General features: G+C 66.1%; 48 protein-coding genes and 1 pseudogene. 21 read left to right on the top strand and 28 right to left on the bottom strand.

Annotated elements, in window-relative coordinates:
• From AWR35_RS10535 to AWR35_RS10520, 4 genes are all read right to left on the bottom strand, one after another.
• Positions 1 to 743 (bottom strand): hypothetical protein (locus AWR35_RS10535; RefSeq protein WP_197408210.1); only part of this gene is annotated, 743 nt, incomplete at its 3' end.
• Positions 744 to 782: 39 nt separating this feature from the next.
• Complete coding sequence (locus tag AWR35_RS10530; RefSeq protein ID WP_058575925.1) at positions 783 to 1,457, bottom strand: hypothetical protein; 675 nt, start codon at positions 1,455 to 1,457, stop codon at positions 783 to 785.
• 8 nt (positions 1,458 to 1,465) lie between these two features.
• A complete protein-coding gene (locus AWR35_RS10525; protein ID WP_156413998.1) occupies positions 1,466 to 1,927 on the bottom strand; it encodes a hypothetical protein in 462 nt (153 codons plus the stop codon).
• Positions 1,928 to 2,371: 444 nt separating this feature from the next.
• The gene (locus AWR35_RS10520) at positions 2,372 to 3,742 is read right to left on the bottom strand and encodes a sigma-54 dependent transcriptional regulator (protein WP_058575923.1); all 1,371 of its coding nucleotides are present in this window, start codon (positions 3,740 to 3,742) and stop codon (positions 2,372 to 2,374) included.
• A 239-nt stretch (positions 3,743 to 3,981) separates the two neighbouring features.
• Between AWR35_RS10520 and recC the strand changes: the two genes are divergently transcribed.
• From recC to AWR35_RS10455, 13 genes are all read left to right on the top strand, one after another.
• On the top strand, positions 3,982 to 7,578 hold the full coding sequence (recC, locus tag AWR35_RS10515) for an exodeoxyribonuclease V subunit gamma (protein ID WP_058575922.1): 3,597 nt from the start codon (positions 3,982 to 3,984) through the stop codon (positions 7,576 to 7,578).
• Positions 7,575 to 11,375 (top strand): exodeoxyribonuclease V subunit beta, encoded by a 3,801-nt coding sequence (recB, locus tag AWR35_RS10510; RefSeq protein ID WP_058575921.1) that lies wholly within the window; start codon positions 7,575 to 7,577, stop codon positions 11,373 to 11,375. The genes recC and recB overlap by 4 nt, the downstream gene beginning before the upstream one ends.
• Positions 11,372 to 13,543 carry an exodeoxyribonuclease V subunit alpha gene (gene recD, locus AWR35_RS10505; protein WP_058575920.1) on the top strand — a complete coding sequence of 724 codons (2,172 nt, stop codon included), beginning with the start codon at positions 11,372 to 11,374 and terminating at the stop codon, positions 13,541 to 13,543. Before recB ends, recD begins: the two co-directional genes overlap by 4 nt.
• Positions 13,544 to 13,582: 39 nt before the next feature.
• A complete protein-coding gene (locus tag AWR35_RS10500) occupies positions 13,583 to 13,951 on the top strand; it encodes an MTH938/NDUFAF3 family protein (protein ID WP_058575919.1) in 369 nt (122 codons plus the stop codon).
• Between the two features lie 63 nt (positions 13,952 to 14,014).
• Positions 14,015 to 15,799 (top strand): YcaO-like family protein, encoded by a 1,785-nt coding sequence (locus AWR35_RS10495; RefSeq protein ID WP_058575918.1) that lies wholly within the window; start codon positions 14,015 to 14,017, stop codon positions 15,797 to 15,799.
• 10 nt (positions 15,800 to 15,809) lie between these two features.
• Entirely contained in the window at positions 15,810 to 16,739 is a 930-nt protein-coding gene (locus AWR35_RS10490) for a MoxR family ATPase (RefSeq protein ID WP_058575917.1), read from the top strand.
• 4 nt (positions 16,740 to 16,743) lie between these two features.
• Positions 16,744 to 17,691 (top strand): DUF58 domain-containing protein, encoded by a 948-nt coding sequence (locus tag AWR35_RS10485; RefSeq protein ID WP_197408209.1) that lies wholly within the window; start codon positions 16,744 to 16,746, stop codon positions 17,689 to 17,691.
• Positions 17,688 to 19,670, top strand: coding sequence for a DUF3488 and transglutaminase-like domain-containing protein (locus AWR35_RS10480; protein ID WP_058575915.1), 1,983 nt, complete (start codon positions 17,688 to 17,690; stop codon positions 19,668 to 19,670). Before AWR35_RS10485 ends, AWR35_RS10480 begins: the two co-directional genes overlap by 4 nt.
• Before the next feature lie 75 nt (positions 19,671 to 19,745).
• Positions 19,746 to 20,681, top strand: a complete 936-nt coding sequence (locus AWR35_RS10475) for a zinc ABC transporter substrate-binding protein (RefSeq protein ID WP_058575914.1) — start codon at positions 19,746 to 19,748, stop codon at positions 20,679 to 20,681.
• Positions 20,682 to 20,692: 11 nt separating this feature from the next.
• A complete protein-coding gene (locus AWR35_RS10470) occupies positions 20,693 to 21,481 on the top strand; it encodes a metal ABC transporter ATP-binding protein (protein WP_058575913.1) in 789 nt (262 codons plus the stop codon).
• Positions 21,478 to 22,305 carry a metal ABC transporter permease gene (locus AWR35_RS10465; protein ID WP_058575912.1) on the top strand — a complete coding sequence of 276 codons (828 nt, stop codon included), beginning with the start codon at positions 21,478 to 21,480 and terminating at the stop codon, positions 22,303 to 22,305. The genes AWR35_RS10470 and AWR35_RS10465 overlap by 4 nt, the downstream gene beginning before the upstream one ends.
• A gap of 124 nt (positions 22,306 to 22,429) precedes the next feature.
• Positions 22,430 to 22,990, top strand: coding sequence for a DUF2799 domain-containing protein (locus AWR35_RS10460; protein WP_058575911.1), 561 nt, complete (start codon positions 22,430 to 22,432; stop codon positions 22,988 to 22,990).
• A 100-nt stretch (positions 22,991 to 23,090) separates the two neighbouring features.
• Positions 23,091 to 23,789, top strand: a complete 699-nt coding sequence (locus tag AWR35_RS10455) for a hypothetical protein (protein WP_058575910.1) — start codon at positions 23,091 to 23,093, stop codon at positions 23,787 to 23,789.
• On the opposite strand, the gene AWR35_RS10450 is transcribed toward AWR35_RS10455, so the two are convergent.
• From AWR35_RS10450 to AWR35_RS10435, 4 genes are all read right to left on the bottom strand, one after another.
• Positions 23,786 to 24,538, bottom strand: a complete 753-nt coding sequence (locus tag AWR35_RS10450; protein ID WP_058575909.1) for a lysophospholipid acyltransferase family protein — start codon at positions 24,536 to 24,538, stop codon at positions 23,786 to 23,788. The genes AWR35_RS10455 and AWR35_RS10450 overlap by 4 nt on opposite strands.
• 7 nt (positions 24,539 to 24,545) lie before the next feature.
• Positions 24,546 to 25,115 (bottom strand): CDP-diacylglycerol--glycerol-3-phosphate 3-phosphatidyltransferase, encoded by a 570-nt coding sequence (pgsA, locus tag AWR35_RS10445; RefSeq protein ID WP_058575908.1) that lies wholly within the window; start codon positions 25,113 to 25,115, stop codon positions 24,546 to 24,548.
• Complete coding sequence (locus tag AWR35_RS10440; protein WP_066185148.1) at positions 25,112 to 25,870, bottom strand: UDP-2,3-diacylglucosamine diphosphatase; 759 nt, start codon at positions 25,868 to 25,870, stop codon at positions 25,112 to 25,114. The genes pgsA and AWR35_RS10440 overlap by 4 nt, the downstream gene beginning before the upstream one ends.
• A 294-nt stretch (positions 25,871 to 26,164) precedes the next feature.
• Positions 26,165 to 26,677 carry a peptidylprolyl isomerase gene (locus AWR35_RS10435; protein WP_058575907.1) on the bottom strand — a complete coding sequence of 171 codons (513 nt, stop codon included), beginning with the start codon at positions 26,675 to 26,677 and terminating at the stop codon, positions 26,165 to 26,167.
• A 125-nt stretch (positions 26,678 to 26,802) separates the two neighbouring features.
• On the opposite strand from AWR35_RS10435, the gene cysS reads away from it, so the two are divergent.
• From cysS to AWR35_RS10410, 5 genes are all read left to right on the top strand, one after another.
• Positions 26,803 to 28,191: a cysteine--tRNA ligase gene (gene cysS, locus AWR35_RS10430; RefSeq protein ID WP_058575906.1), complete on the top strand. Its 1,389-nt coding sequence runs from the start codon at positions 26,803 to 26,805 to the stop codon at positions 28,189 to 28,191.
• A 127-nt stretch (positions 28,192 to 28,318) separates the two neighbouring features.
• Complete coding sequence (locus AWR35_RS10425) at positions 28,319 to 29,392, top strand: DHHA1 domain-containing protein (RefSeq protein WP_058575905.1); 1,074 nt, start codon at positions 28,319 to 28,321, stop codon at positions 29,390 to 29,392.
• Positions 29,389 to 29,868 carry a transcription elongation factor GreB gene (gene greB, locus AWR35_RS10420; RefSeq protein WP_058575904.1) on the top strand — a complete coding sequence of 160 codons (480 nt, stop codon included), beginning with the start codon at positions 29,389 to 29,391 and terminating at the stop codon, positions 29,866 to 29,868. Before AWR35_RS10425 ends, greB begins: the two co-directional genes overlap by 4 nt.
• 172 nt (positions 29,869 to 30,040) lie before the next feature.
• Positions 30,041 to 30,928 carry a D-hexose-6-phosphate mutarotase gene (locus AWR35_RS10415; RefSeq protein WP_058575903.1) on the top strand — a complete coding sequence of 296 codons (888 nt, stop codon included), beginning with the start codon at positions 30,041 to 30,043 and terminating at the stop codon, positions 30,926 to 30,928.
• Positions 30,929 to 31,352: 424 nt separating this feature from the next.
• Complete coding sequence (locus AWR35_RS10410; protein WP_058575902.1) at positions 31,353 to 31,553, top strand: cold-shock protein; 201 nt, start codon at positions 31,353 to 31,355, stop codon at positions 31,551 to 31,553.
• Between the two features lie 82 nt (positions 31,554 to 31,635).
• Here the strand turns inward: AWR35_RS10410 and AWR35_RS10405 are convergent, their stop codons facing one another.
• Positions 31,636 to 32,253: an exopolysaccharide biosynthesis protein gene (locus AWR35_RS10405; RefSeq protein WP_058575929.1), complete on the bottom strand. Its 618-nt coding sequence runs from the start codon at positions 32,251 to 32,253 to the stop codon at positions 31,636 to 31,638.
• 245 nt (positions 32,254 to 32,498) lie between these two features.
• Between AWR35_RS10405 and AWR35_RS10400 the strand changes: the two genes are divergently transcribed.
• Positions 32,499 to 34,760, top strand: a complete 2,262-nt coding sequence (locus AWR35_RS10400; RefSeq protein WP_058575901.1) for an arginine/lysine/ornithine decarboxylase — start codon at positions 32,499 to 32,501, stop codon at positions 34,758 to 34,760.
• Between the two features lie 22 nt (positions 34,761 to 34,782).
• Here AWR35_RS10400 and AWR35_RS10395 read toward each other — a convergent pair whose 3' ends face one another.
• From AWR35_RS10395 to AWR35_RS10380, 4 genes are all read right to left on the bottom strand, one after another.
• Entirely contained in the window at positions 34,783 to 35,415 is a 633-nt protein-coding gene (locus AWR35_RS10395; protein ID WP_058575900.1) for an exopolysaccharide biosynthesis protein, read from the bottom strand.
• Positions 35,416 to 35,435: 20 nt separating this feature from the next.
• On the bottom strand, positions 35,436 to 35,741 hold the full coding sequence (locus AWR35_RS10855; protein ID WP_197408207.1) for a hypothetical protein: 306 nt from the start codon (positions 35,739 to 35,741) through the stop codon (positions 35,436 to 35,438).
• 38 nt (positions 35,742 to 35,779) lie between these two features.
• The gene (locus tag AWR35_RS10385) at positions 35,780 to 35,959 is read right to left on the bottom strand and encodes a hypothetical protein (RefSeq protein ID WP_058575898.1); all 180 of its coding nucleotides are present in this window, start codon (positions 35,957 to 35,959) and stop codon (positions 35,780 to 35,782) included.
• A gap of 92 nt (positions 35,960 to 36,051) precedes the next feature.
• Positions 36,052 to 36,393 carry a DUF883 family protein gene (locus AWR35_RS10380; RefSeq protein WP_197408206.1) on the bottom strand — a complete coding sequence of 114 codons (342 nt, stop codon included), beginning with the start codon at positions 36,391 to 36,393 and terminating at the stop codon, positions 36,052 to 36,054.
• 220 nt (positions 36,394 to 36,613) lie between these two features.
• Here AWR35_RS10380 and AWR35_RS10375 point away from each other — a divergent pair, with 220 nt between their 5' ends.
• Positions 36,614 to 37,249 (top strand): putative metalloprotease CJM1_0395 family protein, encoded by a 636-nt coding sequence (locus AWR35_RS10375; RefSeq protein ID WP_058575896.1) that lies wholly within the window; start codon positions 36,614 to 36,616, stop codon positions 37,247 to 37,249.
• A gap of 2 nt (positions 37,250 to 37,251) precedes the next feature.
• On the opposite strand, the gene AWR35_RS10370 is transcribed toward AWR35_RS10375, so the two are convergent.
• Both AWR35_RS10370 and AWR35_RS10365 read right to left on the bottom strand, forming a co-directional pair.
• Positions 37,252 to 38,715 (bottom strand): NAD-dependent succinate-semialdehyde dehydrogenase, encoded by a 1,464-nt coding sequence (locus AWR35_RS10370; protein ID WP_197408205.1) that lies wholly within the window; start codon positions 38,713 to 38,715, stop codon positions 37,252 to 37,254.
• A gap of 12 nt (positions 38,716 to 38,727) precedes the next feature.
• The gene (locus tag AWR35_RS10365) at positions 38,728 to 39,768 is read right to left on the bottom strand and encodes an aldo/keto reductase (RefSeq protein WP_058575895.1); all 1,041 of its coding nucleotides are present in this window, start codon (positions 39,766 to 39,768) and stop codon (positions 38,728 to 38,730) included.
• Between the two features lie 98 nt (positions 39,769 to 39,866).
• Here AWR35_RS10365 and AWR35_RS10360 point away from each other — a divergent pair, with 98 nt between their 5' ends.
• Positions 39,867 to 40,424, top strand: coding sequence for a hypothetical protein (locus AWR35_RS10360; protein ID WP_058575894.1), 558 nt, complete (start codon positions 39,867 to 39,869; stop codon positions 40,422 to 40,424).
• Positions 40,425 to 40,438: 14 nt separating this feature from the next.
• Here AWR35_RS10360 and alr read toward each other — a convergent pair whose 3' ends face one another.
• From alr to AWR35_RS10295, 13 genes and pseudogenes are all read right to left on the bottom strand, one after another.
• Positions 40,439 to 41,536 (bottom strand): alanine racemase, encoded by a 1,098-nt coding sequence (alr, locus tag AWR35_RS10355; RefSeq protein WP_058575893.1) that lies wholly within the window; start codon positions 41,534 to 41,536, stop codon positions 40,439 to 40,441.
• Entirely contained in the window at positions 41,536 to 42,963 is a 1,428-nt protein-coding gene (gene dnaB, locus AWR35_RS10350) for a replicative DNA helicase (RefSeq protein WP_082664076.1), read from the bottom strand. The genes alr and dnaB overlap by 1 nt, the downstream gene beginning before the upstream one ends.
• A gap of 234 nt (positions 42,964 to 43,197) precedes the next feature.
• A complete protein-coding gene (gene rplI, locus AWR35_RS10345) occupies positions 43,198 to 43,653 on the bottom strand; it encodes a 50S ribosomal protein L9 (protein ID WP_058575892.1) in 456 nt (151 codons plus the stop codon).
• 35 nt (positions 43,654 to 43,688) lie between these two features.
• The gene (gene rpsR, locus AWR35_RS10340) at positions 43,689 to 43,913 is read right to left on the bottom strand and encodes a 30S ribosomal protein S18 (protein ID WP_058575891.1); all 225 of its coding nucleotides are present in this window, start codon (positions 43,911 to 43,913) and stop codon (positions 43,689 to 43,691) included.
• Positions 43,914 to 43,933: 20 nt separating this feature from the next.
• Positions 43,934 to 44,353, bottom strand: coding sequence for a 30S ribosomal protein S6 (gene rpsF, locus AWR35_RS10335; protein ID WP_058575890.1), 420 nt, complete (start codon positions 44,351 to 44,353; stop codon positions 43,934 to 43,936).
• 116 nt (positions 44,354 to 44,469) lie between these two features.
• On the bottom strand, positions 44,470 to 44,844 hold the full coding sequence (gene acpS, locus AWR35_RS10330) for a holo-ACP synthase (RefSeq protein ID WP_058575889.1): 375 nt from the start codon (positions 44,842 to 44,844) through the stop codon (positions 44,470 to 44,472).
• A gap of 6 nt (positions 44,845 to 44,850) precedes the next feature.
• Positions 44,851 to 45,621, bottom strand: coding sequence for a pyridoxine 5'-phosphate synthase (pdxJ, locus tag AWR35_RS10325; RefSeq protein ID WP_058575888.1), 771 nt, complete (start codon positions 45,619 to 45,621; stop codon positions 44,851 to 44,853).
• Positions 45,622 to 45,753: 132 nt separating this feature from the next.
• Complete coding sequence (locus AWR35_RS10320) at positions 45,754 to 46,476, bottom strand: DNA repair protein RecO C-terminal domain-containing protein (RefSeq protein ID WP_058575887.1); 723 nt, start codon at positions 46,474 to 46,476, stop codon at positions 45,754 to 45,756.
• A 45-nt stretch (positions 46,477 to 46,521) separates the two neighbouring features.
• Positions 46,522 to 47,421 carry a GTPase Era gene (gene era, locus AWR35_RS10315; RefSeq protein ID WP_058575886.1) on the bottom strand — a complete coding sequence of 300 codons (900 nt, stop codon included), beginning with the start codon at positions 47,419 to 47,421 and terminating at the stop codon, positions 46,522 to 46,524.
• Entirely contained in the window at positions 47,418 to 48,161 is a 744-nt protein-coding gene (rnc, locus tag AWR35_RS10310; RefSeq protein WP_231723601.1) for a ribonuclease III, read from the bottom strand. The genes era and rnc overlap by 4 nt, the downstream gene beginning before the upstream one ends.
• Positions 48,148 to 48,549 carry a DUF4845 domain-containing protein gene (locus AWR35_RS10305; protein WP_058575885.1) on the bottom strand — a complete coding sequence of 134 codons (402 nt, stop codon included), beginning with the start codon at positions 48,547 to 48,549 and terminating at the stop codon, positions 48,148 to 48,150. The genes rnc and AWR35_RS10305 overlap by 14 nt, the downstream gene beginning before the upstream one ends.
• Before the next feature lie 37 nt (positions 48,550 to 48,586).
• Positions 48,587 to 49,435 carry a signal peptidase I gene (gene lepB / locus AWR35_RS10300; RefSeq protein ID WP_058575884.1) on the bottom strand — a complete coding sequence of 283 codons (849 nt, stop codon included), beginning with the start codon at positions 49,433 to 49,435 and terminating at the stop codon, positions 48,587 to 48,589.
• Positions 49,436 to 49,473: 38 nt separating this feature from the next.
• Positions 49,474 to 50,018: pseudogene (locus AWR35_RS10295) on the bottom strand (elongation factor 4); the annotation flags it as partial.

The following is a 50,018-nucleotide window of genomic DNA, read 5'->3' as shown; positions in this document are numbered from 1 at the left end:
CCCCAGCCATAACCGCCGTAGCCGCCGTAGCTGCTACCAGTCAGGCGAACCGCAACCCGATCGGTGTAACTCTCGGTACGACCTTCGTTGCGGATGTTGTTGCCGACCGATTCCTGGGTGCTATCCAGGGTGGCGTTGGCGACGCGCGCCGTGGAGACCGAAGCCGCCATGGTGTTCTTCTGCGCGTTGCCGGTACCGGCCGCGACGTTCACACCGATGTTGCCGGAGGCATTCGCGAACGCGCTCTGACCAATGCTGGCGTTGTTCGCGACACCGCTGTTGAACGTGGTGTTGGCCACGTTGTTCTGGTACACACCCACGGCAGACGAGGACTCACCGAACACGAATCCGGCATCAACGGCCGCCAGTGCAGCGGCGTTGTCCTGGATGTTGGTGTCACCGGCCGCGACGTTCATGCCGATGTTGCCGGAGGCACCGCTGCCGACCTCGTCACCCAGGCTCGCGTTGTTGGTGACCTTCTTGTTGTTCACCTGGTTTTCCAGGATGAGCTGTCGGTCCGCCGCGGCGGCGCCTGCCTGCGCATTGATTTCAATGTCACGCAGGAACTTGTCCACCGAGATGTCCTTGTCGACATTCATGTCCAGGTCGTAATCAAGGTCGACCTTCTTCTTGATCACGTCACCGTGGTGACCACCACCGTTCGGCTCGGAAGCCATCACAGGGCTGGCGACCAGTGCTGCGACCGCCGAAGCGATCAGGGTCATCTTGAGTTGCGTTTTCATGGCGACTACCTTCTTGTTGGGGTTACTTCGATCATGAATTCAGGGTCGGGGGCCGGAAATCGAGAAGTGATTGCCCGTCACGTTTCGAGCTCCCGACACCTGATTGATTTGGAGGACCCCTCCGAATCCCGTGAAAGCGGTGTCCGCGACGACCGCGCGATACCGGTTCAGAGAAACCTCCGACTCCGACGACTGCCCGTCCTCCCGGGCGGTCGTATCCGACTCCCCCGCCGGCGTGACCGACGCGAGAGTGCGAATGGGGTGAGTGGCACCGAGTGCCACCGTGTTCATCTGGGCGTTGTTGTCGCCGGCGACCTGATTCACGCCCAGGGCGCCGTGACCGCGACCGAATGCCTGGCCGTCGATCAGCGTCTGCGCCTGGGTCGCCGTCGCACCGGTTGGCGACGGGTTGTTCACCCGCTGGGTCGCCTCGATGCGCCCGTTGATGACCCGCAGGTTCGCCTGCAGGTTGTTGTCTCCAGCGGCGGTGTTGATCGCGAGGTTGCCGCTCGCGCCATGCCCGAAACGATCGCCGATGTGGTTGTCGTTGAGCACGGCCAGCATCCAGTCGTAATCAGCGGAGCCCGCGGTTGGCGGCGAATCGGCGCGCGCCTCGCCGGAATAGATCAGTTGCACGGTCATCGCCAGGGCGGAGAAACCGATCGCGGCAAACAGCAGCCGAATGCTGCGCGAGAGGTCGAGGCGCTTGAGCATCAATCGAGTCATTGCTGCGCCCCTCCCTGTCCCAGCAAGCCCGCGCCGGCCAGTGCCCCGGCGACCTGCGAGCCGATGGAGCCGGTCGCAGCGCCCATCGCCCCACCGGTGGCCGCCTTGGGTGCCGGTGTACGGCCGCCTCCCGACTGCACGCCGAGCGGTGCCATGAACGACGACATCGAGCCGGCGACACCACCCGGATGCGCTCCATGACTACCCGCGGCCACTCGGCCGTAGCGGTCGGAGGCGATTTCCAGATGGGACAGCCCTGACTCGAGCTCGGATTCCGGGCTGGGATTTACCAGCAAGGCGCGACCCGGCGGCATCGGCCTTGCGGCCGGACGGGCCGGCACGGCTCGCAGGAGCACCATCTCGCCTGGTGCGGCCTCGACCGCAGCGCGTGACCCCGCGGCCGATCCGACCGTCGGCACGGCCAGGCCAAGCCCCAACAGCAGGCAACTCCCCAGCAAGATGGCCGATCCACCGCCGCACCGGCGACGATCATGGGGCTCTGCCCTGAAGTGGTTGGCATAAACGTCGTGCATGAGTGCCGTCTCCTTGCCTTGATCCATCGAGCCTTCGAGACCAGACCATGGCAAGACCGGGGCCAACTTCCGGTTCTTCGTAAAAACAGTCACTTAGACCCACCCGCACAGGAGCGGAGATCGCTGGTGTTTCAACGATGAAACAGCCGGTGGCGGGGCTTTGGAGCGAAGAGTGGTTCTGACGCGGTTGCCCGGTCTCGGGCGTGTCTCAAAACTGCGACGACCGGGGTGGAATCAGCTCTCACATCGGCGCAGGGAGATGATCGCCTGGTGTCATGGAAACAGTACGCACAGCCGCCCCGTATGCCGCTCGCGAACCCGAGCGGCATACGGCGTATCAAGAGTGAGTCGTCGGCGGGAAAGGTCGGTTCAGTCGATCGACAGACCGTGTTTTCGGATCAGTCGATGCAGGGTGCAGCGCGAGACGTCCAGCAGACGCGCGGCCTCGGTGACGTTGTGCCCAGCCCTGGCGATGGCCAGGGAAATCGCGTCACGGTCGGCTCGTTCGCGGGCTTCGGCCAGGGTGATGACCTCGGCGTCCCCCGTATTCGCCTGGGCTTCCAGATCCGGCAGGGTGACAGTGGGCCCTTCTGCCATCACGATCCCCCGGCGTACCCGATTCATCAGCTCGCGGATATTGCCGGGCCAGGAGTACGAGAGCATGGTCATCTCCGTGTGAGGGCTGAAATGCTTGCGCTTGACTCCCAGCTCGTCGCAAAAACGGTTGAGAAAATGCTGGGCAAGCTCGAGCACGTCGCCGTCACGCTCGGCGAGTGCCGGCATCGCCAGCGGCAGGACATCGAGACGAAAATACAGATCCTCACGGAAATCACCCGCCAGCACGGCCTGAGCAAGATCGACGTGTGTCGCGGCGATGATGCGGGCATCCACCCGGATGGTGCTCTCGCCGCCCACACGCTGGATCTCGCCCTGCTGCAGAAAGCGCAACAGGCTCGTCTGCGTGTCGAGCGGAAGGTCACCGATCTCGTCGAGGAACAAGGTGCCGCGGTGAGCCGACTCGACCCAGCCGATGCGGCGTTTCGCGGCTCCGGTGAACGCACCCTTTTCGTGACCGAACAACTCCGACTGAACGAGATTGGGCGTGAGCGCGCCACAATTCACCGCCACGAACGGCTGCTCTGCCCGCTCCGAGGCACGATGGATCGACCGCGCGGCAAGCTCCTTGCCGGTCCCCGTCGGGCCGTTGATCAAGACCGGCAGCGGTGTTCCGGCATAACGAAGGATAGTGCGCCGCACCTCCTCCATCGCCGGGCTTCGCCCTACCAGTTCCCCGCCATCCAAGCCGGTCAGATGACACGCCTCGTCGTCGAACTGCATGTTCGCCACACCGGCCATGGTCCATGCGTGCCCGAGCGAGAACGTCAGGCGCATCGGCTCGACCGGCGTGAAGCAGATATCGAAGAAGTAGGCGTGCAGGAAGGCCGCGTTGTCGGCGTTCTCGGCCTGTGCCCGTTCGACCAGCGCGACCAGTTGCAGGCACGGATGCTCGCGGGCGAAGCCCGGCAGCCAGCTCATGGCCGTCTGCATGGCACCACGGAGATCGATCAGCGCGACACGCACCTCCCCCTTCCGCAACACCCGTTGCAGGTGTTCCGGTGATTCGACGGAGACGACGTCCCAAAGAAACGATCCGGCGATCCGGCGGATCTCTTCGGTGGCATCGGGTCCGCGCAGGCTGAGCATCGGCAGCAGCCGGGATGTCCGGCCTTCGTTGCTCATGGCAACCCTTCCTCCTGCGCTACAAACGCCATTCCCTGACGGCAGGACGGTCACGCGGTATTGCCGCGCAAGCTACGCCAAAACAGGAGTATAGGTTGCTCCCGACTGATGAACAATTTTTGATCAACCTGGAAATATCGACTGCGCGACGGCCATGGTCGCGGTTTCGTGGTGATGTTCGATCCCATACACTTCCCGCTATCGCCCGACACTCGCCGCCAACCGGAAGACACGACGTCTTGAATCGCTCCAAGGACGCCCACGCATCCACCGCCCGCGAACCCATCGCGCCAGGCTTCATTGTCCTGCAGGGCAATCGGCTCGAAGGGCTGCGCGACCTCCTGGTCCAGTGGCTGGAGCGCGCCCCCTTGGCACCGCTGGAGGACGAGCACGTCCTGGTGCAGAGCAACGGCATGGCGCAATGGCTGCGTTTGGCGCTGGGACGATCGCGTGCCGACGGCGGTCTCGGGGTCGCCACCGCGATGGACCTGCTGCTCCCGGCACGCCTGCAATGGCAGTGCTACCGCTCGGTGCTGGGCCAGGACGCCGTCCCGCCCGAGGCCCCGCTGGACAAGTCCCGGCTGACCTGGCGGCTGTTCCGCCTGCTGCGGGATCCCGCGATCACCGCCGACCCGGTCTTCGAACCGCTGACGCACTACATCGACACCGACGAGCATCGCGCCTACCAGCTCGCCGCGCGGCTGGCCGACCAGTTCGACCAGTACCAGGTCTACCGCGCCGACTGGCTGACCCGCTGGGCCGAGGGCGATACCAGCCTGCCCGGCCCGTTGGGTCGCGAGCCGGACGTCCCGGCGGGATCCCGCTGGCAGCCGGCACTGTGGCGCGCCATTCTTGATGATCTGCGCGAGCGGCCGCCGGTCGCTCTGGGCGACGAGTCGGTGCCCACCGGCTACGCCGGCCGCGCGCTGGTCCACCAGGCCTTTCTCGAGCGGACCGACCAGCTGACCGAGCGCCCCGCCGGGCTGCCGCGCCGCATCGTGGTCTTCGGGGTGTCCGCCCTGCCCCCGCAGGTACTGGAGGTCCTCGGTGCTGTCTCGCGCTGGACGCAGGTGATCTTCTGCCTGCAGAACCCCTGCCAGCACTACTGGGGCGACATCGTCGAAGACCGCCACCTGTTCCGTAATGCCTATCGGCGCATCAGCGAGCGCAAGATCGACACCTCGCTCGATGACCACGCCCTGCACCAGCACGCCCACCCCCTGCTCGCCTCCTGGGGCAAGCAGGGACGGGATCTGGTGCGCCTGGTCGATGCCTTCGACGAAGCGCCGCAGCGCCACCGTGAGGCCGAGGCGCTCAATATCGACCTGTTCGAGCCTCCCGCACCAACGTCCTTGCTCGGCCAGATCCAGTCCGATCTGCTCGACCTCAAGCCCATGCGAGAGATCGAGGCAGAACAACGCCAGATCGCGGCGGAGGACGATTCGATCGGCTTCACCGTCGCCCACAGCCCGTTGCGCGAAGTCGAAATCCTGCAGGACCAGCTGCTCGCCGCCTTCGATGCCGACCCGACCCTGCGCCCGCGTGACGTGATCGTGATGGTCCCGGACATGACCGACTACGCCCCGGCCATCAGCGCGGTATTCGGCCGTATCGGGCGCGATGACCCCCGTTTCCTGCCGTTCGCCATTTCCGATCGCCCCGAGCGCGAAACCCACCCGATGCGCCGGGCGCTCGATGCCCTGCTCCGACTGCCCGACGCCCGCCTAACCGCAAGCGAGGTGATGGACCTGCTCGAGGTCGATGCGCTGCGCGCCCGTTTCGGCATCGCGACGGACGATGTCGCTCTCCTGCGCCACTGGATCGAGACGGCCGGCATCCGCTGGGGGCTCGACGGCGATCATCGCCCGGACTTCGGCCTGCCGGCAGGCATCGAGCAGAACACCTGGCGTTTCGGCCTCGACCGGTTGCTGTACGCCTACCTCGCCGGCGCCGACGACGGTTGGAACGACATCGTGCCCGTCGGGGGCATGGATGGCATGAGCGCCGAGGTGATCGGCCCGCTGTATCGACTGGTCGATGCACTCAAGTGCTGGCGGGAACGTCTCAAGGAGACCCACTCGCCGGCCGACTGGGTAACCCGGTTCGAGGCACTGCTGGAGACCTTCTTCGACCCCGAGGCCATCCCGGCCGGCGAGGACGACGGCAATCCGCTAGCCGAGCGCGAGTCGGCGGTCAGCCTGCGTGACCGGATCCTGGATGCCACGGTCGCCTGGCTGGACGACTGCCGTTCCGCGGCCTTCGACCGCGAGATCGGCATCGAGACGGCCCGCAGCGCCTGGCTCGATCGTCTCGACGAACACCGGCTCAACCAGCGTTTCCTGGTCGGGGCGGTGAATTTCGCCACCCTGATGCCGATGCGCGCCATCCCGTTCCGGCAGGTGTACCTGCTCGGCATGGACGATACCGCCTACCCGCGTCGCCAGCCGCCGGCCGACTTCGATCTGATGGCCGGGCGCTACCGTCCCGGCGACCGCTCTCGGCGCGAGGACGACCGTTACCTGTTCCTCGAGGCCCTGCTCTCCGCCCGCGACCGGCTCTGGATCAGCTGGGTGGGACGCGATATCCGCGACAACCACGAACGGCCGGCCTCGGTGCTGGTCAACCAGCTGCGCGACCACATCGATCGTGGCTGGTCGGTACCGGGAGACGCGTCACCGGCAACCGCGTTGACCACCGAGCACCCCCTGCAACCCTTCAGTCGCGAATACTTCGGCCGCGGGCGCCCCGAACTGTTCAGCTATGCCGAGGAATGGCACCGGGTGCATCGGGCCGAGGAAAGCTCCCGGTCGACACCCCCCACGGCGAGCGTCGACGAGACGCCTCCGCCGTCACTGGGGGATCTTGCCCTGTTGCTGAAACGACCCTGGCGCGTCTATCTGCGCCAGCGGCTCGACGTGCCGCCCCGCCGCGACATCGCCATCCCCGCAGACGACGAGCCGTTCGCGCTCGACCCGCTCGGCGAGTCGCAGCTCAGCAGCCAGCTGCTCGACCTGGTGGTCACCCGGATGGGCCTTGAGCCGGCGGAAACCCTCACGCCGGAGATCCTCGAGGAGCGACTCCCAGAATGGATCGACGCGGCCTTCGACCGGATCAGCGGCAGCGGCCAGCTGCCGCTGTCACCGTTCGACCAGGGCCTGCGCCAATCGCATGGCGACGCCGTCAGTCGACAACTGCGCACCTGGGCGGCCTTTCTGATGCGCTATCCCGACACCCTGCCCCCGTTCCACCCCGGCGAGGCAATGGCCCTTGAGGGCGAGTCGCCGCTCACCGGCGAGATAAATGATGTTCGCCGCGGCGACGACGGGGCGGTGCGCCTGCGCCTACTGCCCGGCGCCCTGCACAAGGGCCCTCACCTCAAGTGGCACCGGCTGGTCGGCGAGTGGCCCGCCCACCTCGCCGCCCAGCTCGGCGGGCAGCCGGTCACGACCTTCCTGATCAGCGAATCCGACGCGCACAAGGAGGCGCTCACCGAACGCCCGGTGGTGATGGCGCCGATCGAACCGGCCCGGGCCCGGGTGATCCTGGAGCAACTGATCGACCGATGGCACCAGGCCGGCACGGCCCCACTGCCCGCCGAACCGCGCAGCCAGATCGCCTGGCTGCTCGGCCGCGATGAATGGGCCAGCCGCAGCGAAGCACGCAAGCAGTTCCAGAATGCGACCCAGTTCGATGCCGAGCTGACGCGCTTGTGGCCTGACTTCGACGCACTTGCTGACGATCCGTTGTTCGAGGATTGTGCGCGGGAGCTCTACCTCCCCCTGGCGCGGCTCACGAGCGGTGCGCATCAGAAGGCGTTCTCGGAGGGGGATGCATGAACCAGCTCGATTCGATCACCTTCCCGCTGCAGGGCAGCCGCCTGATCGAGGCGAGCGCCGGCACCGGCAAGACCTTCACCATCTCGCTGCTCTACCTGCGGCTGGTACTGGGCCACCGCGGACCGGAACAACGCGATGCCCGCCCGCTCACCCCGCCGGAGATCCTGGTCAGCACCTTTACCGAGGCGGCCGTCGCCGAGCTGCGCGATCGTATCCGCGCCCGCCTCCAGCAGGCCGCCTGGCTGTTCGGCGGCACCCTCACGCCCGACGACGTTGACCCGCCCCTGCGGGCGCTGTTTGCCGAATTCGACGAGGCCGAGCGCGCCCGCGGCGGCTTTCTGCTGCAACGCGCCGCCGAGTGGATGGACGAGGCGGCGATCTTCACCATCCACGGCTTCTGCCAGCGGATGCTGCGCGAACATGCCTTTCACAGCCGCGCCCTGTTCGAGCAGGAACTGGTGACCGACCTTGACCCGGTGATCGGCGATGCCATCCGCGATTTCTGGCGTACCCACGGCTACCCGCTCGCCCAGCGTGATGCCCGTCTTGCCGAGCAGTTCGCCCGCATCGTCGAGACGCCCGGCAAGCTCAAGGGCCGCATCCGGGACCTGATCCGCCGCGACGGCAGCCCCGTCGCCGTCGGCAATGCCCTGGCACACCGTTCGGCCGACCTGCCCGCCCCGGTCGAACTGCTCGACCGCCTGGCCGAGGAGCAGCGCTCGGCGGATTCGGCCGAGACGGCGGCCCGGCATGCCTGGCTCGCCGATACCGGGACACTGCACGCCCTGTGGCAGGAAAAACGCGAGGGGCTGCACGCCGGCACCCACCGCGAGGCCAAGACTGCCGAGGGCTTGTCGGACTGGCTGGCCGGGATCGATGCCTGGGCACGCAGCGAGGCCGAGCTGGATGCGAAGACCCTCAAGAAGCTGGTCGAACCGCGCATGAAGGCCAAATGGGAGGCCCCGGTACACCCTGCGCTTGCCGCGCTGGCCGATTGGCGGGCGGCTTCGACCCGGATCGAGGCGGAAATCACCGAGATCAAGCCGGTGATCCGCGCCTTCGCCGCCTTGTGGATCCGCGAGCGCATCGCCTCCCTGCTCGCCGGCAAGCGGGCGATGGGCTTCGAGGACATGCTGATCCAGATGCGGGATGCGGTCGATGCCCGGCAGAACCCCAATGCCGCCGGCATGATCGAGGCGATTCGCGCCCAGTACCCGGTGGCGCTTATCGACGAGTTCCAGGACACCGACCCGCTCCAATACGCCATCTTCTCGGCCATCTATCCGCTCGGAGAGGCAACACCCGTCTCCGACGAGCACGCCATCGTTCTGATCGGCGATCCCAAACAGGCGATCTACAGCTTCCGTGGTGCCGACATCCACAGCTACCTCACGGCCCGTCGGGCCACGGCGGGCCGGCATGCCAGCCTGCCGCGCAACTTCCGCTCCACCGAGGCAATGGTCGGGGCGGTCAATCACCTGTTTGCGCTGGCCGACCGGCACCCCGACGGGGCCTTCCGCTTTCCCGCGGACGGCGCGGACAATCCGGTGCCCTTCGCGCCCGTCGAGGCGCAGGGGCGTGCGACCCGGCTGATCGACGACCGTCTCGGCGAGCTGCCGGCACTGACGGCCTGGACGACCCCGGAGGAGGAGACATGGAACGCCGGCCTCTATGTCGAGCAGCTGGCCGCGCGTGCCGCCGGCGAGATCGCCGCAATGCTCAACGCCGGCCAGGCCGGTGCCTGCGGTTTCGAGGATGTCGAGGGTGACCGGATCGGTATCCAGCCACGCGACATCGCCGTGCTGGTCCGTACCGGCGAGCAGGGACAGGCGATGCGCCAGGCATTGACGGCCTTCGGGGTCCCGGCCGCCTTCCTGTCCGAGAAGGCCTCGGTGTTCGGCTCGACCGAGGCGGCCGACGTGCTCATCTGGCTGGAGGCATTGGCCGACCCTTCGCGCAGCGACCGTATCCGCCTGGCGGTCTCCACCACCAGCTTCGCCCTGCCACTCGAGGAACTGGAGGCGCTCCTGCGCGACGAGGTCGCCTTCGATGCCATCTGTCAGCGCTTTCACGAATGGCATCGCGTGTGGCAATCGCAGGGTGTGCTCGCGGCGATCATGGGTCTGCTGCACCACTTCGCCATCCCGGCGCGGCTGCTCGCACCGGCCGAACGCGAGGCGCGACGCGGTGAACGTCGCCTGACCAACCTGCTGCATCTGGCCGAGTGGCTGCAGCAGATGGATCACGACGTCGACGGCGAAACCGCACTGATCCACCGTCTGCATCTAGCGATGACCGAAGGGGTCGCCGAACAGGAAATCCGTCTCGAACAGGACAGCGAGATGGTCCGCATCGTCACCATCCACAGCTCGAAGGGGCTGCAGTACCCGGTGGTGTTCCTACCGTTTGCCGCGCTGATCGGTCGCGACGACTCGGATGCGGCGACGGGCAGCAGAGGCAGCGGGGAGATCGAGCCCACCCGGCGACATCGGCACGGACAGAATGTCTGGGACATGCGCCCGGAGGCGACAACCCGCGACCGGGCCGCGCGCGAATCGATCGCCGAGGAGATCCGCCTGCTCTACGTGGCACTCACGCGGGCGGAATTCGCCTGTTACCTGGGTGTCGGGCCGGTCGCCATCGGTACCAAGGAGCCCAATCCCGGCAAGACCGCCTTCGGTCAGTTCCTCGGTTTCAAGCCGGGCGCGAAGGCGAGCGACGAGGAAGTCGCCACGGCACTGGCCGCCTGGGCGGAGCACCCGGCGATCACCGTGACCGCGGTGCCGCAGCCGCGCGATCCGGCACGACACCGATTCACCCCGCCGGCCGAAGCGGAACTGCTCGGCCCGCGCGAGCCGGGATTTGCCGCGTTCACACCGTGGTGGATCTCCAGTTTCTCCGCCCTGACCGCCTCGGTCGGTCACGCGACGCCCCTGCCTGCCCCGGAAGGCGCTCGAGACGAGATTCGCCTGGAGACGGACACCCTGGAATCCATCGGCGAGACACCCTCGCCACAGTCGACGACACCGACCGGCATCCACGCCCTGCCGCGCGGCGCGCATATTGGCACCCTGCTGCACGATCTGATCGAGGCGATCGCCAAGGAGGGCTTCGGTCGCTATCGAGCGCGTCCCGAACGCGTTCGCCGCCTGCTGGCTCGTTCGGCGTACCCCGGCCTGCGCGGACTCGACGAGGCGCAGACCGAGGTCGTGGCCGAATCACTGGACACCCTGATGGGCAGCCGCTGGCGGATGCCGGCGGACGATACGCCGATGGCACTGGCCGAGCTGTCCCGCTACCAGGCCGAGATGGAGTTCTGGCTCGCCGTGGAGACAACCGATCCGGCACGGGTCGACCAGCTAGTGCAGGAATTCGTCGCACCGGGCCGGCCGCGCCCCGCGCTCTCCGGCCAGGCGATCAACGGCATGCTCAAGGGCTTTATCGACCTTACTGTCGAACACGAAGGCCGCTACTACCTGATCGACTGGAAATCGAACTGGCTGGGCCCGGATGCCAGCGCCTACACGCCACAGGCCCTCGAACATGCCGTGTTGGAAGCGCGATACGACCTGCAGTTCGTTCTCTATCTCGTTGCTTTGCATCGGCATCTTGCTGACCGGCTACCGGACTACGACTACGACCGACACATCGGTGGCGCCGCCTATGTCTTTCTGCGCGGCATAACGTCGAGCCACGGCGAAGCCGACAATGCGGGCGTCTATACCTGCCGGCCCGACCGCGCCCTGATCGAAACGCTGGATACGCTGTTCAGCGATGACGTGGAGACCGTGGCATGAGTCGACATCCGGCCCTGACCGACCCGATTGCCCTTGATGCGCTGCTCGACGGCTGGGTAGCCGCCGGCTGGCTGCGTCCGATCGATCGGGCCGTCGCCGACTTCCTCCGTACGCATGCCCCCGGCGGCTCGCCATTGGCGACGATGGCTGCGGTGCTTGCGAGTCATCAGGGCGGTGGCGGCCACGTCTGCCTGAATCTCGCCGAGGTGCTGGCGAATCCCGACTTCACCCTGCGCATGCCACCGGCCGAACCGCTCGGTCCCGCCATGCCGGAGGTCGACACACCAGCGGCCGTGTTCACGGCGCTCGACCTCGACGACTGGCGCCGGGCCCTGACGGATCACCCGGCCATCGGCACGCTGGACTGGACACGGGACCGCGCCAATACGGACGGCAGGCCGCTGGTACTGGTGAACGATGCCCGGCCGCAGCTGTACCTGCGGCGCTACTGGCAGGTCGAGGGACGCGTCGCCGACGGGCTGGCCGACCGGGACGTGCCTGATCGGCCGGGAGCCGAGACGGTCCGCCGGGCGCTCGACGCGCTGTACCCGCCCTCTGACGACCACGTCGGGGTCGACTGGCAGAAGATCGCCTGCGCCCTGGCCGCGCACCAGCCGTTCTCGATCATCACCGGCGGCCCCGGGACCGGCAAGACCACCACCGTGGTACGCCTGCTCGCGGCACTGACTTCACTGCATCTCGGTGACGACGAGGCAGACAGACCACCACGTATCGCCCTGTGTGCGCCCACCGGCAAGGCAGCGGCACGCCTGTCCGAGTCGATCGGCGACAAGTTGCGCGAAATTGCGTCGATCGACGCCGGCGGATTTCCCGAAGGGCACTGGTCGGCCGTGACGGCACGTCTGCCCGACGAGGTTCATACCATCCATCGACTGATCGGTACCCGCCCCTTGGCCGACAGGCCGCGGCACCATCGCGACAACCCCCTCGACCTCGATATCGTGGTGGTCGACGAGGCCTCGATGGTCGGCATGGAGCTGATGAGCCGCCTGGTCGATGCCCTGCCCGACGACTGCCGACTGGTGCTGCTCGGCGACAAGGATCAGCTGGCCTCGGTGGAAGCCGGCGCCGTGCTGGGCGAGTTGTGTCACGGCGCCGAGAACGCCGCCTATCCGGCCGATCTTCGGAGCTATCTCGAGGCCGCCAGCGGCGAAACCCTCCCCGAGAGCGACAGCAAGCAGACCGACCCGATCGATGCCCGGATCGCGATGCTGCGCGTATCGCATCGCTTTGGTGAGAAGAGTGCCATCGGCCGACTGGCCCGGGCGGTCAATGACGGCGACGTCACTGCCGCGGCCGAAGCGCTGGGAGGGCCTGAGTCCTCCGCACCGACGCGCGAACTCGACTGGTTGCTCGACGACCCGGGCCAGCCGCAGGACAGTGCATTTTCCGCTCAGGTGCTCGACGGGCTGCGTCCATGGCTGTCGCTGATTGCGGCACGTTCATCCGGGTTCGATCCGGACTCCAGTCAGGACCAGTCCGCCATCGCCGATCTCTTCAAGCGCCACAACGACTTCCAGGTTCTGTGTGCCCTGCGTCGAGGAGATGCCGGTGTGGAGGGACTCAACGCCCGCATTCACGACTGGCTGGCCCGGGATGGCCTGCTGCCCGCCCCGGAACCGGGCGCTCGGCATGCCGGCTGGTACCCGGGACGCCCGGTGATGGTCACCCGCAATGATCCGCAGCTGGGCCTGGCCAACGGTGACATGGGGCTGACGCTACCGGTCCGACTGGACGAGGGTGATGTCGGGCTCCGGGTGGTGTTCCCGGCCGACCCGGGTGACGAGCGGCCGTTCCGCTGGATCAGCCCGACACGTTTGCCCGAGGTCGAGACGGCATTCGCACTGACGGTTCACAAGTCGCAGGGCTCGGAATTCACCCGGGTCGCGATGGTCATGCCGGAACGTCCCAACCCGATCCTGACCCGCGAACTGCTCTACACCGCGATCACCCGCGCGCGACGGCAGTTCGCCCTGGTTTCGACCATCCGTACCGACCGGGAGCCATCACATCGGGCCGCGGACGTGCTGACCCGCGCGGTGACCGGTGTCACCCGCCGTTCCGGCAACCTGCGGCGGCGATTGCTCCATCGCCTGGCCGCAGGCGGGGCCAACAGTAGCGTTCGACCGGATCAGCCATTAGGCTAGGCTCCCCTGCCCCAACATCCACGCGGACGGACAGACGCCATGCGCTTGACCCAGGATGATCGCGGCCTCAATTTCGTGATCCGCAGCTTTTCCGAATCCCACGTGACGGTCAACGACCGGCAACTCGAGCAGAGCTTTCTTCTTACCCCGGAGAACCTCGAGGCAGAGGTGCCGATCGACGACCTCGACGCGCTGGCCACCGAAGGCGAATCGCTGCTGCTGCGCGACGACCCGGAAGTGGTGCTCGTCGGCACCGGCAGCCGCACCCGGATGGGGCCGGCTGCGCTTTCGGCGGCCCTGATGCGTCAGGGTGTGGGAATCGAGTACATGGATACCGCCGCGGCGTTGCGCACCTATACCGTGCTTGCCTCGGAACTGCGACGCGTCAGCCTGCTGGTCCTGTTCTAGCGACCCTTTCGTCTGCCCTTTTTCTCGTCCCGTTTTCGACCACCTCATTAACGTAGATACCCAATGACCGAAACCCTGATCCCCGGCAAGGACGCGCCGCTCGAACAAACCATCGAGCGCGTCCAGAACCGCCTTGCCGAGCTCGGCTTCGACATCGAGCCCAGCCTGTGGCGCAACCCGCTGCCCAACTGCTGGTCGGTGCACATCAAGGACCGCGGCTGCCCGGCCCTGTTCACCAACGGCAAGGGCGCCACCCGCGAGGCGGCGCTGGCCTCGGCCCTGGGCGAGTTCGTCGAGCGGCTGGCCTCGCAGTACTTCTTCGCCGACTTCCACTGGCACCGCGAACTGGCCAGCGTCGATGCGAAAACCCTGCACGACCCGGCCGAACGCTGCTTCACCCTGGAAGAGCCGGGCAAGCGCCCCGAGGGGCTGCTCGACGACCGCCTGTGGTCGTTCTACGGCGGCGACACGCTGCAGACCACCGCCGACTGGGCCGATCTCAACAGCGGCGAGACCCATCAGATCTGTGCCCTGCCGTTCGTGCGCCAGCGCGACGGGGAGACGATCTACTTCCCGGTCAACGTGGTCGGCAACCTGTACGTCTCCAACGGCCTGTCCGCCGGCAACACGCTGGCGGAAACCCACACCCAGGGCCTGTCCGAGGTATTCGAGCGAGCGGTCAAGGAACAGGTGATCACCGAAGGCATCGCCCTGCCCGAGATCCCCGAGGAGGTCATGGACCGCTTCCCGGCCAGCCGGGCGGCGCTCGATGCGCTAAACGAATCCGGCTTCACCGCCCGAGCCTACGATTCCTCGCTCGGCGGGCGATTCCCGGTGATCTGCGTCCTGCTGTTCGATCCGGCCAGCGGCGGCGTGTTCGCGAGCTTCGGTGCGCACCCGCGCTTCGACGTGGCGCTCGAGCGCACACTCACCGAACTGGTACAGGGGCGCGATCTGGACGACCTGCACGCCTTCCCGGCACCCACGGCCGACGACGAGCTGGCGGCCGACCCGGACAATATCGAGCTGCACTTCATCGATTCCTCCGGGATCCTGCCGTGGCGGATGCTGCGCGACGAGCCCGACTATCCGTTCACCCCTTGGGGCATGGCGGAGTCGGAGGTGGAGAACCTTGACCGCGAAGGCCGCAACCGCGAATACGAACGGGCGTTGATCGAGCGTTTCCACGAGCACGGTCACGACGTCTATATCGCCGATTTCACCCATCTGGGGCTGCCGGCCTGCCGCATCCTGGTGCCGGGTGTCTCCGAGATCTATCCGGTCGAGGAACTGATCGAACGCAACAACAACCAGGGCCTTGCCCTGCTCGACTACTTCCACCGCCTCGAGGAGCTCACGGCCGGGGAAAGTGCGGACTTCGCCGAGGCGATCGGCGAGCTCGCCCTCGATCCGCTCACCCCGATCAGCGACGTGATCGGCCTGTGCGCCGGGCCCGACTCGGTCTGGGCCGGCACACGCATCGGCGAGGTCGAGATCCTTGCTCGCCTGCACGCACAGGCAGATACACCGAGCGATCCCGACGAGGTTGGCATGGACCTGCACTGGCTGGCCAACGTCCCGCCGCTGCCGGGCGAGCGCCAGCAACGCTACCGGGCCGCGCACACCCTGTGGCAGCTGACCCACGAATCCGATTGTGCGCCCGAGTCGGTCGGCAAGAGTCTCCGCGGCCTGTTCCCCGGTGCGGCAGTCGACGAGGCACAGGAGCTGATGGCCGGTCGCTGGGGCTACCGACCGCTGACCGCACTCGCGGCGGGCTTTCGCAACGAACCGCGTCACACGGCCCTGATGGATGCCTACCAGCGCGCCTATCGCGCCAAACTCTCCTGAGGAGAACCCGATGACCGCCGTGGACGCCCGGATCTGCCCGAAAATCATCGACGCCACCGATCGCGTGGTGGTGGGACAGCGCCCGGCGATACGACGGGCCCTGACCTGCATACTCGCCGGTGGCCACCTGCTGATCGAGGATCTGCCCGGCCTGGGCAAGACCACCCTGGCGCACACGCTGGCCACCGTGCTGGGGCTGTCGTTCAAGCGCCTGCAGTTCACCGCGGACATGTTGCCCGCCGACGTGGTAGGCAGCTCGGTGTTCATGCCCACCCAGAGCGGTGGCGAAAGCGGCTTCCGCTTCGTGCCCGGCCCGGTGTTCACCCAGATGCTGCTCGCCGACGAGATCAACCGTGCCCCGCCGAAGGTGCAGAGCGCCCTGCTCGAGGCGATGGAGGAGCGGCAGGTGAGCGTCGACGGCAAGCGATATCCGCTGCCGGGCGTTTTCTTCGTCATCGCCACGCAGAACCCGCTCGAGCAGGCCGGCACCTATCCGCTGCCCGAATCGCAGCTCGACCGTTTCGCCATGGTGATCCGGCTGGGTTACCCGGACGCCGACACCGAACGGCGCATGCTGCTCTCCGGCGGCGGACGGGCCCATCTCGACGAGGTCAGCCCGGTGACCGATGCGGCCGGGCTGCAGCAGCTGCGTGATCAGGCCGGTCGGGTGCATGTGGCCGAGCGGGTGGTCGCCTACGTCCAGTCGCTGCTGGCCGCGAGCCGCGAGGCACCGGAATTCCGGGTCGGTCTCTCGCCACGCGCCGGCCTGATGCTGCTGAACCTCGCCCGCGCCTGGGCTCTGATCGACCAGCGCGATCACGTCCTGCCCGATGACGTGCAGGCCGTACTGCCCGACCTGATCAACCACCGCGTCGGCCTGGACGGTCACGACGGCCGCGATGCCGCCGATCTGCTGCTCGAGCGGGTGCCGGCACCGTAGTCGCGTGGCTGACGATACCCTCACTCCCCGACGCATCCGGCCACGGCGGCTCGGTCTGGGTGTGCTGGCGGTTACCGCGGCGATGCTGGTCGCCGCGATCAACTACGGCAACAATCTGATTTTCCTGCTCGCCTTCACCATGCTCGCGCTGATCGTCAACAGCGCCTGGCAGGGCTGGCGCGCACTGGGCTCGCTGCGGATCGTCTCTCCGTCACCCGACATGCGCCCCGCCGGTTCGACCGGCCACTGGCCGTTGCGGCTGTCCAGTCGTGACGGCCTGCCGGCGGTGGACCTGTCTCTCGATGACGATTCAAGCACCCCGGTGTCGCTGCCGCCGGGCGACACGACCACGGTCGCGCTCACGCTTCCCCCGGCACCTCGCGGTTACCTGCCCCTGCCGGAGGTCACGATTGCAAGCCGGTTTCCGCTCGGGCTATGGGAAATCGAGCGACGCGTGATCCCGGGGCGTGGGCAATGGCTCTATCCCACCCCGGTCGAGGACTCCAGCCAGGAGGTCCGCCCCGAGGACCGCAGCACGACCGGCAGCCGGCACGAACCGGACGGCGACCCCACCCACCTGCGCGCCTACCAGCCCGGTGATCCGCTGCGACGGATCGTCTTTCGCCACTATGCCAAGACCGGCCGACTGGTAAGCCGCCAGACCGAGGGTGAAGCGCCACCGCGGGAGCCGACCGTGATCGATTACGACCGTTATCGCGGTCCGCGCGAGACGCGCCTGTCCGCCATGACGGCACGGCTGCTCCAGCTGACCGATGCGGGTGAGCCCTGGACAATACGACTGCCCGGGATACGGCCGATTTCCGCCGGGGGCCACGGCGATGAGGCGCGGCGGGCGCGGCGCGATGCCCTGCGGCAACTGGCCCGCTTCGGCCGTCCCAGAGATGCGGCCGGGTTCGACCACGTGCCCGTGGGCACGGAGGAGTTGCCTTGAGCGAGCGTCTCGATCTGCTGTTGTGGCTGGTCCTGATCGGCAGCATCGGTCTGTTGCTGCCGCACCTCCCGGTCGTCGTCATCCCGGTAATTGCCGGCGCGCTGGTCTGGCGGCGTCTGCACGAGGTCCGTGGCTGGCCATTGCCGTCTCGCGGGTTGCTGCTTGTACTCGCCGTGGCCAGCGCTGCCCTGGTGCTGTCGCAGTTTCACGCCTTCTGGGGACGCGATGCCGGGGTGACGCTGCTCGTGCTGGCCGCCGGGCTGAAGTTGCTCGAGATCCGCGAGATGCGCGACCACGTCAGCGTCCTGCTGCTGACGTTCTTCCTGCTGATCAGTGTCCTGCTCTTCGACCAGGCCCCGGTGATCTTTGCCCTGGTCGTGCTGCTGTTCTGGCTGCTGGTGGGGGCCTGGATCGGGGTCAGCCAGCCGGCCGGGATCCCCATCGGACGACGGATGCGCCATGCCGGCCGGCTGCTGCTTGCCGGCCTGCCCTTCGCCCTGATCCTGTTCGCGCTGTTTCCCCGCCCGCCGGGCGGGCTGTGGGGGATTCAGCAACCCGGCGGTCAGGCGGTCACCGGCCTGTCCGAGCAGTTGCGCCCCGGGCAGTTCGACCGGCTGGCCGAGAACCCTGCCCCGGCCTTCCGCGTGCGTTTCGAGGGCGAGATCGTTCCGCCCGAGGCACGCTACTGGCGCGTCTATGTGATGAGCGGCTTTGCCGAGAACGATCCGGAAAGCTGGATTGCGGATTCGCCCGCCCCCGCCCCGCGGCTGGAAATCCTCGAGTCCTCGCAACGGCGATACCAGGTCACGCTCGAACCCACCGGCGGCCACCAGCTTCCCAGTCTCGCCGCGGCGGTCGAAACACCCGGACGCACCCGGGTGGACGCCAACCTGATCGTCCACCGGGCCCAGGAGGTCAACGACCGACTGCGCTACACGCTTACCTCCGCGACCGACTATCGTCTCGACGTCGGCCGGTTGCCGCGGTTTCGCAAGTCACGCTATCTGCGTACCGGCGGACTCAACCCGCTGCTCGAGGACCTGGCGCAGGAATGGGGTGGCCTCGCACCGGCCGCTCGTATCGAGCGCGCGCTCGACTACTTTCGGGAAAACGAGTTTCGCTATACCCGCTCGCCGGGTCGTCGCGAGGGCAGCGACCGGGCCGATACCTTCCTGTTCGAGACCCGGCGCGGTTACTGCGCCGACTACGCGGATGCCTTCGTCCGTCTGATGCGTGCCGCCGGCGTTCCGGCACGAGTGGTCAGCGGCTACCAGGGCGGCGAGGTCAATGGCGACTACCTGGTGGTCCGCCAGGCCGATGCCCACGCCTGGGCGGAGGTATGGCTGGCCGAATCCGGCTGGCAACGAGTCGACCCCACCACGGCGGTCGCTCCGGAGAGGATCGAGTCGGGTGTGGCCCAGTCGATGCGCGAGGATGCCAGCCTGCCGGCGACCGTACGCCGTGACCCGGACTCCCTGACCAGGCAAGCGCGCCTGTGGCTGGAACAGTTCGACAACCGCTGGAACCAGTACGTGCTCGGCTACGACGGCCGAGTGCAGCTGGATCTGTTCGGCTGGCTCGGCCTGTCCGAAAGGCAGCCGTGGCGGTCCGCGCTCTGGGCGGTTGCGCTGGCGGGCCTCGCCTGGTGGCTGACGTTGTGGGGATTCGCCTGGCGCGAACGGCGCCGACTGGCCGGCAGCCAGACCGAGTACCTCTGGGAACGCCTGCTCGACGACCTGGCCCGACTGGGTGTGACTCGCCGCCCCGAGGAGTCCGAACGTGCCCTGCTCGCCCGGGCGGCGAAGGCGTTGCCCGAGGTGGCTGGTGACTTCGGCCGGATTGGCTCGCTGATCGAGACGCAACGCTATGCGCGCCACCCCAGCCGTCGTCAGGCGCGGCTGCTGGTCACCCGCCTTTCCAACCTGCACCGCCGCCTGTGGTGGCGAGCGCTAATCTCCCGAGGACACCGCCGTTCCTGAGCCATGGACCGACCGGTGCGACAGATGTTATACAATAACGTCTTGCCATCATCAGCGCCTGCGGAGAACTCGCCCATGCCGTCGATTGCTCGTCTCGTTTTGCTGCCGCTTGGCATCGTTCTGCTGGCGATGAACGTGGCGCGGGCAGGCGTGCCTGTCGCCGTCTCGATCCCGCCGCAGGCGCATTTCGTCGAGGCAATCGGCGGCGATCACGTCGAGGTCCAGATCATGGTGCCCGCGAATGCCGAGCCGATCACCTACGAACCGACACCGCGCCAGATGAGCGCGCTGTCACGGGCCGAGCTCTATTTTGCGACCGGTGTCCCTTTCGAGAAGGGATGGCTTCCGCGGTTTCGCGACGCCAACCCCGATATGACCGTGATCGATACCACGGCGCGTATCCAGCGCCGTGCCATGGCAACCGATCATGACCACGGTGCAGACGCCGACGGACACGCCGCACCGGCAGACAATGCGCTCGATCCGCACGTCTGGCTCTCGCCGGCACTGGTCCGGCTGCAGGCCGAATCGATCCGCGACGCGCTGATCGCGGCCGACCCCGAGCACGCCGCCGATTACCACCGCGGTTTTCGCCGGTTCGCCGAGCAGGTCCACCGTCTTGATCAGGCCATCCTTGACGCCCTGACCGACATCGATCCCGCGGCCCGCCGTTTTCTGGTGTTTCATCCCGCCTTCGGCTACTTTGCCGCCAGTTACGGCCTCGAGCAGATGGCGATCGAGGTTGAAGGCAAGGAACCCGGCCCGCGCGAGCTGGCACGCATCATCGAAGAGGCACGCACCCACGGCATTCGCGTGATCTTCATCGAACCGCAATTCGCCCAGGGGGCGGCACGCACCATCGCCCGCGAGATCGGAGGCGAGGTCGTCACGCTCGATCCCCTGGCCCGCGACTGGCCTGCCGGCATGCGGGCGATCGCGGACACGCTCTCCGCCGCACTGGGCAACGCATCGAGCCGCGAGGCGGCGCCGGTGCGCGACCACGAACACTGACGAGGGCTCCGATGGAATCCCCGCACGACACGGACGTTATTTCCCTGGACCGCGTCGGCTTTCGCTTTGCCGACGAGTCGATCCTCGAGGATGTCGACCTGCGCATCCCGGCGGGCAGCTTCACCGTCATCGTGGGCCCCAACGGGGGCGGCAAGACCACCCTGCTCCACCTGATCCTCGGGCTGTATCGGCCTGAAACGGGTCGTGTGCGGGTCTTCGGCGACCGGCCCGGCCGACATCCGGACCGCATCGGCTACGTCCCGCAACACGGCAACCTGGCACCGGGCTTCCCGGCCACGGTCGAGCAGATCGTCCTGATGGGCCTGCCGCACGGTCATCGCCATGGCCCGCGCTTTCACCGCGACGAACGCGAACGTGCGCGGGTGGCACTCGAGCGTGTCGGGATCGCCGACCTGGCTGATCGTTCGTTCGGCGCCCTCTCGGGCGGTCAGCGCCAGCGTGCCCTGATATCACGCGCACTGATCACCGACCCCGACCTGTTGCTCCTCGACGAGCCGTTCTCGAACATCGACCCCTACGGGCGCGCCTGTATTCACGAAACACTGCAAGAGCTCGGACACGAAATCACCCGGGTGATGGTCAGCCACGATCTGGGCATTACCCGGCAGGCGGTCTCGCAGGTGCTTGCCGTCAACCGCTGGCTTGTCAGTGGGGACGGGCCGGCGATCACCGACGAGATGCTCGCACTGATGTACGGCCAGCACGGCAAGGATTGCCCGATGGGGCAGCCGTTGACCGGCGAACCCCACAGCCACTCGCACGGGAGTTCCCAGTCGTGAGTTTCGCCGATCTCCTTTCCCAGGGTTTCGTCCAGCATGCGCTGATTGCCGCGGTACTGGTGAGCATCGCCGCCGGCATCGTCGGGGCACTGGTGGTGGTCAACCGTCTGGTGTTCATGACCGGCGGCATCGCGCATACCGCTTACGGCGGCGTGGGCACCGCCATCTTCTTCGGCCTGCCGGTCCTGCCGATCACCGCCGTGTTCACCGCCGGCGCCGCCCTGCTGCTGGGTGGATTGACCGTCCGGCAGCGCGAACGCACCGACACGCTCATCGGCGTCATCTGGGCCGCGGGCATGGCCTTCGGGCTGATTCTGGTGGACCTCAGTCCCGGCTACCAGGCGGGACTGATGACCTACCTGTTCGGCTCGATCCTTACGGTCGGCAGCCCCGAACTGTGGCTGATGGCCGCCATCGACGCGCTGATTCTCGGCCTGGCCGTGTACTACTACCGTGACCTGCTGTCGTTCTCTTTCGACCCCGTCTTTGCCCGTACCCGCGGCATCCCGGTGACCGGCCTGTACCTGATGCTTCTGCTGCTGGTCGCCGAGACGGTGGTGATGATGATCCAGGTGGTGGGTCTGCTGCTGGTCATCGCCCTGCTCACCCTGCCGCCCTACCTCGCCCAGCGCTATACGCGCACCCTCGGCGGCATGATGGCCCTGTCGGCCGGTCTCAGCCTGTTGTTCAGCCTGGCCGGCCTGTATGCAAGCTACTGGTTCGACATCGGCTCGGGTCCGGCAATCATCGCCACCGCCAGTGTTCTCTATCTCGGCGTAGTACTCAGCGAGAGCGTCTGGACACGCCTGCGGAAGCAGACCTGACCGGGCTGTCCCGGCGCACGAATTTGACCTCGCATCCGGCCTGCGGCAAATTCGATACGGTTATTTTCGATCTCCCATCGGACAAGAGAATCTGCCGCGTTCCCACCAGGCCAGGCCCCGTTCCATGAACCGTTGCCTCACCAAACTCCGTTTCGTTCTGTGCGCCAGCGCACTGGCCCTGCTGGGTTCGGGCTGCGCCACGCTTACCGAAGGGGAGTGCCACACGGCCGACTGGCACGAACTCGGGCGCATGGATGGTCGCCAGGGTTACGAGCGGGCCCGACTGTACGAGCATCAGAAGGCCTGCGCGGAATACGGCGTGCAGATCGACGCGAGCGCCTACTACCGGGGCCGGCGGGTGGGGCTGGCAAGCTACTGCACCCAGGCCAACGGTTACGACGAGGGTCGGGCCGGGCATACCTACCGCGGCGTGTGTCCGGCGAAGGACGAACAACGCTTTCTGGCTGCCTACCGTGACGGCAAGCTCGTCCACGATGTGATCGAGGATATCGAGGAGGTCGAACGCGACATCGACCGCCAGGAGCGCATTCTGGACGATGACGAGAGCACGTCCGATGCCCGTCGGGACGCCCGTCGCGAACTGCGTCTGCTCTACGACCAGTTGCGTCGTCTGAATCACGAGCGCAACCGGCTGGAGCGCACCATGATGCGGTACCGTTACTGACCGCACACCGCGGTTTCCCCTGCGACTCGACGACCCAATGCAACCCAAGCGCCCCACGCGAGTCACAGTGGACACCACTCGATCTCGCGAGAATTCCCGTATGCGTAACCATAGTTCGTTCCTGCTGGCCACGCTGGTCGGCAGCCTGCTTCCCTTCACCGTGACTTTCGCCGATGGCCTCGCCCGCTTCTCGACCGGCGATCCGAATGTCCCGACCCTGACCTTCAGCTGGCAGGACACGGAACACAGCCGGCTCGATTCACCCAATCAGCCCGCCCACGTGCTTGCCATCGACGGCAAGGCGTGGGGTGTGGCGTCGGTCGCCGGTCAGCCCGTGAGCATGGACCTGGAATCGCTGGCCAAACTGCTGGGACAGGAAAGCGGCCTCACCCGCCTCGGGCCCGACACCGTGGTCCCGGCACAGCTGACCACCCTGGAACGCACGGACCGAACCGAGACGGTCGCCGGCATCCAGGGAGAGGTCTATCGCGTGAGCTGGCAGGACAGCAATGGCCGCTCGCATATCGATGAAGCCGTCTTCACCGGTGATGCCCTGGTGCAGGAAATGCAGACGGCACTGGTCGGAGGCATGAGCCAGGCGATCGCCCGCGGCACCGGGGTTGCCGGTCACGAACAGGCGCACCGCGAACTGCAGCGACGCGGGCTGGCCGTGTTGCGATTCGGCGATGACTTCCGATTGGAGTCGATTGAACGTGGCGAGCAGCCCGACCACCGTTTCGCCCTGCCGAGCAAGCCGGTCGACCTGCGGCAGATGATGCGCGGCATGATCGGCGGCTAGTCGGTCGCCGCGATCCGCGTCGAGACCGCATTCTCGGCGCGGCGGGCAATGTCGGTGCGGGTATCCCCGACCTCCGGCACGATCGGCTCGAGCAGGTCGATGCGTGCTTCCAGGCCGCACGCGGAAAGGACGCGCCACAGGGATGGCCACAAGGATTCCTTGCCGACGAAGGCCGGCACCTTGGTCGGATTGCCTTCCCGGTCGCGGTACCGCAGGGCGATCGGCACAACCGGTCTCGTCGACTCCACCGCCGGGCCGAGCAGGCGGGCATGAAACCGGCGGACGCCGTCTCCCTCGCTCGTCGTGCCCTCGGCGAAGACCACCATCTGGCGTCCGCGTGACAGGCCGTCGGCCACGGCCAGCGCAGCCGCCTCGCTGCCCCGGCCACGCTCGATGAATTCGGTGCCGGCCAGCCGGGCCAGCCGCCCGATCACCGGCCAGTGACGGATTTCGCTCTTCGCCAGGAACACGGTGCCGGGACGAATGCCGCCCAACAACGGAATATCCAGCCAGCTGATGTGATTGGGCAGCCACAAGCTGCCCCCGTCCGCCAACGTGTCGACTCGCGGATCGACTCGCAACTGCAGCGAGACGCCGAGAATGGCGGCCGCACCGGCAAGATAGGCACGGACGGTTTCCAGCCGCTCCCGCTCGTCCATCCGCTCGAGCCGGCGCACCCGCCAGAGGCCGACGACCAGGTAACCCAGCAGCCGAACCAGTCGACCAGCAGCGCGGAACACGGCCCGCATCGGCCGGTTACCGCTCCGACTCGGCGTTCCGGACGGCCACCACGGCCGCACGGCCGTATTGCGCCCCGGAAATGAAGGTCAGCACCGCCGCCAGCATCAGGAGCCAGTACCCCAGGGTATGCACGTCCAGCAGGCCGAACAGGGGGAAGTGATAGAGCAGGAACAGGATCGCGAACATCTGCGCCGTGGTCTTGAGCTTGCCCAACGAGGAGACCTTCACCGCGGCGCTGATGCCACGGCCGGCCATCCACTCGCGCAGGGCCGAGACGAAGACCTCGCGGCCGATGATCACCGCCGTGGCGATGACGATCGCCAGGTCCCCGTCGCTGTACACGAGCAGCACCAGGGCCACCGCGACGATGAGCTTGTCGGCCACCGGGTCGAGGAAGGCACCGAAGGCGGACTGCTGATTCCAGCGCCGGGCCAGGTAACCGTCGAGAAAATCGGTCAGCGAAGCCAAACCGAAGATCCAGGCGGAAGCCGGTCGGGCGAACTCCGTCGGGGTGAACAGGAACACCACCACCAGCAACGGAATGGCGGCGATCCGCAGCCAGGTAAGGAACATCGGTAGGTTCATGCGCCCACCTCCCGGCCCGGCGGCCAGGTGTCGACCACCTCGCTGCCATCGGGCGTGAACCGCTCCAGGGCCAGACCGCCGTCTTCCAGCGAGATCAGCCAACCAGCCTCGCCCCAGTCCCCGGTCACCACGCGCGGCTTGCCGTCACCGAGACGATGAATCGCCGGCCGATGGGTGTGACCGTGGATCAGGCCGTCGGCACCGGTGCGCTCGAGGATCTCGCCGACCGCGCCGGCGTTGACGTCCATGATGTCCTCGGGCTTGCTCGACGAGGCCGTCTTGCTCTTGTTGCGCAGATCCTCGGCGATCGCGATGCGCTCCTGGAGCGAACGAGACAGGAAATCACGCACGAACGCCGGGTCGCGCAGTTGCGCCCGCATCGCCTGATAGGGCGCATCGTCGATGCAGAGCTCGTCGCCGTGGGTGAGCAGCCAGCGCCGCCCGCCCTGCTCCAGGACGAACTGATCGGGCAGCTGTTTTGCACCGATCCGCTCGAGCAAGCGGCTGCCGACGAGGAAATCCCGGTTGCCCGGCTGGAAGTAGACCGGTGCGCTCAGCGTGGCGAGCCGTTCCAGACGCTCGGCGATGGCCGGATCGAGCGGCTGATCGTCGCCGATCCAGTAGTCGAACAGGTCGCCGAGCAGATAGATCGCCTCGGCGAGCTGTGCGCGTTCGAGAAAGGTGTCCAGCAGCGCCAGAGTGCGCGGTTCGGGCCTGGCGAGGTGCAGGTCGGCAATGATCAGGGTTTCGGCCATGGCCGGGCTCGTCTCCTAGGGAAGGTCCGCACGAATGTTAAACCACTCTGGCTTGGCGAGTCGTTCGTGATCAAGGCGCGATGTCGCCGGCGTGCCGGTGGCCACGTCAAGACATCGCAACGCGGAGCACGGGCGACTCGCCAAGCCCCACCGGGCGCGCCTTGAGCCGGGCATCTGCTGCGTTGTCGTTCTGGGAAAGGGAATCACCCTTCCGCGGCGGACGAGCGCCTTGCACCTGCCCGGCTCAAGGCGCGTAGAGCGGTATAACATTCGTGCAGGCCTTCCCTTGAGGTTTCAGTCGATGCGCTCGGCCTTGTCGATCAGCACGTCGTCGACCGGTACATCCTGATGGCCGTAGCGCGAACCGGTCTGCAGGGTGGCCATCTTGTCGACCACGTCCATGCCGTTGATCACCTCGCCGAACACCGCGTAGCCCCAGCCCTGCGGGGTCTCGGAGGAGAAATCCAGGAAGGCGTTGTCCGAGAGGTTGATGAAGAACTGGCTGGTGGCCGAGTGCGGATCGGGGGTGCGGGCCATCGACAGCGTGCCGCGCTTGTTCTTCAGGCCGTTGTTGGCCTCGTTCTCGATCGGCGCGCGGGTGGGCTTTTGCTCCATCTCCGGCGTCAGGCCGCCGCCCTGGACGACGAAGCCCGGGATGACGCGGTGGAAGGTCGTGCCCGCGAAATGGCCGGCGTCGACGTAGGCAAGGATGTTCTCGACCGTCTTGGGTGCCTTGTCGTCGTAGAGGCCGATCTCGATGTCGCCCAGGCGGGTGGAGAAGCGGATCTTGCTCTGGATGTCGCTCATGCGTTTTATCTCGTCAGTGGGGACCGTTAAACTACGCGCTTGCTCGACGGCGTGCTGCCCTCGGCATGCGCCTTTGTCAGAATGCGAAACAGTCTAACGACCTTCGACCCGGAATCGTAGCCAACATGCTCACAATCTATGACAGCGCCGCCCGCGCCAAGCGCGAGTTCACCCCGATCCGACCCGGCCACGTCGGCATCTACGTCTGCGGGATGACGGTTTACGATCGCTGTCACATCGGACATGCCCGGGTGCTGGTGGTCTTCGACATGGTTGTGCGCTATCTCAAGGAGCGCGGCTTCGAGGTCAACTACGTCCGCAACATCACCGACATCGACGACAAGATCATCGCCCGCGCCGCCGAGAACGCCGAGAGCATCGAGTCGCTGACCGATCGCTTCATCACGCTGATGCGGCGCGATGCCGAGGCACTGGGCTGCCTGCCGCCGACCTCGCAACCGCGCGCCACCGAGAACGTCGACGAAATGATCGCGATGATCGAGACGCTGATCGAGCGCGGCAATGCCTACCGGGCCGACAACGGCGACGTCTACTTCGACGTTTCCACCTTCGACCGCTACGGCGCGCTTTCCGGCCGCGATCCCGAGGACCTGCGCGCCGGCGCCCGCGTGGCCGTCGACGAGGCCAAGGACGACCCGCTCGACTTCGTGCTGTGGAAGCACGCCAAGGCCGACGAGCCCCGTTGGGACGCGCCGTTCGGCCCGGGCCGCCCCGGTTGGCACATCGAGTGCTCGGCCATGTCGACCGATGCCCTCGGCACCACCTTCGACATCCACGGTGGCGGTCACGACCTGATGTTCCCGCACCACGAGAACGAGATCGCCCAGAGCGAATGCGCGACGGGCTGCCATTTCGTCAACTACTGGATGCACAACGGCTTCGTCCGCGTCGACGACGAGAAGATGTCCAAGTCGCTGGGCAACTTCTTCACCATCGAGGAGGTCACGCAGCGCTACCATCCCGAGGTGGTGCGGCTGTTCATCCTCTCGAGCCACTACCGCAGCCCGCTCAACTATTCCGACCAGCACCTCGATGCCGCCCAGGCAAGCCTGTCGCGTTGGTACAGCGCGCTGAAGAAGGTGCCGGCCAACGCCGAGCCGATCCCCGAGGTGATGGACGCCTTCCATGACGCCATGGACGACGACTTCAACACCCCCAAGGCAATCGCTCTGATCCACGAGCAGCTGAGTCTGGTCCACAAGATCGGCGAAGAGGACAAGGAGGCCGCCGCTCCGCATGCGGCCGCCGTCAACGCCATGGGGGCGATCCTCAACCTCGGCCAGCTGGATCCGGATGCCTTCCTCCACTGGAGCGCCGAGGGCGATCGTGACGACACCCTCGACGATGCCGACATCAATCAGCTGATTGCCCAGCGGGCCGAAGCGCGCGCCGCTCGCAACTTCGAGGAGTCCGATCGCATCCGCGACCTGCTGCTCGACAACGGCATCACCCTCGAGGACGGCCCGCAGGGCACGACCTGGCGCCGGCAGTGATCCTCCTCGCCGGGGATTCGGTTGACTTTTCCCCGGTCACCAGCATCTTGAAACCATCACTTCACCCACGACCGCATCCCCTGTCACACATCATCGAGACCGGGGCGGTCGCCGTCAGCGAGTATTCATGAGCACACCCAACATCATCCGTCCCGAAGGCTGGCTGTATCACCTGTCGCACACCGACCTCGACGGTTACGGCGCGCAATACATGGTCGACCAGACCGATCAGCGCTACCATTTCTTCAATGCCGACTACCGCGACATCAACAATGCGATCGACGACATCATCGGTCGCATCGTCAAGGCGGGTGAGCCGGCGGGGCTCTTGATCACCGACCTCAACCTGACGCTCGACCAGGCGCGGGCGCTGGAAAAGCGGGTTCGCAAGGCGAAGGTGCCGATCGAGCTGCAGCTGCTCGACCATCACGCCACCGGCGCCGACTGTGCCGAGGCTTTTGACTGGTACTACCTGGACACCAACCGCTGCGCGAGCCTGCTGGCCTTCGACGCGGTGGCCGACCAGCTCGACGAGTCCAAGCGCGAGCTGATGCGCCAGCGGGCCGAGTTCATCGACATCGGCGACCGCTGGCTGCGCGATCACGACGACTTCCGCCGCGCGATCTACCTGATCGGCCTTGTCATGCAGGACGATCACCTCGCCCCGCCCCTCAAGGACCTCAAGCGCGCCTACCGCTTCCACGTGATGGAAGCGTTCTTCCGCTCGCACGAATCCGGCGAGTCGCTCGAGGCCTTCGAGCGGCAACTGTTCGACGTGCGCAAGGCCTTCCTCAAGGGTCGGGTGGAAAAGCGGATCTTCAACGACGAGAACCTGCCGCTCAACGACAAGTTCCACATGCTGTCCGCCTCGGTACTGGACGAGGACTTCGTCCCGGTGCTCGAGATCGAAGGCGTACGCACCGGCGTGTTCTTCAACTGGCCGCACGATGTCTGGCGCGGCGTGATCATGGACATGATGGAAGTGCGCGGCGAAATCGACATGGCGATGGGTATCCGCGGCAACGGTCGACTCTCGCTGCGCGCCAACCCCGGCGTGAACGCCGGCGAGATCTCGGCCCGCTACTTCGGGGGCGGCGGCCATCCGGGCGCGGCCGGCGGCGAACTCAAGGATACCCGCCTGCGTGACCTGGCCCACGCCGTCAGCGCCATCCAGAAGACCCTGGCCGCCGACGACAAATGAGCACGCCGATCATCACCCAGTCCGGCTTCAAGGCGCTCGAGGCCGAGCTGGATCACCTGTGGCGCGTCGAGCGACGCGAGGTGGTCCAGGCAGTCTCGGAAGCCGCCGCGCTGGGCGATCGATCGGAGAACGCCGAATACATCTACGGCAAGAAACGTCTGCGCGAGATCGACCGGCGCATCCGCTATCTGCAAAAGCGCCTGCCGAACCTCAAGGTGGTCTCGCGTGCGCCCGACGACACCGACAAGGTGTATTTCGCCGCCCTCGTCGAGATGGAATGCGAAGTCGAGGAGCTCGAACGCACGCTGCGCCTGGTCGGGCCGGACGAGATCGACACGACCCGCGGCTGGATCAGCATCGATTCGCCGGTCGCCCGCAAGCTGATCGGCCGACGCCCCGGGGACGTGGTGCGCCTCCCCGCCGGTGAGGACCGGGGTCACCTGCCCTGGGAGATCGTCGACATCCGCTACGACTGAGCTGCCGAGTGGCGATCGCTCGCCGGGGCATGGCGTCAACGGCCTCGGCCCGCTTCATGCCACCGCTCACCTTTTCCACACTCCGTTCGGCGTCATGGCCGGCCGGAAATGGCCCGTCCGGCTACGATGACCATCTGCTCGATGAACTTCCGCTGACGCGCCGGAGACCGACATGATCGACCAGTTGCAACGACGTTTCCGACAGCCCGGCGTTCGCCTGTTCGAACGCGACCGCCTGGTAATGCTGGAGTTGAGCAACGCCTATGGCTCCACGGTGATCACCACCCTGGGAGCGACCGTCCTGAGTTATATCCCGGCAGGCGGGAAGGAGGTCATCTGGGTTAGCGAGTCGGCGCGGTTCGACGGCAGCAAGCCAGTGCGCGGGGGCATTCCGGTCTGCTGGCCGTGGTTCGGCCCGCACCCGGACGATTCCGCCCTGCCGGCGCATGGCTTTGCCCGCAGCGAGGACTGGGAGCTGATCGCCGTCTCGGGCGGCACGCAGGAAAGCCGTGCAACATTTCGCCTCGAGCCGAACGAGCGGACACAGTCCATGTGGCCCGGGACATTCCGTCTGCAGCTCGACATTACCCTTGGCCGGCAACTTCAGGTCCAGTTGCAGGCCACCAACCTCGGCGCGACGCCCTGGCGCGTCTCCGAGGCCCTGCACAGCTATTTCCGGGTCGACGAGGCCCGCGGTATCGGCGTGGGCGACCTCGACGGCCTGGGCTACTGGGACAAGCAGCAGGGAGGCGTGCGGGGCATCCAGGAGCAGCCGTTGAGGGTCGATCCGCCGATCGATCGCGTCTTCTTCGGTCACCGCGGCGAGGCGGTTATCCACGACCGGGACCGGGACATCCGGGTCGGCAAAGACGGCAGCGAAACCACCGTCGTATGGAACCCCGGGCCCGAGGGCGCGCGCGGGTTCGATGACATCCCCGACGACGCCTGGTCGCAGATGCTCTGCGTGGAGACCGCGAACGCCCTCGACAACCGGTACACGCTCGCCCCCGGGCAAACGCACGTCATGACCACGTCAATCTCCTCCTCGCCCTGTCGGTGAGGCGCTCGAGGACCGGAAAAACGGCACATCGTGCGGTCGGATCACGCCATTCGGTCTCCCCAGCCGGGATGCCGCCTTACTCGGAGCATCCGTTACGCTCGGTCGCGCAAAGGCCGTCAGAAAGCCATCGTGGCGTTTTCGATTGGCGCCGAGATCCACAAAAAGGCACCGCCGATCGAAAAAAAATCGCGATTGATGCAAAAAAGATTGTCTTTTCCGCCGCATTAGGCGGACAATACGTCTCGAGGAATCGATGTTAGGACTCCTCAATAGCAGCAGGCCAGAACCCCCGCCCGGATCTACAAGTCAAATATCCCATTTGTCTTCCCCGCATGGAACTGCGGTTCTCTGACGCTTTTGCAGTCCTTCAGCAGTACCCCTCGTTTTTCAATCAGCACATGCAATAGCATCAGAGGTATCCATCATGGCTACAGGCACCGTTAAGTGGTTCAGTGACGAAAAAGGCTTTGGCTTCATCGCCCCGTCCGACGGCTCCAAGGACGTATTCGTTCACCACAGCGCCATCCAGGGCAGTGGCTTCAAGTCGCTCGCCGAAGGTCAGACCGTGACCTTCGACATCGAGCAAGGCCAGAAAGGCCCGGCAGCGGCGAACGTGTCCGTCTAAGACACCGCCCTCCCGCTCGAAAAAAATCCCGCCTCGCGCGGGATTTTTTTATGCCTGACGAAACGATCATCGGGACGCCCTCCTAGAGCAACGCCCAGACGATCACCCCGATCGTCATGCCGGTGAGGGCGAAAGCGATCAGGGCCAGAAGACCGTCACGGGCGATCAGGGCGAGCCCGAACACCGTCAAAGTGACCCCGGCGGCATTGGCCGAAAACGGGATGAACTCCATCACCGGCATCAGCAACGACACCAGCATCGCCAGCAACGCCACCCCAATGCGCGCTCCACCATTGACCAGCACGGTCAGTCGGGGACCCAGAAAACGGTCGATGAAGCGCGCTACCGGCATCATCCAGACCACTGCCTTGTGCAGCTTGGCGCGAGGTATCCGGCGAGCCAGCAGCCACTCGGGCAACCAGAAATGCTCCCGACCGAGCAGCAACTGCAATGCGACCAGAAACACGAACACCCCGATGACCGTCGGCACCCCGGGAATATCGCCGATAAGCGGGGCCATGACGATCAGCCCGGCCAGCAACAGCATCGGCCCGAACGATCGACGGCCGATCATGTCGAGGACGGCGCCCAGACGCACCGTTGACGACGCATCCTCGGCCCTGCTCACCAGTTGAAGCAGCCCGACCAGGCTGTCGGGTTCGGCTCGCCTTTCGGTTTGTGATTGATGGTCGTCAGTCATGTCTCGCCCCATGGACGTCACCTCGGTGAGGTATCGATCGTAGACCGACACGCGATTGCCGGCCTAGCGCGGCTCGGCCCCACATTCATCGACAGCGTGAGCCGACACTTGTTGTAAACTCGGCGCATCGAACACGCCCGGGGCCTCGGCTCCGGGTTTTGCCATTGGACCGACTCGCTGTGCGACGTACCAGTCGCCCGATGGTTCGCCGATTCTGCCACCTGCGGCTTCCGAGGTTTGCACCGATGATCTTCCGCTTTCCCATCGTCATCATCGACGAGGATTTTCGTTCCGAGAACGTTTCCGGCCTGGGTGTTCGCGCGCTGGCCGATGCGATCCGGGCCGAGGGCGAGGAAGTCCTGGGCGTGACCTCCTACGTCGACCTGGCCGCCTTCGCCCAACAGCAGGCGCGCGTATCGGCCTTCGTGATCTCGATCGACGACGAGGAGTTCCACGCCGGCAACGAGCCGGTCGACGAGTCGCTCGAGGTCATCGTCCAGTTGCGCAACTTCATCCAGGAAATCCGCTTTCGCAACGCGGACATCCCGATCTTCCTCTACGGCGAGACCCGTACCAGCCGCCACCTGCCGAACGACGTCCTCAAGGAGCTGCACGGCTTCATTCACATGTTCGAGGACACGCCGGAATTCGTCGCCCGCCACGTGATCCGCGAGGCACGCAGTTATCTCAACTCGCTTGCCCCGCCCTTCTTCCGCGCGCTGACCGGCTACGCCGCCGACGGCTCGTACTCTTGGCACTGCCCGGGACACTCGGGCGGCGTGGCCTTTCTCAAGAGCCCGGCCGGGCAGATGTTCCACCAGTTCTTCGGCGAGAACCTGCTGCGTGCCGACGTCTGCAACGCGGTCGACGAGCTCGGCCAGCTACTCGACCACACCGGGCCGGTGGCGGCATCCGAGCGCAATGCCGCACGGATCTTCAACGCCGACCACCTGTTCTTCGTCACCAACGGCACCTCGACCTCCAACCGCATGGTCTGGAACTCCAACGTCGCCCCGGGTGACGTGGTGGTGGTCGACCGCAACTGCCACAAGTCGATCCTGCACTCGATCATCCTCACCGGCGCGATTCCGGTATTCCTGATGCCGACGCGCAACCACTACGGCATTATCGGGCCGATTCCGCGAAGCGAGTTCACGCGCGAGAACATCGAGAGGAAGATCGCCGAGCATCCCTTCGCCAGCCAGGCCGAGGACCGGCAGCCGAAGATCCTCACTATCACCCAGTCGACCTACGACGGGATCCTGTACAACGTCGAGGAGATCAAGGACGAACTGGACGGCTTCGTCGAGTGCCTGCATTTCGACGAAGCCTGGCTGCCGCATGCCGCCTTCCACGACTTCTACGGCGATTACCACGCGATCGGCGAGGATCGCCGGCGTTGCAATGACTCGGTGGTCTACTCGACCCAGTCGACGCACAAGCTGCTGGCGGGTCTCTCGCAGGCATCGCAGGTGCTGGTACAGGACTGCGAGAAACAGCGCTTCGACCGCGACGTGTTCAACGAGGCGTACCTGATGCACTCCTCGACCTCGCCGCAGTACGCGATCATCGCCTCCTGCGACGTGGCTGCCTCGATGATGGAGCCGCCCGGCGGTACCGCGCTGGTGGAAGAATCGATCTTCGAGGCAATGGATTTCCGCCGCGCCATGCAGAAGGTGGACGCCGAGTACGGCGACGACTGGTGGTTCAAGGTCTGGGGGCCGGACACGATCCCCGAGGAAGGCATCGGAACGCGCGATGACTGGATGCTGCACGAGGATGATCGCTGGCACGGCTTCGGCCAGGTGCCGACCGGCTTCAACATGCTCGACCCGATCAAGGCGACCATCATCACGCCGGGGCTGGACGTCGACGGCGACTTCCACGAGTGGGGCATCCCGGCGGCGATCGTGACCCGCTATCTCGCCGAACACGGCGTGGTGGTCGAGAAGGCCGGCCTCTACAGCTTCTTCATCATGTTCACCATCGGCATTACCAAGGGCCGCTGGAACACGCTGTTGACCGCGCTGCAACAGTTCAAGGACGAGTACCAGCGCAACCAGCCGCTATGGCGCATCCTGCCCGAGTTCGTCAACAAGCATCCGCGCTACGAGCGCGTCGGCCTGCGCGACCTGTGCGACAAACTGCACGCCGTCTACCGCGAGCACGACGTCGCCAAGCTGACCACCGAGATGTACCTGTCGAACATGGAGCCGGCGATGCGCCCGGCCGATGCCTGGTCGAAGATGGCGCGCAAGCAGATCGACCGGGTGCCGATCGACGAGCTGGAAGGCCGCATTACCGCCTCCTTGGTGACACCCTACCCGCCGGGCATTCCCCTCCTGATCCCGGGCGAGCGATTCAACGCGCGCATCGTCGAGTACCTGAAGTTCGTCCGTCACTTCAATCGGCAGGTGCCGGGGTTCGAGACGGACGTTCACGGACTGGTGGCCGAGGAGACCGACGAGGGGATCCGCTACTTCATCGACTGCGTGCGGGCCGACTAGGGGCCGTAAGCCGTAAGCTCGATCAACCGGCCGCGAAACCGCTCACGGCCAGGCCAGCGACCAGCAGCAGGTAGAAGACACCCAGCATCACGAACAGGCCGTCGAGAGCCACCAGGGCGAGCCCGAATGCTGCCACCGCCACACCGACGGCGGTGGTCGAGAACGGCACCAGCTCGAGCACGGGCATGATCAGGGCCAGCAGGATGCAGATGGCGGCGATCGCCACCGCGCCCCGTTTCGATGCAAGCACGCAGAATCGCGGCCGCAGCCACCAGTCGACAAATCGCGCTGGCCGCTCCAGCCAACGCAGCCCCTTGAGCAGGCGATCGGAGGGAATATGGCGGTTGGTCAGAAATCGCGGCAGCCAGAATGACTCCCTGCCGAGCACAAGTTGCAACGAGACCAGCAGGAGGGCCGCCGCCATCGTGGTGGGCAACCCGGGGATGCCACTCAGGGGCGAGACCAGGATGACGCCGATCAGCAGCACGACCGGGCCGAACGAACGCGTACCCAGCGCCGCCATGATCGTCGCGAAGTAGACTTCGTCGCGCTCCGAGGCAACGTCCGCGATCCGCTGCAGCAGGTCGCCGAGACTGCGCGGCGGAAGGGATGACTCGCCGTCGCTGCGAACTAGCGCGTTGTCCTGCTGCGGCATGGCCGCCTCCCGGTCGTGGATCAGGACCTCCTGAGACCCGACCGGGCGATCAGGGTTCGCAGAAAAGGTCGCAATGCCCTCAGGGTTACCCGATGCAACCGCCCATCGGTGGCATCGTCGATTCGCCCGGTGAGGGCCCCGCCCGTTGCTGCCAGTACCAGGCTGCGCCAGGGGTGGAGGCGCACGCCACACTCGACGGGCAGCCATGCCAGCTCCAGTTCCGCCTGCAGGCTCTCGCCTTCAAGCCGCAACCGCCGCTTGGCCCGCTGAACCTCGTCGGGCGGCTGAGCTTGGCGAAAGCCGCTCGGTGAGGCCGCAGGGTTCATGCCGACCGCCCGGCAGCGAAGTCGCTCGGTCTGCACCCTTAACGCAGCCACCGGTATGCCCAGGTAGCGAACGCCGCGGCGACCAGCAGGCACAGCCCCGCGATCGCACCGAGGCTGCCGGCAACACCCCAGTGCGGCGTGAGCGCATGATAAAGCCCCGCCAGGCCGAGACCGATGCCGGCAAGCAGCAGCAGCCCGACGACCGCCAACAGCATCATGGCCAGACCGACGCGGCCGATCTGACGTCTGAGTTGGCGCCCCTCGGCCTCGATCAGTGCCGTCAGAGCGAGGACGTAGTCGGTCAGTGCTTTCAGTGTCGGCCCCCGTCCAGCAGCTTGGCGATAACGAAACCGATGCCGAAGGCGGCGACCACGGATGTCAGCGGGTGATTCCCGACCATCTGCTCGGCGTCCTCGACACGTTGCTCCCCCTGGTCACGCACGCGACGGTAGCCGCGATTCAGGGTATCCATGCCTTCCTCGAAGGCGGACTGAACGTCGTCACGTGCCTTACTCGCCCGGTCGCGTACGCGCTCCTCGCTCTGTTCGCGAACTACTTTCAGCAGGTCGCTGACGTCACCGCGCAATTGCGCGAGATCCGCCTTGACCGCTTCCAGTTCGGCGTTGCTGTCTTTCTGGGTTGCTTGGGCCATCTCGGCACCCTCCAGGTTGCGAAAATTGATCATGGACGACCTGAGCCTAGTTGGCAGCCGGCGCAAATCCAACACAACGGTGACATTTTGGCCCGCTCCCGGCTGGCGGAAAGCCGCGGCATGTGCGGACTCCCCAACTCCGAACCTGACGCGGAAATCATTTGCGGGCAGCGCTTCAAACGGTTATAAACCGCTGAGACAACGTCACTATACGCCCGACATGAGCCTCATCGCCTCCCCACTTGCCAGCCTGCCGCCTGCGTCGTACCCGATGCAGGCCGGCACGACGCTGCCGCCGAATGCAGGCTCGGCCGCCATCGCCCCTCCCCGCCCCGGTGACGCGTCCGAAACCGCGAGCAAGAACAACCAGAACGGCGGTCATGGTGTTGGCAATCGCGACGGTCGCGGCTCGGCCGAGGAGCAGCGCATGCTCGCCGAGCTGAAGGCGCGCGACCAGGAAGTCCGTAACCACGAGAATGCGCACCGGGCAGCTGCCGGCGACTTGGTGCGCGGCGGCTCCTATCAGTACCAGCAGGGGCCGGACGGCAAGCGCTATGCGGTCGGTGGTGACGTCCAGATCGACACCAGTCCGGTCCCCGATGACCCGGCGGCCACCGCTGAGAAGATGCAACGCGTGATTGCCGCCGCCCTGGCGCCGGCCGAGCCCTCTGCCACCGACCTGGCCGTGGCCGCAGAGGCAGCCGCGGAACGTAACCGGGCCCGTGCCGAGGCGAGACAAGAGGGTAGCGAGACCGGCGCGACTGTCGGGCCATCGGACGACCAGGCCACTTCCGCCTATCAACAGATCGCCGACCAGACGCAATCCGATTCGATCGGATTGCGCTTGGAGGCCTGAACTCAGCCCATCAGCAGATACTTGGTCTCGAGATACTCGTCGAGACCTTCGCTGCCGCCTTCGCGACCGAGACCCGACGCCTTCACTCCGCCGAATGGCGCGGCGGCGTTGGAGATCAGGCCCGCATTGACACCGATCATCCCCGCTTCGATGCCCTCGGCAACGCGCCAGACCCGGCGAACGTTCTCGCTGTAGAAGTAGGCGGCCAGGCCGAAAGGCGTATCGTTGGCCAGCGCGATTGCCTCCTGCTCGTCGCGGAAGGAGGAAATCGCGGCAAGCGGGCCGAAGGTCTCTTCCTGCGCGACCTGCATCGACTGCCGGATTCCGGTCAGCAGCGTCGGCAGCACGTAGTTTGCGCCGCGCTCGTCGCGTTTCCCGCCGCTGACCAGGGTCGCCCCCTGGCTGGTGGCATCCTCGACGTGTGACAACACCTTGTCCGCCGCTGCGGTGTCGATCAGTGGCGAGACGTCGGTATCCGGGTCGAGCCCGTCACCCAGGCGCAGCGACTCGATCCGCTCCCTGAGCTTCGCCACGAACGCGTCGTGGACCGCCTCGTGCACGTAGAAGCGGTTCACGCAGACACAGGTCTGCCCGGTATTGCGGAACTTGGCGGCAATGGCGCCCTCGACCGCCGCGTCGAGGTCCGCATCATCGAAGACGATGAACGGGGCGTTCCCGCCCAGTTCGAGGGATATCTTCTGCACGTTGGCCGCCGACTCGCGCATCAAGGCGCTGCCCACCTCGGTCGACCCGGTGAAGGATACCTTCCTGACCACCGGGTTGCCGGTCATTTCTGCGGCGATTTCACGCGCCGACCCGGTCACGACGCTGAACACGCCTGCCGGCACGCCGGCCTCCTCGGCAAGCACCGCCAGGGCCAGCGCGGAAAACGGCGTCGCACTCGCCGGCTTGACCACCATCGGGCAGCCGGCCGCCAGGGCAGCGCCGGCCTTGCGGGTGATCATCGAGGAAGGAAAGTTCCATGGCGTGATCGCCGCGGTCACCCCGATCGGCTGGCGCAGCACCACAATATGCTGATCGGGTGCCGCCGGCGGGATGGTCCGGCCGTAGGCTCGCCGTGCCTCCTCCGCAAACCACTTGAGAAACGAGGCGGCATAACGGATCTCGCCGGCCGATTCCGCCTGTGTCTTGCCCTGCTCCAGGGTCATGATCGTCGCCAGCGTCTCCTGATGTTGAAGCATCAGCTCGTACCAGCGATACAGCACCGCGCCCCGCGCCTCGGCCGTCTGCCGACGCCAGGCGGGCCACGCTCCCTGGGCCGATTCGATCGCCTGCCGGGCCGCATCCCGTCCCAGTCGTGGCACCTCGCCTATGGTCTCGCCATTGGCCGGGTTGTGGACGGCCATGCGGTCACCATCGGAGGCAGAGGTCCAGTCGCCACCAATGAAGCATGCTTCCCGAAACAGTCGGTTGGCGCGTATTTCTGACAATATGTCGAGGCTCATGACCGGTTCCGCTCAGACGGTGGGATTCGGATAACGCGCGTCGATCTCGTCGATCGCCGAGAGCAGCTCGTCTGACAGGGACAGCTCGCCGGCCGCGATGTTCTCTTCAAGCTGGGCCGTCGTGGTCGCACCGATGATGGTCGAGGCGACCTCGGGCCGGCGCAGGGTGAACGCGATTGCCATCTGGGCCGGCGACAACCCGTGCTCGCGGGCCAGATCGACATAGGCACGCGTGGCCGCCGACGCATTGGTCTTTTCGTATCGCTGGCCGAAATTGGGGAATTCGGTAATCCGGCCGGCTGCCTGCGGGTCATCGAGGTACTTGCCGGTCAGATGACCGAATGCCAGCGGGCTGTAGGGCAGCAGGGCCACGTCCAGTTCGGTGCAGACCTCGGCCAGGCCGCCCGTCTCGAAGCTCCGATTCATCAGGTGATAGGCGTTCTGCAGCGAGGTCACCATGGGCAGATCATGCCGACGCGCCGCCTCCGCAAACGCCATCACGCCGTATGGTGTCTCGTTCGACAGGCCGAGGTAACGCACCTTGCCTGCCCTGACCAGTTCGGCCAGCGCCGCGAGCTGATCATCGATGGGCTCGGCCTCCTGGCGTCGGTCCGGGTCGTAGTAGACCTCGCCGAACTTGGGCACGTACCGATCGGGCCAATGTATCTGGTAGAGGTCGACGTAGTCGGTCTGTAGCCGACGCAGGCTGTCGTCGATCGCCTGATGCACCTGGGCCCGCGTCACTCGCGGGCCGCCACGAACGTGGTTCAGGCTCGAGCGCCCGGCGCCCGTCACCTTGGTCGCGACCACCAGCTCATCCCGCTGCTGGTGCTTGAGCCAGCTGCCGACAAAGGACTCGGTCCGTCCCTGAGTCTCGGCACAGGGCGGCACCGGATACATTTCCGCGGTATCGATGAAGTTGACGCCCGAGGCGACCGCCTGATCGAGCTGCTGGTGCGCCTCGGTCTCGCTGTTCTGTTGGCCGAAGGTCATGGTGCCGAGGCAGATGGCACTGACCTCGAGTCCGCTGTTCCCCAGTCGTCGGTATTCCATCGTCAATCGTTGCTCCCGGAGTCGTCGGTGCTTAAGCTTTGCCGCAGCCGCCCCGCTCTCGGGATTCGGTCCACGACAAGCCACGTAGAGTAGCCAAGATGCCGGATGTTTCCAGTCAGGTCGCCGCGGCGCACCTGGAGTTCATTGAACCGATCATCGCCGCCCTGCCCGACGCGAGTCCCGGCAGCGCAGAGCGCGATGCCGCCGCGTTTGCAATCGCACACTATCGCGACAACGGCTGGCAGGACCTGTGCGATGTCGTTCAGGCACGCCTCGATGGTCGGAAGATCGACCCCGCTGGCCGGGATCTGGACGACGAGGACCGGATGATCCTCGCCGCGATCGACCGGGCGGCCGCCGAACCCGGTTGGCTACACCGTGCGGTCAAGGAGGCCGAAACCCAGGCGGCCGACCAGCTCGCCGCCCTGATCCTGGCCGCCACCTGGGGCGAGCGTGAGGCACTGGCGGCTCTCGACGAAATGCGTGACGCCGCCCAGGCCGCCGGCATGCGGGATTCCACCGCGCACGCCTTCATTGCGATGGTCGAGGGCGAACGACGCCTGGACACCCTGATCAAAAACCACCCGAACGCCCAGACCGGACTGATCGAGGCGACGCTCGCCGCACTTGCCCGGCGCGAAGGTGACGCCGGCTAGCGTGTAACGCCCCGTTACTGACCGAGAATGCGCGCCTCGGCACGCAGCTGGCCGCTGACCTGACACATGAGTTCGTAGCTGATCGTGCCGGAGGCGCGCGCAATCTCGTCGATCGGAAGCCCGCTGCCCCAGCACTCGACCTCGTCGCCGACACGCGCCTCGATCCCGCGCAGGTCGACGGTCACCAGATCCATCGACACCCGACCGACCACCTGTGTCCGCCGGCCGTTCACCAGGATCGGCGTACCATCCGGCGCGTGACGCGGATAACCGTCGCCGTAGCCCACGGCCGCCACGCCCACCGGCATCGTTTCCGGGGCCACGAAGCGCCCTCCGTAGCCGATGGCACCGCCCCGTGGCACCTCGCGCACGGCAATCAGCACGGTCTTCAATTCCATCACCGGTCGGAGGTCGTAATGGGCCGCCTCACCAAAGATGAACGGGTTGCCGCCATAGAGCATGATGCCCGGACGCACCCAGTCGCCGCCGGCCGCCTCACTGCGCAACAGCGCGGCGGAATTGCACAGACTGGTCTCGTCGCTCCAATCGGCCCCGACAGAGCCGAACACGCCGATCTGTGCTTCCGTGGCCGACGGGTCGGGCTCGTCGGCGCGTGCGAAATGCGTCATCAGACCGATGCGCCCGTCGACCGGCGGGCAATTCCCGAGGCGCGCCCGCGCCTCGGCGATCCGTTCCGGCGGCAACCCCGCCCGATGCATCCCGGTATCCACCTTGAGCCAGGTGCGCAGCGCCGCGTCGGGCAGCTTGGCGGCATGTGCCTCGAGCAAGTCCAGCTGTGCCAGGTCATGAACCACCAGTTCCAGGGAGTGTGCCGCGCCCAGTTCGAGCTCGGCCGGCGTGATCGCCCCCTGCAACACCAGCACACGCTGATCGAGACCGGCCTCGCGCAGGGCCACACCCTCCTCGGGGGTCGCGACCGCGAAGCCGTCGGTACCGGCGGCGGCAAACGCGTGCGCGGCCGTCAGCAGGCCATGACCGTAGCCGTCGGCCTTGACCGCAGCGAACACCGACCGGCCGTTTGCCGCCGACCGCGCCACGCCAAGGTTGTGACGCAACGCCTCGGTATTGATCGTCAGTCGGGCCCGTCGCATCAACGGTAGGCTTCCGGCACGCTCTCGGGGCTGATGAAGTCCTCGAACCGGGTGTTCTGGCCTCGGAAGGTCATCGGCACGGTCCCGGTCGGGCCGTTACGCTGCTTGCCGATGATGATTTCGGCCATGCCCTTCTTCTCGGTATCCGGCTCGTAGACCTCTTCCCGGTAGATGAACATGATGACGTCGGCATCCTGCTCGATCGCACCGGATTCACGCAGATCCGACATCACCGGACGCTTGTTGGGTCGCTGCTCGAGCGAACGGTTCAGCTGCGAGAGCGCGATCAGCGGCACGTCCAGCTCCTTGGCCACCGCCTTGAGCGAGCGCGAGATCTCGGAGATTTCGGTGGTGCGATTCTCCTTCGAGCCCGGTACCTGCATCAGCTGCAGGTAGTCGACCACGATCAGGCCCAGGTCCTGCTCGCGTGCGAGTCGGCGGGCACGCGAGCGCAGGTCGCTCGGCGAAAGTGCCGGGGTGTCGTCGATGAAGATCTTGGCCGTGCTGAGCTGCCCGACCGCCCCGGAAATCCGGTGCCAGTCGCTGTCTTCCAGCTGGCCGGTCCGCACCTTGGTCTGGTCGATTCGGCCAAGCGAGGAAAGCATGCGCACGGCCAGCTGGTCGCCCGGCATTTCCATGGAGAACACCGCCACGGCCTTCTCGCCGTAGAGCGCGACGTTCTCGGCGATGTTCATCGAGAAGGTGGTCTTGCCCATTGACGGTCGCCCCGCGACGATCACCAGATCACCCTTGCCCAAGCCGGTAGTCAAGTCGTCAAGATCGCGAAAACCGGTGCTGATGCCGGTGACCTCGCCCTTGTTCTCGTAGAGCTCGGCGATCCGGTCCATCGCCACGGTGAGCAGGTCGGTGATGCTCTGGAAACCGCGCCGGGTCCGCGCCCCCTCGTCGGCGATCGCGAAGATCGCCTTCTCGGCCGTCTCGAGCACGTCGTAGGCGGTCTGGCCCTCGGTCTGGTAGCTCTTGCGCGAGATGTCGGTACCGACCTCGATCAGACGACGCAGCAGCGAGTGCTCGCGAATGATCTCGGCGTACGCGGCGATGTTGGCCGCACTCGGCACCGAATCGACCAGGGCGGCGAGGTAGTCGTTGCCGCCGACCTCCTCGAGTTTCTCCAGCGTCTTGAGACGTTCGGAGACCACCATGGCGTCGAACGGCTGGTTGCGTTCGGCCAGCTCGTCGATGACGCGGAAGATCACCCGATGATCGTGGAAATAGAAATCCTCGTCGCGAAGCTTGTCGCCGACCTGCTCGAAGGCAAGCGGGTCGAGCATCAGCCCGCCGAGCACCGCCTGTTCCGCCTCCTGGGAGTGTGGCGGAACACGCAGCGAAAGCGGCGAGCCAACGGTCGACGGCGTCGGCCGGCGATCAGGCTTCGGGGTGTCGGAACGGTACTCCGGAAGGGACATGGACATCGGCTACCAGCGGCTGTTCGGGGCACGGACACCGATCGCCGGTACTCGGCGAATTCGGGGTCGCGGGAAGACGTAGATGATACGCCCTGTGTCCGCTGTTGACCACGCCCCACCGGCTCGGTTCCTCCCGTGGTCCGGTGCACTGAACGCAAAAAAGCCCGCGTCCATATCGGAGCGGGCTCTCGGGTCGGCCGGCCGTCCAGACGGCGCGGCAATCGCTTTTTCGGATTACTGCTCCGGAACGACCACGACGTTGAGGTCGACGTCGACTTCCGAGTGCAGGTGCAGCTGGATCGGGAACTCGCCCAGCGCACGGAGGGCACCTTCCGGCATCCGCACTTCGCGCTTCTCCATCTCGACACCGAAGCTATCGGTGACCGCCTTGGCGATCTCGTCGGTACCGACGGAACCGAACAGCTTGCCTTCGGAGCCGGCCTTGACCGGGATGGTGACGCTCGGCTCTTCGCCAAGCTTGTCGGCGCGGGCCTGGGCGGCGGCCAGCTCTTCGGCGGCCTTCTTCTCCAGCTCGGCGCGGCGCTCTTCGAACTCGGCCATGTTGGCCTTGGTCGCCGGCTTGGCCTTGCCGTACGGGATCAGGAAGTTGCGGGCGTAGCCCGGGCGGACGCGAACCACGTCGCCCAGCGAGCCCAGGTTCTCGACCTTACTCAACAGAATGACTTGCATGGATATTGACTCCTGGTATCTGGGGACGGACGCGATCAGTGGCGGTCGGTGTACGACAGCAGGGCCAGGAAGCGCGCACGCTTGACGGCGGTCTGCAGCTGGCGCTGATAGCGGGCCTTGGTACCGGTCACGCGGCTCGGCACGATCTTGCCGGTCTCGGTGACGTACTGGCGCAGGGTGTCAATGTCCTTGTAGTCGATGTGCTTCACGCCCTCGGCGGTGAAACGGCAAAAACGCTTGCGACGGAAAAAACGGGCCATGGATCAAATCCTCTCGAAACTTATTCGCTGGAAGCGTCGGACTTCTCCGACTTCTTCTCGCTGTCACGACGCTCTTCGCGCTTGTTGTCATCGTCACGACGGCGCGGACGACGCTCGGATTCGCGCTCCTGCATCATCGGGGAGGCTTCGGTGTAGGCCTCGTCGCAACGGATGGTCATGTGACGCAGTACGGCATCGTTGAACTTGAACGCTTCCTCGAGCTCGGCCAGGGCGTCCTGGTCGGTCTCGACGTTCATCAGCACGTAGTGCGCCTTGACCAGTTTCTTGATCGGGTAGGCCAGCTGGCGGCGACCCCAGTCCTCGAGACGGTGGACCGTGCCCTTCGCGGATTCGATGATGCCGCGGTAGCGCTCGATCATCGCCGGGACCTGGTCGCTCTGGTCCGGGTGGACCATGAAGACGATTTCGTAATGACGCATGGATAGAACTCCTGTGGATTGAAGGCAGCCTGCCGCATGCGGAACGGTCAGGCAGGAGAAACAAGCGGCGCATTCTAGGCGCTCGGAGCGGCTGTTGCAAGCCGTTTCGGTGGGAATCAGCGGCTGATGACGACGAAAGCGAGCGCGTAGGAACGCTCGTCGGAGACCGACAGGCTGATCTCCCCCGCCCCCATCCGCTCGAACACCTCGCGAGCCCGGCCGAGGAGAACCACCTCCGGTCGGCCATTGCCATCGTGGCGAGTCTGGATGTCGACAAGGCGCAAGCCGTCGCGAAACCCGGTGCCCAGTGCCTTGGCGACCGCCTCCTTGGTGGCGAAGCGCTTGGCAAGCCAGGCGGCCGGGTTGGCCTCGGGCAGCCGCTGCCGTTCTTCGGCGCCGAGCACGCGTTCGATCAGGCGGTCACCGTGTCGCTCGAGCGCACCGCGGATCCGGGCGATCTCGACCAGATCGGTGCCGATGCCGAGGATCATCGCGCCTCAGCTCGATCCGCCGGGGGTGCGAAAGCGCGCCGCGTGCATCAGGTCCTTCATTTCGCGCACCGCCGCCGGCAGGCCGGAGAACACGGACTGGGCGATGATGGCGTGACCGATGTTGAGTTCCTCGATTTCATCGATCGCCGCGATGGCCGAAACGTTGTGGTAATGCAGGCCGTGGCCGGCGTTGACGGCCAGCCCCACGTCCGCCGCGTCCCGAGCGCTCTGGCGGATCAGGTCGAGCTGTTCCTGTACGGCCGCGTCACCCTCGGCGTCGGCGTAGTGACCCGTGTGAATCTCGATCACGGGTGCCTCGCAGGCGACCGCCGCGTCGATCTGGACGGGATCGGCATCGACGAACAGCGATACCCGGATACCTGCCTCGGCCATGCGGTCGCAGGCGGCGTGGATGCGGTCGATCTGACCGGCAACGTCCAGCCCGCCCTCGGTGGTCAACTCCTCGCGACGCTCCGGCACCAGGCAGACGTCGTGCGGACGCAGCCGACAGGCCAGATCGATCATCTCGTCGGTGGCCGCCATCTCGAGGTTCATGCGCGTCTGCAGCAGTTCCCGCAGGATTTCGACGTCGCGATCCTGGATGTGGCGACGATCCTCGCGCAGGTGGAGCGTGATGCTGTCCGCGCCGGACTGCTCGGCCAACAGAGCGGCACTGACCGGATCGGGGTAACGGGTGCCTCGCGCCTGGCGCAGGGTGGCAACGTGGTCGATGTTGAGACCCAGCAACGGGTACTGGGCGGTGACGCGATTGGTCATGGGTTCTCGATATCCGCAGTGTGGGGTGACGGGCGACTCAGGCGCCCAGTCTAGGGAAACTCCGATTGAATCGGCAACGTCTGTCCCTTGGGTTCACGATCGCCGGCACGCGCGAACGGCCGGCATTGCCAGTCAGTCCGGCATCGGCCCGGGCGTATCGTCCTCGATGCTCGTCGCAGCGGTCGCTGTCGCAGGCCATAGCTGCCTTGAAACGAAAGGCGCCCGCCCCACGTGACCGGCCAGCAGAGTCTGCATCAGGTCGCGCGCCGCACGACGCTCCTCCGCTTGGGCAAGGGGCCGATCGCGGGCAATGGCCTCGAGAACGTGGCCGGGCACCCCCCCGGAAGCCGGCACGATGCCCGTCTCGACACCGACACGGTACCGTCCGCCGACCTCGAGCGGCCGCCCGTGGACGTCGTGCTGCCAGTCGATTCCCGCCCCCAGGTGGTCGAGCAACTGGCGTTCGAAGCGCCGGACGACCACCGACAACGGCATTTCCGGGCTTTCCAGCATCGCCAGGCTCTTCCAGTAGTCGAGGAACAGCTCCGGCATGGGCTCCTCCGGGCGCAGCGCCCTGAGGATCAGCTCGTGAAGGTAGAAGGCCGCGGCGAGCGACTGGCCGCGCAGAAAGCGCAGCGACTCCACCGGCTCGGCGGCTGTCAGGACGGGCCAGCCGCCCCGCCCGGCCGTCTGCAGCTCCAGGCAGACGAAATTGGGTGGTCGGGAGGAACCCCGTTTCCTCACACGGCGACCGCCGTTCTGGCGCATGCGCACCCAGCCGCGGGTATCGGTCAACCAGTCGAGCAGCAGCCCGTGTTCCTTGAAAGGCCTGGCATGAAGGAGAAACCCGCGCACGACGTCATCCTCGCCGAGAACCGACCCGGCCTCGCCGGGCCGGCGTCATTCGGGCAACTGGTAGCCGAGCGAGGCCACCGATCGCTCGTCGTCGGCCCAGTCGTCGGCCACCTTGACCCACAGATCGAGCATCACGCGCTTTTCCAGCAGGTGCTCGATCGCCTCGCGGGCCTGCTGACCGACGATCTTGAGCCGGGAACCGCGGTTGCCGATCACGATGCCCTTCTGGCCGGCGCGGGCGACGTAGATCACCGCCCCGATCGTGACCAGCCGGTCGGTCTCCTCGAAACGCTCGATCATTACCGTCGTCTGGTACGGCAGTTCGTCGTGCAGCGAACGGGCCAGTTTCTCGCGGATGATCTCGGCGGCCATGAACCGGACCGGCGCGGTCGTCACCTGGTCCTCGTCATAACCGATCGGCCCCTCCGGCAGGTAGGAGAACATCAGGTCGACCAACCCTTCGAGGCCGCGGCGGCGACGTGCGCTCATCGGGTAGATCTCGGCAAAGTCGTGCTTCTCGCCCATCTGGGCCAGAAACGGCAGCAATTCGGTCTTGTCGTTGACCAGATCGACCTTGTTCACCACCAGCACCACCGGCGCCTCGACATGCTGCAGCAGCCTGAGCACGGTTTCGTCCTCTGCCCCGAACTGGCCGGCCTGCACCATGAACACGATCAGGTCGACTCCCTCGAGCGCGCTGCGAGCCGTCCGATTGAGCTGACGGTTCAGGGCATCCCTGCCACCTTCGTGCAGACCGGGGGTGTCGATCAGGACGATCTGCCCGCGCTCCTCGGTGATGATGCCGGTGATGCGGTGACGGGTGGTCTGGGGCTTCGGGGCGGTGATCGATACCTTCTGACCGACCAGCCGGTTGACCAGCGTGGATTTGCCGACGTTGGGACGACCGACAATGGCCACGTTGCCGAATCGGGTGGACTGACTCATGCGCGACTCCCGGTAGTGGCCCTGCCCTCGCGTGTCTCGCGCAGGCTTGTCAGCATCCGTCGCGCAGCGGATTGTTCCGCCCGACGACGAGACGAACCGCTGGCGCGTGTTTCAAAGGACTCGCCATCGCACTCGACCCGACAGGCCACCTCGAACGTCTGCTTGTGCGCCTGCCCGGTCTGCTCGAGGACTTCGTATTCCGGCAGCGGCAGACGGTCGCGCTGCAGGTACTCCTGCAACTGCGTTTTGGCGTCCTTGAGCTCCTGGGCATCCGGCAACGAGACCAGCTCTTCGCCAAAAAGACTCAAGACCCAGTCATGAGCGGGATGGAACCCCTGATCGAGGTAAAGCGCCCCGATGATCGCCTCGAGCGCGTCGGCAAGAATGGAGTCGCGGCGATGGCCGCCGCTCTTGAGTTCGCCCGACCCCATGACGAGGTAATCGCCCAGCCCGATCCGGCGGGCCACCCGGGCAAGCGTCTCCTCACGCACCACCGAGGCACGCAGTCGGGACAACGCCCCCTCGGGTGCCTCCGGCTTGTGGCGGTAGAGGTAGTCGGAGATGGTGAGATTGAGGATCGAGTCGCCCAGGAACTCCAGGCGCTCGTTGTTGAGCCGACCGGCCGAACGGTGGCGAAGCGCCTGGCCAAGCAGGTCACTGTTCTCGAACGTCAGTCCCAGCGATTCGGCCAGGACACCCGGCTCACGGATAAGAGGATTGCTGTTTCTAGTTGCTGACACGAGTCTGGTGTTTGAATGCGGCCACGAGCGACAGGTTGCCGAACAACTGTGCGCGGCCATCGTAGTTGTAAGTGACGCGGTAACCGCCGGTTACCGGGCGAATCTCGAAATCCTTGGGATCGAACCGGTCGTCGACCTCGTTGATGTCGAGACGCTTGCCGAGCATGCGCCGAATCTCGTTGGGACTGCCGGCGGTTTCCTTCTCGATGCTCTTGAAGACCGAGGTCAGTTTCTGGTCGGCGATGTAGAGCGGCACGACCTTCATCACCACCAGCGCGGCCAGACCCAGGCCGATCGCGGCCAGGAAAAGGCCGATCAGTGACATGCCACCCTGCCGCCGGCCAGCGGCGATCCCGATGTTGCGCTTGTGTTCCTTTACGGTGGTCATTTCCATAATCCTTCGTCCTCGGCGCGCGGCCGTTCCGTTAATTCCCGTCGGTCTCGATGGCGTCGATCGAGCGGCCGATGCGATCCGCATCGAAGCCGCCGTCCTGCCAGTTCCAGTGCAACCAGATCATAACCGCTTTGCCGACCAGATTCGATTCGGGGACGAAGCCCCAGAAGCGGCTGTCGTTGCTGTGATTGCGGTTGTCACCCATGACGAAGAAATGCCCCTCGGGCACGGTCCACTGGCCGACCCCGAGATTGCGTGACAGGTCCATGAGAATGCGATGCGGCCCGTCATCGCCGGGCAGCGTCTCGATACCCACGGTCAGCCCGGCATGCTTGAGGTTGGCATCCCCCGCATAGCGCCCCGCGGTCTCCAGCGGCACCGGCTCGCCGTTGATCCAGACGCGGTGATCCTCGACCCGGATCGTGTCCCCGGGCAGCCCCACCACCCGCTTGATGTAGTCCACCTCGGGCTGGCGAGGATAGCGGAACACCACCACATCGCCGCGCTCGGGCTCGGAGACCGGGATTACCTTGGTGTTGAGCACCGGCAGGCGCAATCCGTAGTCAAACTTGTTCACCAGGATGAAGTCACCCACCAGCAGGCTCGGCATCATCGAACCCGACGGGATGCGGAACGGCTCGAACAGGAACGAGCGGATGACCAGCACCACCAGGAGAATCGGGAAGAACGACTTGGCGTAGTCGACCAGCAGCGGCTCTTCGTCTTTCATTCCCTTGCCGTCGATGCCGGCCTCGTCACCGAGCTGCCGGGCCTCGGCGGCCAGGCGCGCCCGGCGGCGGGGACGGAAGGCAAGCCGATCGATGAGCCAGATCAGGCCGCTTGCGAAGGTGGCGATCACCAGAAGGAGTTCGAAGTCCAAGGTCTGCTCCCGTATGCGTCAGGCGTGGCCGCCCAGACTCAGTTCTTGTTGTCCATCTGCAGCACGGCGAGGAAGGCCTCCTGCGGCACCTCGACCTTGCCGATGTTCTTCATCCGTTTCTTGCCGGCCTTCTGCTTCTCGATCAGCTTCTTCTTGCGCGACACGTCACCGCCGTAGCACTTGGCGAGCACGTTCTTGCGCAGCGCCTTGACGTTGGTCCGGGCGATGATCTTGCCGCCGATCGCTGCCTGCAACGCGACTTCGAACATCTGCTGCGGAATCAGTTCCTTGAGCTTCTCGATCAGCTCGCGGCCCCGCTGATCCGCCTTGTCGCGGTGAACGATCAGCGACAGCGAGTCGACCGACTCGCCGTTGATCAGAATGTCCATCTTGACCAGGTTCGCCGCCTCGAAACGATCGAGGTGATAGTCGAACGAGGCATAGCCACGCGAGACCGACTTGAGACGGTCAAAGAAGTCGAGCACGACCTCGGCCAGCGGCAGATCGAAGATCAGGGTGACCTGGTTGCCCGAATAGAGCATGTTCTTCTGGACGCCACGCTTCTCCATGCACAGATTCAGCA

The organism is Guyparkeria sp. WRN-7 (assembly GCF_001641825.1).
Lineage (GTDB): Bacteria > Pseudomonadota > Gammaproteobacteria > Halothiobacillales > Halothiobacillaceae > Guyparkeria.
Note: the sequence above shows the minus strand (reverse complement) of the source record. Positions and strands in the feature narration are given on the sequence as shown.

Bases quoted from the DNA above. Each gene is read 5' to 3' on its own strand.
- acpS (WP_058575889.1), bottom strand. From the start codon at position 44,844: ATGATCCTCGGCATCGGCACCGATCTGGTCGAGATCGCCCGGATCCGC.
- AWR35_RS10440 (WP_066185148.1), bottom strand. From the start codon at position 25,870: ATGGCCGAAACCCTGATCATTGCCGACCTGCACCTCGCCAGGCCCGAA.
- AWR35_RS10360 (WP_058575894.1), top strand. From the start codon at position 39,867: ATGCCGGATGTTTCCAGTCAGGTCGCCGCGGCGCACCTGGAGTTCATT.
- rpsR (WP_058575891.1), bottom strand. From the start codon at position 43,913: ATGGCCCGTTTTTTCCGTCGCAAGCGTTTTTGCCGTTTCACCGCCGAG.
- pgsA (WP_058575908.1), bottom strand. From the start codon at position 25,115: ATGAACCTACCGATGTTCCTTACCTGGCTGCGGATCGCCGCCATTCCG.
- AWR35_RS10415 (WP_058575903.1), top strand. From the start codon at position 30,041: ATGATCGACCAGTTGCAACGACGTTTCCGACAGCCCGGCGTTCGCCTG.
- AWR35_RS10370 (WP_197408205.1), bottom strand. From the start codon at position 38,715: ATGAGCCTCGACATATTGTCAGAAATACGCGCCAACCGACTGTTTCGG.
- AWR35_RS10855 (WP_197408207.1), bottom strand. From the start codon at position 35,741: ATGAACCCTGCGGCCTCACCGAGCGGCTTTCGCCAAGCTCAGCCGCCC.
- alr (WP_058575893.1), bottom strand. From the start codon at position 41,536: ATGCGACGGGCCCGACTGACGATCAATACCGAGGCGTTGCGTCACAAC.
- AWR35_RS10410 (WP_058575902.1), top strand. From the start codon at position 31,353: ATGGCTACAGGCACCGTTAAGTGGTTCAGTGACGAAAAAGGCTTTGGC.
- AWR35_RS10380 (WP_197408206.1), bottom strand. From the start codon at position 36,393: ATGGCCCAAGCAACCCAGAAAGACAGCAACGCCGAACTGGAAGCGGTC.
- AWR35_RS10490 (WP_058575917.1), top strand. From the start codon at position 15,810: ATGACCGCCGTGGACGCCCGGATCTGCCCGAAAATCATCGACGCCACC.
- era (WP_058575886.1), bottom strand. From the start codon at position 47,421: ATGAGTCAGTCCACCCGATTCGGCAACGTGGCCATTGTCGGTCGTCCC.
- AWR35_RS10435 (WP_058575907.1), bottom strand. From the start codon at position 26,677: ATGAGCGACATCCAGAGCAAGATCCGCTTCTCCACCCGCCTGGGCGAC.
- AWR35_RS10400 (WP_058575901.1), top strand. From the start codon at position 32,499: ATGATCTTCCGCTTTCCCATCGTCATCATCGACGAGGATTTTCGTTCC.
- cysS (WP_058575906.1), top strand. From the start codon at position 26,803: ATGCTCACAATCTATGACAGCGCCGCCCGCGCCAAGCGCGAGTTCACC.
- AWR35_RS10395 (WP_058575900.1), bottom strand. From the start codon at position 35,415: ATGCCGCAGCAGGACAACGCGCTAGTTCGCAGCGACGGCGAGTCATCC.
- AWR35_RS10475 (WP_058575914.1), top strand. From the start codon at position 19,746: ATGCCGTCGATTGCTCGTCTCGTTTTGCTGCCGCTTGGCATCGTTCTG.
- pdxJ (WP_058575888.1), bottom strand. From the start codon at position 45,621: ATGACCAATCGCGTCACCGCCCAGTACCCGTTGCTGGGTCTCAACATC.
- AWR35_RS10365 (WP_058575895.1), bottom strand. From the start codon at position 39,768: ATGGAATACCGACGACTGGGGAACAGCGGACTCGAGGTCAGTGCCATC.
- AWR35_RS10500 (WP_058575919.1), top strand. From the start codon at position 13,583: ATGCGCTTGACCCAGGATGATCGCGGCCTCAATTTCGTGATCCGCAGC.
- AWR35_RS10425 (WP_058575905.1), top strand. From the start codon at position 28,319: ATGAGCACACCCAACATCATCCGTCCCGAAGGCTGGCTGTATCACCTG.
- AWR35_RS10530 (WP_058575925.1), bottom strand. From the start codon at position 1,457: ATGCTCAAGCGCCTCGACCTCTCGCGCAGCATTCGGCTGCTGTTTGCC.
- AWR35_RS10385 (WP_058575898.1), bottom strand. From the start codon at position 35,959: ATGATGCTGTTGGCGGTCGTCGGGCTGCTGCTGCTTGCCGGCATCGGT.
- recB (WP_058575921.1), top strand. From the start codon at position 7,575: ATGAACCAGCTCGATTCGATCACCTTCCCGCTGCAGGGCAGCCGCCTG.
- AWR35_RS10405 (WP_058575929.1), bottom strand. From the start codon at position 32,253: ATGACTGACGACCATCAATCACAAACCGAAAGGCGAGCCGAACCCGAC.
- rplI (WP_058575892.1), bottom strand. From the start codon at position 43,653: ATGCAAGTCATTCTGTTGAGTAAGGTCGAGAACCTGGGCTCGCTGGGC.
- AWR35_RS10460 (WP_058575911.1), top strand. From the start codon at position 22,430: ATGAACCGTTGCCTCACCAAACTCCGTTTCGTTCTGTGCGCCAGCGCA.
- dnaB (WP_082664076.1), bottom strand. From the start codon at position 42,963: ATGTCCCTTCCGGAGTACCGTTCCGACACCCCGAAGCCTGATCGCCGG.
- AWR35_RS10495 (WP_058575918.1), top strand. From the start codon at position 14,015: ATGACCGAAACCCTGATCCCCGGCAAGGACGCGCCGCTCGAACAAACC.
- greB (WP_058575904.1), top strand. From the start codon at position 29,389: ATGAGCACGCCGATCATCACCCAGTCCGGCTTCAAGGCGCTCGAGGCC.
- AWR35_RS10375 (WP_058575896.1), top strand. From the start codon at position 36,614: ATGAGCCTCATCGCCTCCCCACTTGCCAGCCTGCCGCCTGCGTCGTAC.
- AWR35_RS10455 (WP_058575910.1), top strand. From the start codon at position 23,091: ATGCGTAACCATAGTTCGTTCCTGCTGGCCACGCTGGTCGGCAGCCTG.
- AWR35_RS10450 (WP_058575909.1), bottom strand. From the start codon at position 24,538: ATGCGGGCCGTGTTCCGCGCTGCTGGTCGACTGGTTCGGCTGCTGGGT.
- recD (WP_058575920.1), top strand. From the start codon at position 11,372: ATGAGTCGACATCCGGCCCTGACCGACCCGATTGCCCTTGATGCGCTG.
- AWR35_RS10520 (WP_058575923.1), bottom strand. From the start codon at position 3,742: ATGAGCAACGAAGGCCGGACATCCCGGCTGCTGCCGATGCTCAGCCTG.
- AWR35_RS10470 (WP_058575913.1), top strand. From the start codon at position 20,693: ATGGAATCCCCGCACGACACGGACGTTATTTCCCTGGACCGCGTCGGC.
- AWR35_RS10305 (WP_058575885.1), bottom strand. From the start codon at position 48,549: ATGACCACCGTAAAGGAACACAAGCGCAACATCGGGATCGCCGCTGGC.
- rpsF (WP_058575890.1), bottom strand. From the start codon at position 44,353: ATGCGTCATTACGAAATCGTCTTCATGGTCCACCCGGACCAGAGCGAC.